42 protein-coding genes and 1 pseudogene are annotated in these 50,778 nt (G+C 59.4%); 19 read left to right on the top strand and 24 right to left on the bottom strand.

Annotation, left to right across the window (positions count from 1 at the left end):
- The 3 genes from G5358_RS05320 to G5358_RS05310 form a co-directional block, all read right to left on the bottom strand.
- Positions 1 to 608: alpha/beta hydrolase (locus G5358_RS05320; protein ID WP_421323760.1), on the bottom strand; the 608-nt coding region annotated here is incomplete at its 3' end.
- An 82-nt stretch (positions 609 to 690) separates the two neighbouring features.
- Positions 691 to 1,287 (bottom strand): TetR/AcrR family transcriptional regulator, encoded by a 597-nt coding sequence (locus G5358_RS05315; RefSeq protein ID WP_421323759.1) that lies wholly within the window; start codon positions 1,285 to 1,287, stop codon positions 691 to 693.
- A 113-nt stretch (positions 1,288 to 1,400) separates the two neighbouring features.
- A complete protein-coding gene (locus G5358_RS05310) occupies positions 1,401 to 2,045 on the bottom strand; it encodes a response regulator (RefSeq protein WP_005347836.1) in 645 nt (214 codons plus the stop codon).
- Positions 2,046 to 2,215: 170 nt separating this feature from the next.
- Between G5358_RS05310 and G5358_RS05305 the strand changes: the two genes are divergently transcribed.
- Entirely contained in the window at positions 2,216 to 2,839 is a 624-nt protein-coding gene (locus G5358_RS05305; protein WP_421323758.1) for a glutathione S-transferase, read from the top strand.
- Positions 2,840 to 2,914: 75 nt separating this feature from the next.
- Here G5358_RS05305 and G5358_RS05300 read toward each other — a convergent pair whose 3' ends face one another.
- From G5358_RS05300 to G5358_RS05280, 5 genes are all read right to left on the bottom strand, one after another.
- Positions 2,915 to 5,026, bottom strand: coding sequence for an alpha-amylase (locus G5358_RS05300; protein ID WP_421323757.1), 2,112 nt, complete (start codon positions 5,024 to 5,026; stop codon positions 2,915 to 2,917).
- 228 nt (positions 5,027 to 5,254) lie between these two features.
- A complete protein-coding gene (locus tag G5358_RS05295; RefSeq protein ID WP_421323756.1) occupies positions 5,255 to 6,421 on the bottom strand; it encodes a hypothetical protein in 1,167 nt (388 codons plus the stop codon).
- Positions 6,421 to 6,792, bottom strand: a complete 372-nt coding sequence (locus G5358_RS05290; protein WP_005338463.1) for a GtrA family protein — start codon at positions 6,790 to 6,792, stop codon at positions 6,421 to 6,423. Before G5358_RS05290 ends, G5358_RS05295 begins: the two co-directional genes overlap by 1 nt.
- Entirely contained in the window at positions 6,789 to 7,808 is a 1,020-nt protein-coding gene (locus G5358_RS05285) for a glycosyltransferase family 2 protein (RefSeq protein ID WP_421323755.1), read from the bottom strand. The genes G5358_RS05290 and G5358_RS05285 overlap by 4 nt, the downstream gene beginning before the upstream one ends.
- 55 nt (positions 7,809 to 7,863) lie before the next feature.
- Positions 7,864 to 8,409: a hypothetical protein gene (locus G5358_RS05280; RefSeq protein WP_216953084.1), complete on the bottom strand. Its 546-nt coding sequence runs from the start codon at positions 8,407 to 8,409 to the stop codon at positions 7,864 to 7,866.
- A 316-nt stretch (positions 8,410 to 8,725) separates the two neighbouring features.
- Here G5358_RS05280 and G5358_RS05275 point away from each other — a divergent pair, with 316 nt between their 5' ends.
- From G5358_RS05275 to G5358_RS05260, 4 genes are all read left to right on the top strand, one after another.
- Positions 8,726 to 9,490, top strand: a complete 765-nt coding sequence (locus G5358_RS05275; RefSeq protein ID WP_421323754.1) for a substrate-binding periplasmic protein — start codon at positions 8,726 to 8,728, stop codon at positions 9,488 to 9,490.
- A gap of 92 nt (positions 9,491 to 9,582) precedes the next feature.
- Positions 9,583 to 11,067, top strand: a complete 1,485-nt coding sequence (locus G5358_RS05270; RefSeq protein WP_139432734.1) for a L,D-transpeptidase family protein — start codon at positions 9,583 to 9,585, stop codon at positions 11,065 to 11,067.
- A 164-nt stretch (positions 11,068 to 11,231) separates the two neighbouring features.
- On the top strand, positions 11,232 to 11,777 hold the full coding sequence (locus G5358_RS05265) for a DUF882 domain-containing protein (protein WP_421202826.1): 546 nt from the start codon (positions 11,232 to 11,234) through the stop codon (positions 11,775 to 11,777).
- 47 nt (positions 11,778 to 11,824) lie between these two features.
- On the top strand, positions 11,825 to 12,076 hold the full coding sequence (locus G5358_RS05260) for a lipoprotein (protein ID WP_005338457.1): 252 nt from the start codon (positions 11,825 to 11,827) through the stop codon (positions 12,074 to 12,076).
- A gap of 85 nt (positions 12,077 to 12,161) precedes the next feature.
- Here G5358_RS05260 and G5358_RS05255 read toward each other — a convergent pair whose 3' ends face one another.
- Together G5358_RS05255 and cysZ are read right to left on the bottom strand one after the other, a co-directional pair.
- On the bottom strand, positions 12,162 to 12,776 hold the full coding sequence (locus G5358_RS05255) for a trimeric intracellular cation channel family protein (protein ID WP_335841859.1): 615 nt from the start codon (positions 12,774 to 12,776) through the stop codon (positions 12,162 to 12,164).
- Between the two features lie 146 nt (positions 12,777 to 12,922).
- Entirely contained in the window at positions 12,923 to 13,687 is a 765-nt protein-coding gene (gene cysZ / locus G5358_RS05250; protein WP_421323753.1) for a sulfate transporter CysZ, read from the bottom strand.
- 213 nt (positions 13,688 to 13,900) lie between these two features.
- Between cysZ and G5358_RS05245 the strand changes: the two genes are divergently transcribed.
- The 3 genes from G5358_RS05245 (at position 13,901) to ligA (ending at position 20,572) form a co-directional block, all read left to right on the top strand.
- Complete coding sequence (locus G5358_RS05245; RefSeq protein ID WP_421323752.1) at positions 13,901 to 17,275, top strand: AAA family ATPase; 3,375 nt, start codon at positions 13,901 to 13,903, stop codon at positions 17,273 to 17,275.
- A gap of 15 nt (positions 17,276 to 17,290) precedes the next feature.
- Positions 17,291 to 18,460: a cell division protein ZipA gene (gene zipA, locus G5358_RS05240; RefSeq protein WP_216953088.1), complete on the top strand. Its 1,170-nt coding sequence runs from the start codon at positions 17,291 to 17,293 to the stop codon at positions 18,458 to 18,460.
- A 99-nt stretch (positions 18,461 to 18,559) separates the two neighbouring features.
- Entirely contained in the window at positions 18,560 to 20,572 is a 2,013-nt protein-coding gene (gene ligA / locus G5358_RS05235; protein ID WP_421323751.1) for an NAD-dependent DNA ligase LigA, read from the top strand.
- A 188-nt stretch (positions 20,573 to 20,760) separates the two neighbouring features.
- On the opposite strand, the gene ygjK is transcribed toward ligA, so the two are convergent.
- The 4 genes from ygjK to G5358_RS05215 form a co-directional block, all read right to left on the bottom strand.
- Positions 20,761 to 23,241 carry an alpha-glucosidase gene (gene ygjK / locus G5358_RS05230; RefSeq protein ID WP_421323750.1) on the bottom strand — a complete coding sequence of 827 codons (2,481 nt, stop codon included), beginning with the start codon at positions 23,239 to 23,241 and terminating at the stop codon, positions 20,761 to 20,763.
- Between the two features lie 195 nt (positions 23,242 to 23,436).
- The gene (locus G5358_RS05225) at positions 23,437 to 24,237 is read right to left on the bottom strand and encodes a helix-turn-helix transcriptional regulator (protein WP_042054529.1); all 801 of its coding nucleotides are present in this window, start codon (positions 24,235 to 24,237) and stop codon (positions 23,437 to 23,439) included.
- Between the two features lie 11 nt (positions 24,238 to 24,248).
- Complete coding sequence (locus tag G5358_RS05220; protein ID WP_421295516.1) at positions 24,249 to 24,785, bottom strand: YbhB/YbcL family Raf kinase inhibitor-like protein; 537 nt, start codon at positions 24,783 to 24,785, stop codon at positions 24,249 to 24,251.
- Positions 24,786 to 24,981: 196 nt separating this feature from the next.
- The gene (locus G5358_RS05215; protein WP_005334922.1) at positions 24,982 to 26,238 is read right to left on the bottom strand and encodes an adenylosuccinate synthetase; all 1,257 of its coding nucleotides are present in this window, start codon (positions 26,236 to 26,238) and stop codon (positions 24,982 to 24,984) included.
- Between the two features lie 170 nt (positions 26,239 to 26,408).
- Here G5358_RS05215 and G5358_RS05210 point away from each other — a divergent pair, with 170 nt between their 5' ends.
- Positions 26,409 to 27,323: a LysR family transcriptional regulator gene (locus G5358_RS05210; protein ID WP_005353868.1), complete on the top strand. Its 915-nt coding sequence runs from the start codon at positions 26,409 to 26,411 to the stop codon at positions 27,321 to 27,323.
- Between the two features lie 124 nt (positions 27,324 to 27,447).
- Here G5358_RS05210 and G5358_RS05205 read toward each other — a convergent pair whose 3' ends face one another.
- Both G5358_RS05205 and G5358_RS05200 read right to left on the bottom strand, forming a co-directional pair.
- Positions 27,448 to 28,857 (bottom strand): TAXI family TRAP transporter solute-binding subunit, encoded by a 1,410-nt coding sequence (locus tag G5358_RS05205; RefSeq protein WP_421323749.1) that lies wholly within the window; start codon positions 28,855 to 28,857, stop codon positions 27,448 to 27,450.
- A gap of 82 nt (positions 28,858 to 28,939) precedes the next feature.
- Complete coding sequence (locus G5358_RS05200) at positions 28,940 to 30,085, bottom strand: MalY/PatB family protein (RefSeq protein WP_421323748.1); 1,146 nt, start codon at positions 30,083 to 30,085, stop codon at positions 28,940 to 28,942.
- 182 nt (positions 30,086 to 30,267) lie between these two features.
- Between G5358_RS05200 and G5358_RS05195 the strand changes: the two genes are divergently transcribed.
- Positions 30,268 to 31,440, top strand: coding sequence for an MFS transporter (locus G5358_RS05195; protein ID WP_064335729.1), 1,173 nt, complete (start codon positions 30,268 to 30,270; stop codon positions 31,438 to 31,440).
- A 15-nt stretch (positions 31,441 to 31,455) separates the two neighbouring features.
- Here G5358_RS05195 and G5358_RS05190 read toward each other — a convergent pair whose 3' ends face one another.
- Together G5358_RS05190 and G5358_RS05185 are read right to left on the bottom strand one after the other, a co-directional pair.
- Positions 31,456 to 32,370 (bottom strand): LysR family transcriptional regulator, encoded by a 915-nt coding sequence (locus tag G5358_RS05190; protein WP_421323747.1) that lies wholly within the window; start codon positions 32,368 to 32,370, stop codon positions 31,456 to 31,458.
- Between the two features lie 127 nt (positions 32,371 to 32,497).
- A complete protein-coding gene (locus G5358_RS05185; RefSeq protein ID WP_005334909.1) occupies positions 32,498 to 33,253 on the bottom strand; it encodes a YciK family oxidoreductase in 756 nt (251 codons plus the stop codon).
- 222 nt (positions 33,254 to 33,475) lie between these two features.
- On the opposite strand from G5358_RS05185, the gene sohB reads away from it, so the two are divergent.
- From sohB to G5358_RS05170, 3 genes and pseudogenes are all read left to right on the top strand, one after another.
- Entirely contained in the window at positions 33,476 to 34,483 is a 1,008-nt protein-coding gene (gene sohB / locus G5358_RS05180; protein WP_421323746.1) for a protease SohB, read from the top strand.
- 200 nt (positions 34,484 to 34,683) lie between these two features.
- Complete coding sequence (locus G5358_RS05175) at positions 34,684 to 35,904, top strand: MFS transporter (RefSeq protein ID WP_421323745.1); 1,221 nt, start codon at positions 34,684 to 34,686, stop codon at positions 35,902 to 35,904.
- Between the two features lie 236 nt (positions 35,905 to 36,140).
- Positions 36,141 to 37,345, top strand: a pseudogene (locus tag G5358_RS05170) (MDR family MFS transporter).
- Position 37,346: 1 nt separating this feature from the next.
- Here the strand turns inward: G5358_RS05170 and G5358_RS05165 are convergent.
- A complete protein-coding gene (locus G5358_RS05165) occupies positions 37,347 to 37,700 on the bottom strand; it encodes a DsrE/DsrF/TusD sulfur relay family protein (protein WP_421244236.1) in 354 nt (117 codons plus the stop codon).
- 158 nt (positions 37,701 to 37,858) lie between these two features.
- Here G5358_RS05165 and G5358_RS05160 point away from each other — a divergent pair, with 158 nt between their 5' ends.
- A complete protein-coding gene (locus tag G5358_RS05160) occupies positions 37,859 to 38,251 on the top strand; it encodes a DUF1090 domain-containing protein (protein WP_041234333.1) in 393 nt (130 codons plus the stop codon).
- Positions 38,252 to 38,326: 75 nt separating this feature from the next.
- Here the strand turns inward: G5358_RS05160 and G5358_RS05155 are convergent, their stop codons facing one another.
- The 3 genes from G5358_RS05155 to G5358_RS05145 form a co-directional block, all read right to left on the bottom strand.
- Entirely contained in the window at positions 38,327 to 38,575 is a 249-nt protein-coding gene (locus G5358_RS05155) for a YfhL family 4Fe-4S dicluster ferredoxin (RefSeq protein ID WP_005303946.1), read from the bottom strand.
- Position 38,576: 1 nt separating this feature from the next.
- A complete protein-coding gene (yegQ, locus tag G5358_RS05150; RefSeq protein ID WP_005303943.1) occupies positions 38,577 to 39,941 on the bottom strand; it encodes a tRNA 5-hydroxyuridine modification protein YegQ in 1,365 nt (454 codons plus the stop codon).
- Between the two features lie 228 nt (positions 39,942 to 40,169).
- Positions 40,170 to 40,907 carry an EAL domain-containing protein gene (locus tag G5358_RS05145; protein WP_421323744.1) on the bottom strand — a complete coding sequence of 246 codons (738 nt, stop codon included), beginning with the start codon at positions 40,905 to 40,907 and terminating at the stop codon, positions 40,170 to 40,172.
- Between the two features lie 274 nt (positions 40,908 to 41,181).
- Between G5358_RS05145 and G5358_RS05140 the strand changes: the two genes are divergently transcribed.
- The 4 genes from G5358_RS05140 to G5358_RS05125 all read left to right on the top strand — a co-directional run bounded on the left by G5358_RS05140 (position 41,182) and on the right by G5358_RS05125 (position 46,094).
- Positions 41,182 to 41,886: a hypothetical protein gene (locus G5358_RS05140; protein WP_421323743.1), complete on the top strand. Its 705-nt coding sequence runs from the start codon at positions 41,182 to 41,184 to the stop codon at positions 41,884 to 41,886.
- 45 nt (positions 41,887 to 41,931) lie between these two features.
- Positions 41,932 to 42,411, top strand: a complete 480-nt coding sequence (locus G5358_RS05135; protein ID WP_227095054.1) for a CS1 type fimbrial major subunit — start codon at positions 41,932 to 41,934, stop codon at positions 42,409 to 42,411.
- Positions 42,412 to 42,555: 144 nt separating this feature from the next.
- A complete protein-coding gene (locus G5358_RS05130) occupies positions 42,556 to 44,895 on the top strand; it encodes a CS1-pili formation C-terminal domain-containing protein (protein WP_421323742.1) in 2,340 nt (779 codons plus the stop codon).
- Positions 44,896 to 44,921: 26 nt separating this feature from the next.
- Positions 44,922 to 46,094 carry a hypothetical protein gene (locus G5358_RS05125; protein ID WP_421323741.1) on the top strand — a complete coding sequence of 391 codons (1,173 nt, stop codon included), beginning with the start codon at positions 44,922 to 44,924 and terminating at the stop codon, positions 46,092 to 46,094.
- Here the strand turns inward: G5358_RS05125 and G5358_RS05120 are convergent.
- A complete protein-coding gene (locus tag G5358_RS05120; protein WP_335830529.1) occupies positions 46,091 to 46,729 on the bottom strand; it encodes a response regulator in 639 nt (212 codons plus the stop codon). The genes G5358_RS05125 and G5358_RS05120 overlap by 4 nt on opposite strands.
- Positions 46,730 to 46,850: 121 nt before the next feature.
- Here G5358_RS05120 and G5358_RS05115 point away from each other — a divergent pair, with 121 nt between their 5' ends.
- Complete coding sequence (locus G5358_RS05115; RefSeq protein ID WP_421323740.1) at positions 46,851 to 50,303, top strand: ATP-binding protein; 3,453 nt, start codon at positions 46,851 to 46,853, stop codon at positions 50,301 to 50,303.
- Here G5358_RS05115 and G5358_RS05110 read toward each other — a convergent pair.
- Positions 50,274 to 50,567, bottom strand: a complete 294-nt coding sequence (locus G5358_RS05110; protein ID WP_421244240.1) for a hypothetical protein — start codon at positions 50,565 to 50,567, stop codon at positions 50,274 to 50,276. The genes G5358_RS05115 and G5358_RS05110 overlap by 30 nt on opposite strands.
- Positions 50,568 to 50,778: the final 211 nt, after the last annotated feature.

The raw sequence follows: 50,778 nt of genomic DNA, 5'->3' as shown, positions 1-50,778 counted from the left end.
ACCGCATCGAACAGCCGGATGGAGTAGCCGGAGCGTGCCACCATACCGTAGAGCTGGGGCACATAGTCGAGCACCGGCGAAATCAACAGCAGCGGCAGGGTATCGATACCCGCCTGACGGCTGGAGAGGGTGACGGCGCCTCCCATGCTGTGGGCGATGACCCCGTGCAGTGGGCCTGCTTCGCTGGCCAGCTTGGTTGCCAGCTCGTCGAAGGCGCGCACGAAACGGGGCAGGTGGCCAGTGTTGCCTGCGCTCTGGCCGTGGGCCGGATGATCGTAGGCAATGGCGGTGAAACCCTGCGCGGCGATATGGCTCATCAGCGGATAGAACTGGCTGGCGCTGCCGGACCAGCCGTGCATCAGCAGCCACAGCGGCCCCTGACCGAGCCGATAGCTCATCAATACCCCTTCGCTGGTATGGACGGCCTGCTTCACCAGGCCCGCTGGCTCGTGGGCATTCCGCTGGTTGCGCTGGGGGGTGAGCAGCAACTTGCTGGCGGTACGCTTGGCATGGGTGGGGGCGAGTCTGTGGTGCAACCGGGTACCGATCCCCAGCAGCCATTTGCTCGGGCTGAAGCGGCGGGTGTTGAAGTAGATTTTGCTGCTCATGGTCATCCTGTGGTTTTTATGTGCGAACGGTCGTGCTTTTTTGTCGGTTTTTAAAAATTCGTGTTGAACGGATGCCAAAACATCAGCGCCAGCTGCTCAGCAGAGCGTCCACCTCGGGCCAGAAGTGGCGGGCCGGATCCTGACACAGTTCGAGATCGTTGAACACCTGATCCGCCAGATAGAGGCCATAGAGGCGGTAAACGGCGCGCCAGGGATCCATCTCCTGTCGCCACTCGCCTGCGGCCTGACCCTGCACCACCTGACGGGCCAGATAGTCGAGCCAGAAGCGCACCAGTTGACGGGCGGCTTGCTGCACCTGGCTCTTTTGCTCATGGTCATCCTGCACCGAGGTCCAGGCATCGAGGAACATGCAGCGTCCGGCGAAGCAGTGGTTCCACGCCTGCCAGGCGCGCAGCAGGGCGATCAGCTTGTCGTGCTGGCTCTGGTGCTCCTGCTGGCGTACCGGCTGGATCACCCGCAGCCGAAACACTTCGGCGGCGTACTCCAGCACGGCGATCTGCAGATTGTCTCGGGATTGAAAGTGGGCAAACAGGCCGCTTTTCGACATCTCGCAGGCGCTGGCCAGCGAGCCGATGGTCAGGCTCTCCAGCCCTTGCTGGCTCGCCTGCTCAAAGGCTGTCTGCAAAATGTTGTCCCGGGTCAGGCGACCTTTGCTCATCACTCTCTCCTCGTTGGCGCTGGCAGCATAAAGTACGATCGTGCTAATTGTCGAGCAACAAATAGCCAGCATGGCTGGCTATGTCGTCTCGCACGTGTCGCTATGCGCGGGGGTCAGTTCTCCTTGATATCGAGCTGTTGCAGGGCGATAACCGCCTGAGTGCGGTTTTTGACGCCCAGTTTTCTGAAGATGGCGGTGATATGGGCCTTGATGGTGGCTTCAGAGACGTTGAGCTCCCAGGCGATCTGTTTGTTCAGGCTGCCATCGCGCAGCATGATCAGCACTTTGTATTGCTGGGGGGTGAGGCTGGCCAGCTTGCTGGCGAAATCGGGGCCATCTTCCGATTCGGGATGGAGCGAGATGCCTTCCGGCACCCAGTTATCCCCCCCGATCACCGTATTGAGGGCATTGACCAGCTCCTTCATCGGCACCGATTTGGGAATGAAGCCGAGCGCCCCGAGCCGCAACACCTGCTGGATGATGGCCGCATCTTCCGAGGCGGAGACCACCACTATGGGCAGGTCGGGATATTGGCCGCGCAGGTGGGCCAGCCCCTCGAAGCCATTGGCTCCCGGCATCTTGAGGTCGAGCAGCAACAGGTCGACCTCGGGGTGCTCGCCGAGCAGGCTGGTCAGGCTGTCGATGGAGTCCGCTTCCAGCAATTGGGCGTCGTTGATGGCCATGTGCACCGCTTGGTATAGGGCGCCCCGAAACAGGGGGTGGTCATCTGCGATGACGATGGTAAATTGGCTGTCCATATTTCGGTTAATGGCTCACATTGTTGCTAACTGATTGTTTTGAAAAATCAAACTAGCATCGCTCACCAAGAGGGTCAAACCCGCCGGTGCGCAAATGTGAAGCGACCATCGGATGTTTTGCCATCAGGGCAGATCGGCCGGTCGCAGGCAACTCATGCAGGAGGCAACAGATGGGATCCTTGGTATTGGCGGTGGGCACCGGCTCCACCTGGGCGATGCGGGCGGCACTGGTGCTCGCCATGAGCGGGCTGACGTGGCAGGAGCAGGTGTTCGATCTGGAGGATGCCAAGTCGCTGGCGCGGCTCAAGCGGTTGGCACCGGCCGGTCTGGTGCCCTGGCTCGAACACGATGGCGTGCGGGTTCACGACTCGCTGGCCATTGCCGAATATGTTCACGAGCTCTGTCCCGACCGCCAGCTCTATCCTGTTTCGCTGGCCGAGCGGGCACTGGCTCGCAGCCTCTGCGCCGAGTTGCATGCAGGATTTCGGCAGATCCGTTCTCTACTCCCCTTCTTTCTTGGGGCGCCAACCCGTATCGATCCCCCGGTGGAGGCGGTCGGTGAGCTGGCCCGTTTGCAGGAGATCTGGTCGCAGACGCGGGGCCCCTTCTACTTTGGCGAGGCGGGCATTGTCGATGCCTTCTATGCGGTGATGGCCTATCGGCTGGCCAGCTACGGCATCCTGTTGCCCGGTCTGGCGCGAGTCTATCAGCAGGCGCTGCTCTCTTGGCCTCTGTGGCAGGAGACCCTACTCAAGGCGCGGTTGCAGTGGCCGGCGGCGCGCCAGCCACAGTGAACCGTGGCAGATAGATAAACGAGAGAGGGGAGCCACTGGCTCCCCTCTCTGTTGCTGGTCAATGTGGCTCAAGGGTTACTTCTGCCGACCGGCAAAGACCACCACTACCTTGTCATCCCCCTTCTCCCGCACGAAGGCGTAGGGAGCATCCGAGAGTTTCTGGTGGCTGCCTGCCGCAATGGCCGGATGGGCGGCGCGGAATTGGCCCAGTTGCTGCCAGTGCTTGACCAGCTCAGCCTTGTCTCCGCTGGCCAGCTCCTGCCAGTTCATGTCCGAGCGCAGCGCCTGATCGAACACACCGCCATCCTTGGCCAGCCCTCGGCCGGACTCGTCGCCGTAGTAGAGCTGGATGCCGCCTGGCAGCAGCATAAAGCTGTTGGCGACCCGGCGCTGTAGCGGCACATCCTGATAGTCGCCAAAGAACAGCTTGGTGTCGTGGGAGCTGATGTAGCTCAACACGTTGAACTCGGGATCCTGATTGATGCGGCTGGCGTAGCTGGCATAGGTGGGCTCGGCGCTGGCCATGCACTGGGCCTGGGGCAGGGCGAACTCGCGCTGATAGTCGAAGTTGATCAGGGAATCGAAACCGTTCTGATACCAGAAATCCTTGGCCACCCCGTGATCCCACACCTCGCCCACCATGTAGAAGGGCAGATCGTCGAGGGCCTTGCTCGGGTTGTTGGTCTTCCACTCCTTGAGTGCAGCGGTGCCCGCCTGCTTGAGCTTGGCCCACACCTCGGGCTCCAGATGCTTGACAGTGTCGGCGCGGAAGCCGTCGATGCCAAAGCGGCGTACCCAGTCGGTGTGCCAGGCGATCAGGTAGTCGCTCACGGTCGCGTCGGGCAGCGCCTTGGCGAGGGTATCTTTTTTCGCGGCCAGCAACGGCGGCAGCCCTACCGGTTTGGTCGATTCGGTGAGAAAGTCCGGCAGCCCCGCCACCGAGCCGGTGACATCGTCGGTGCCGGGCTGCGGGTAGCCGGGCAGACCGGCGCGCACCCAGTCACCACTCCACCACTTGTTCCACGCGGGTGATTGATAGTCGATGAACTGGTTGTAGCCATGCCAGTTGAGGCCACCGCTCGGGCGCCACTGGTTCCAGACGGTCGGCAGCTTGGCTGTATTCTGGGCCAGTTCGGTGAGCCCCAAATCCTGCAAGTCGGCGAGGGTGGCGTAACCGGCATGGTTCATCACCACGTCGAGGATGATCCGCATGCCGCGCTTGTGGGCCTCGTCCACCAGGGTTTTCAGGCTCTCTTCATCGCCGTAGTTGGGGTCAATCTTGGTGAAGTCGAGCGCCCAATATCCGTGGTAGGCGTAGAAAGGGAAGTTGCCCTGCTCGCCACCGCCGATAAAGCCGTGCACCTGCTCCACCATGGGGGTGATCCAGATGGCGTTCATGCCGAGGCTCTTGATGTAGTCGAGCTTCTCGGTCAGCCCCTTGAAGTCGCCGCCGTGCCAGGTGGCCACCTCATCCTGTCCATCCTTCTGGCGGCCGAAGCTGTGGTCGTTGGCGGGGTCACCATTGTGGAAGCGATCGGTCAGCATAAAATAGACGCTCGCCTGATCCCAGCTGAATGGTGCTGGCTTGGCTGCCTTGACCGGCTCGAGCAGCAGCAGGCCTCCGCTCTCTTTGCTCGGGGTCAGGGTCAGCTTGCCCTGTTTGACTACTGCCTCCTGTTTCGAGTAGGCATCCCGCAGTCGGGTGCCGTCGGGCCAAACCCCTTTCAGCGACACCGTGACCGGGCCGCCATCCCAGCTGATGCAGGGCTCTTGTGGTGGCTGGCGTTTGAACTCGCTCTTCTTGGTCGCCCGCAGCACCTTGAGGCTGGGGGTATCCGGGTTGAAGGTGAACTGATACTCCCCGGCCAGCATCACCCGCAGGGTAAAGCTCTGATCCTTGCTGCATTTGTCCATGGGTTGGGCGGTGCCGAAGGGGAGTGGCTTGCTCTCGCTCGGGCCAAAGCTGGTGCCGCAACTGTTGCCCGGGTCGCTGATGCGGATCTGGTGGCTCCCTTTGGCAAGGGGATGGGTCAGCTCCACCGTGCCCTTGTCCAGCGCGATCGGGGTCGTGAGCGGCTGACCATCCACATAGAGGTGAACCTCGGGGGCAGCCATCGCCTGTTGGGTGAACAGAGGGGCGGCCAGCAGGGCGAGCCAGAGAGGGGATAAGTGATGAGCACGACGCATAAGCCATTCCTTGAGCAGGGCAGTTCGGACAAGGGCCCATTCTAGGAGCAGCAAAGCGCGCCTTGGATCGGCAAAATGCCGATTTGTGACATCAGTTCAAATGGTTACGTTTTCAAGCCGAGGAAAGTGTGACGGAGAGGAGATGGGACGCTCTGTCGATGAAAATAGCGCCCATAAAAAATGCCGGTCAGGTGACCGGCATTTGGTGTATCAGGCTTTGTCGTCACATCAGACGGTGAAGAACTTGAAGTTGACGAAGGCCACCGCGATGAAGGAGGCCACCATGCCGCTGATGCATAGCACAGCAGGGCGGATGGCGGGCCAGCGATGGGTCAGCAGAATGATGGCCAGCAGGGTAGGGTAGAGCCCGAACATGTAGCGTGGCATGGCGTTGAGGCCGGTCATCAGCGGGATGGTGCAGCAGATGAACATCAGAGTCGCTTCAGCCCAGCGTTTCTGGCTGAACAGGTAGCCGTTCAGGCACCAGCCGAAGATCACCATGATGGAGAGGTAAGCCTTGCGGCCGCCCAGCTCGAAACCACTCAGCCACCAGTCCAGCGGGCTGTCCATGTAGCGACCCCAGGCCACCTGAATGTGCTTGAAGGCGAAGGCATCGCCGGTCAGGTGATAGAGATAGACCATATAGGCAAACAGGCCAAAGGGGATCATCCAGAGGGTGAAGACCACCTTGAAGGCGCACTCGGTGAAGCGGAAAAATTCCCGCCAGCCGTAAGCCTGCAGCGCCAGGATCAGCACCGGGAAGACCATCATTACCCCCAGGTTGCGGGTGGCGGAGATACAGACCCCCAGCACGGCCACCATCAGCCACTGCTCCCGATAGGCGAACAGGAACATCCCCAGCATCAGCGCCATAAAGGTCGACTCGGTATAACCGGAGACGAAGTAGGCGGAGAAGGGGGAGAAGGCGAGCAGCCAGACGCCGAAGCGGGCGGTATCGTCCCCCAGCTTGAGCTGACGCAACACCAGCAGCATCAGCGGCAAGCTGGCGAAGAAGGAGAGATTTGTAACAATGATGAGGCCGATCAGGCTCTCGACATTGAACAGGTTGGAGATGGCACCGGAGACCATCGGGTAGAGCGGCATAAAGGCCCAGTTGGCCGCATTGCCCTTGCTCAGCCAGCGGGGGTAGAGGTCGTAGCCGTTTTCGATGATGCGCTGGAACCAGACGCAGTCGAACTGACAATAGGCCTGCAGCGGGCCGATGTCGGGGGAGCCATAGAGCTGGACACCGAAGTAGCCCATGCCATACAGCGCCACCCGGCTCAGCATGAAGGCGGCGATGATCATCAGCCAGTCACGACCGCTGATGCGCAGTGACGGGCGATACGGGAGTGCAGCCCCGGTTAGCGGGGCAGTATTGGTCATATCATTCATCAGGCAAAAACCCAGACGCGAGAGAGAACGTAAGTGAGGACGGTAACGGTCAGGGTGGCGATGACCACCGGCAGTAGACCGGAGAGCCCCGCAAACAGCAGGCCGCTCAGGATCAGGTTACGCACCGCCAGCGAGAAGAGGGCGACCAGCAGAAACTTGCTGGCGGCTCCCTGCTTCTGGAAGGTAATGTAGCGGTGACCAAAGAAGGAGAACCAGAATGCGATGGCAAAAGCCAGCGTGGTAACTAGGTGCTCCGAGATGGTGGGCCAGGTATGAAACAGTGCGATGGAGGTGCCAAGGTCGACGAGAGTAGCCCCCCCGCCGACAAAACCGAAACGTACCAGCCGCCAGAATTCCTCGCGGGAGATCATTGAGGCGCCTGCTCCTGCTGCTCTTGCGAGTTGCTGTCAGCGCTCTGCGGTTTGGCCGCATCCTGCTTGGCATACTGGCCATAGACCCCTTCAATGAGGTAGACCGGGCGCTGTTTCACTTCCACGAACATGCGGCCGATGTACTCGCCGATGATGCCGAGTGACAACAGCTGGATACCGCCGAGGAACAGCACCACGGACATCAGGGAGGCGTAACCGGGCACGTCGATGCCGAAGAAGATCACCTGGGTGATGATTTTCAGGATATAGAGGAAGGCCACCAGCGAGACGCTGACACCCACATAGCTCCAGACCCGCAGCGGCCAGCTGGAGAAGCTGAGCAGACCGTCGAGGGCGAAGTTCCACAGTTTCCAGTAGTTGAACTTGGTTTCACCGGCGTGACGAGCCGGGCGCTCGTAGGGGACGCCAACGGCACGGAAACCGGCCCAGGCAAACAGCCCCTTCATAAAGCGGTTGCGCTCCGGCAGCAGCTTGATCGCCTCGACCACGCGACGGTCGATCAGGCGGAAGTCACCGGCGTTCTCCGGCAGCTTGGTGCTGGTGGAGAGGGCGTTGAAGAAGCGGTAGAAGCCACCGGCAGTCAGGCGCTTCATCGGGGTATCGGCGCTGCGATCGACGCGGATGCCGTAGACGGTGTCATAGTCACCGGTCTGCCACAGTTTGACGAACTCCAGGATCAGGGCAGGAGGATCTTGTAGATCCACGTCCATCGGCACGATGGCATCCCCTTTGGCCTGATGCAGACCTGCGGTCAGGGCCGCTTCTTTACCGAAGTTGCGTGCCAGGTTGACCAGGGTCACGCGCGGATCGCGGGCGATGGCCTGCTCGACCACTTCACGGGTGCGGTCACGGCTGCCATCGTTGACGAATACAATTTCAAGCTGGTCTTTCAGCAGGGCCAGTTCGTTGTCTATCGCGTTGATGAAGGCATCGATGCTCTCTTCCTCGTTGTAAACGGGAACGACCAGAGAGAGTCGAAAATCTGGATGCGACATAAGAACGTCCTTATTTGGGATAGTTGTTTTTATAAAATGGTATTCGGGGCAAGGATCACTGGGCTACGGTCAAACGTACCGACTGCACATTGATGGGAGTAGGTGCCGAGAGCGCCAGAAAATTGGGGTGCTTGGGATCTGCCGTGAGCGAGTCACCGGGCAGACTGAGGCGGATTTCGTTGATGCCCGCTTTGGCCAGTTTCACCGTGGTGGTGAAGTCGTGACCCAGCGCCACTTTCAACAGGGCACCAGCTTCCGGGCTGTTGATGCGGGCCTGTACGGTAAGCTGATCCGGATTGGCCGCCTGCTTGGGCAGCACAAAGTAGAGACCGCCCTGACCGCTGAGCAGGGTACCTTCGTCGCTCGGCTTCTTGGCCCAGCCTTCGCTGGAGAGGAAGCGGCTCGGCTTGGTCAGATTGAGCTCGTTACCCGGCTGATAGGTCATGCTGGAGTTGTGTTCCCAGAAGCGGGTTTTGCCTTCCAGATAATAGAGTTTGTAGGCCAGGCTCACGTTGGGGTGAGCAGCCAGATAGAGGGTGTAAAGATAAAAACCGCTTAACGCCAGAATGGCAGTCAAAAAACCGAACTTTTTGTACGTCATATCACTCTCTATGCCTGACAGAATGGGTAGGCCGATGTCGCGCATATGCTAATCCAATTGCAAAAAAAGCATAGTGGATCACAAAAAAATATTTGGTCACATATTAACCCCTTTTTACCCCTGTTCCAAACGTTGCTGTTTCCCGGTTAAACAGGTCTGGCGGGGCGCAGGTTGCCAGTAGTGCTCCGGCAGGGCAATTGGTAAATAGAAGCGCTTTGCTGCGTCATTTTCTAGCGGATGCGATAGTCATCTGGCCTCTATCGCCATTTTGCAGGGTGCGATTTATGATGACTCACCTATTCGTCAAGGATGACATATGAAGTGGCTCTCTTGCTGTCTGTTGCTTGGATTATGGGCGCCAATGGCATTGGCCAAGGCCCTGTGTCCCGAGCCCATTCAGGTCGGTTACGATAACTGGCCCCCCTACCATTATTACGAAGCCGACTCACCGCAAGAGGTGCGCGGTTATGCCGCCGAGGTGCTGACGGCTGTGCTCACTTCCATGCACTGCAAGGTCCACTATGTGGAGCTGCCCTGGAAGCGGGTACTGCACGAAATGGAATATGGTGAGATAGACATGGCGATGGAGGCGAATATCAATGATGATCGCGCCCGTTATGCCTGGTTTTCCGACTCCTACAACCCGGGGCGCACCTTGCTGTGGATCCGCAAGGGCAGCCACTATCCCGAACAGGATCTGACGAGCTGGCTGGCCAGTGGTTACTCTCTCGGTGTTACCAAAGAGTACTTCTATGGTGAGGAAGTGATGTTGCTGCTCGCTCGCTATGCCAAACAGGTGAGTGCGGTGAGCGACCAGCAAAATTTTGAGAAACTGGCCCGCGGGCGGATCGACGGTTTCCTCGGTGACATGCTGGCTACCCCCAGCGCCCTTAACAAGGAGGGGATGAGCGGTCTGTTCACCAGTCACCCCATGGTGGTATCTGAATCGCCGAGCTTCTTTATGTTGGGCAAGCGCAGCTTTTCGCCGCAGTTCTTGCAACAATTCAATCAGGCGTTGGCGCGGTTCAAGGAGACAGATGCGTATGACATTATCTGGCAGCGTTATGCCCCCGGGCGCTAGCAAAGTATTGGCCGTTCACGCATCATGAGCGGCCTGAGCATCGGGTCAGCTTGTCAGGCCCGACAGAGTGAACAAACCGTTTTGAGGTACCCATGGGGATGAAGTATTGGCTGGCCCTTGCCAATCTGGTGTGGCTGGGATGTTTGCCCGCTGGCGCGGTACATGCGACCGAAGCACAAGTTGTGGTGGCGGCCAGTGAAACCGGACACGACTGGTATCAGGGCAGTCAGGCCGAACAGGCCCGTGTCGAGCTGGAGCAGCAGTTGCAAGAGGCTGTGCTTGCCCAGCTGCATCCCGATTTTTTCACGCTGTGGAAGCGTCTGCAGGCCACCCCTGCAGACAAGCGTGGTGCCATCTATGACGACATTTTTACCAAGTTGAGCCGTTTCCAGCACGCCTGGCGGGGGATGGATCTGGTCTCGCGCGAGCAGATGAAGACCCTCAAGCTCGATTTGAACCGCCCTGTGGTGACCCAGCCCAGCGATGATGACCTGCTCACCCAGGTGAAATCCCTGCGCCCTCAGGTGGCGGAATACGAGGCGGTGCGGGCCAAGGTGCACAAACTGCTGGCGATGCCGATGGCCAGCAAGTGGCCAACCCTCGATATGCCGACCCTGCGTGCCGGAGAGAGCTCCGCCGAGCTCGGCCAAATCCGCGCCATGCTCAACGAGCTGGGCGACAGCGCCCCGAGCCATGGTGATCAGATTTACGATGGTGATACCGAGCAGGCCATCAAGCAGTTCCAGCGTCGTCATGGTCTCACCGCGGACGGCATTATCGGTCGTCAGACCCGCTCCTGGCTCAATACCGGCCCGCAAGTGCGCGCCAGCCTGCTGCTGCGCAACCTGTGGCGTCGTGATCTGGTGGATCAGCTCGCCGGTGGCCGGTACGTGCTGGTCAATATTCCCGACTACCGTCTGAGCGTGGTGGAGTCCGGCAACGAGGTGTTTACCAGCCGGGTCATCGTCGGCAAGGAGCAGCGCGCCACTCCCATTCTGGCCAGCGAAATTCGCTCCATCGTGCTCAATCCCTCCTGGCATGTGCCGCGCTCCATCCTGAGCAAGGACATCCTGCCCAAGCTGGGTCGGGATCCCGCCTACCTGAGTCGCGAGCAGTTCGAGGTGATCGACAGCGAGGGCAATCCGGTCCAGTTCACCGAAGAGGGGTGGCATCAGGCGCTGGCCGCCGGTTTCCCCTATCGCCTGCGGCAAAAGCCGGGGGATCACAATGCCCTGGGGCGCTACAAGTTCTACCTGCCCAACAATGACGCCATCTATCTGCACTCCACTCCGCGCAAGGCGCTGTTCGAACAGGGGGCGCGCGCCTTCAGCTCGGGCTGCATCCGGGTGGAGCATGCGGACGATCTGGCCGAACTGTTGCTGGCGGACTCCCGCTATCAGCCGGACAAGGTGGCCAATATCCTCAAGGAGAGCCAGACCAAATGGTTGCCGCTCACCACGCCGATCCCGGTCTTTACTGTCTACTGGAGCAGCTGGCTCGACGAAAATGGTCGCCAGCAATTGCGTAACGATATCTACGGATTTGATCGGGTCAGCTTCCAGAGCCGCCTGCTGTGATCCCTGCCACAGAGTGAAAAGCCCGGCCTGTGCCGGGCTTTTCTATGGGCGATTGAGGTTTGACAGGGCCCCCCGCCGGAGGGTAGTTTCAAGCGCCTGTATCACATTCAATCAGTGATCTTATTCAACTATTTTCGCTTGAATCTGCGATGGACGAACCCCTTATGCTGGAACAAGAGATAAGTCGACGTCGCCTGTTGCTGGGAGCCGGTTGCCTGCTGGGCAGCTCGCTGATCTCCTTCCCTGCACTGGCCAGCCGCAGTACCACCGGGCGTGAACTCAGTTTCTTCAATCTCAATACCGGCGAGCGGGTGCGCGCCAGCTATTGGGAAAATGGCCACTATCTGAGCGACGGGTTAGCCGAGCTCAACCACATCTTCCGCGATTACCGGCGCAACGAAGTGTTCAACATCGACAAGAAGCTGTTTGATCAGCTGTTTCTGTTGCAGCACAAGCTGGGTCGGCGCAGCGAAATTCAGCTGATCTCCGGCTATCGCGCCCCGGCAACCAATCGTCAGAAGCGCCACAAGAGCCACGGCGTGGCCAAACACAGCTACCACACCCTGGGGCAGGCGGTGGATGTGCGGATCCCCGGCGTACAGCTGGCCCATCTGCGCAAGGCGGCGCTCCAGCTCAAGGTGGGTGGGGTTGGTTACTATCCCCGTGATAACTTCGTTCACCTCGATACCGGCCCGGTGCGCAGCTGGTAAAGGGGATGGCAAGCTGCCAAGCTCTTCCCACCAGAGAGGAGATAGCGATGAAAAAGATAGTGATTGGCGGCCTGATCGCCCTGTTGTTGACCGGTTGCAGCAAGCTCAACCGTGAAAATTACGACCAGTTGAAGATGGGGATGAGCTACGCTGAGGCCAGCACCATTCTGGGCAAGGCGGAGCGCTGTGATGATGCGCTGGGCACTACGAGCTGCCTCTGGGGCGGGGAAGGGAAGAACATCAAGATCCGCTTTATCGCCGACAAGGCGACCTTCTTCAGCTCGGAAGGGATTAACTGAGTCGCAGACCGTCCATGAAAAAAGCGCCACTCGGGCGCTTTTTTGTTGCTCGCAATCCAACCCGCCTCGCCAGAAGCTGGCGTACTCAGTGGGTCGCGTACTGATAGTCGAAGGTGGGCAGACCCCACTTGAAGCGAACCGCCAGCAGCCGCAGTACAAAGCCGATCCCGATGGAACCGAACGCGGCCCAGTTGGTCGGCAAGCCCTGATCCAGCGCCAGACAGTAGAGGGCTGCGGTGATCAGCGAAATGGCTGCATAGAGCTCGCGACGAAATACCAGTGGAATCCGCTGGCAGAGCAGATCCCGCAGCACGCCGCCAAAGACCCCGGTCACCACCGCCATGATGCAGGCAATACCGGCGCCGTGGCCCATATCCAGCGCCCGGGCCGCACCGAAGATGGAGAAGACCACCAGTCCCAGGGCATCAAGGGCCATGAACAGCTTGCCGAGGTAGCGCATCAGGGGGGCGGAGACCACACCCGCCATCGCGGCTGCGGCAACCAGCAGCACGTATTCCGGATGTTCAATCCAGAGCAGCGGATAGTGGCCCAGCAGCACATCGCGAATGGTGCCACCACCGATGGCCGTCGCCGAGGCGATGATCACCACACCAAACAGATCCATCCGTCGCCGACCCGCGGCCAGCGCGCCGGTCATCCCTTCGGCCACCAGGCCAACCAAGAAGAGTGCATGTAACATGAGATATCCCAGGGAACGAGAAAGGCCAGAATCCTACCAACTCGTGTCATATGGGACAAGCTATCGAATGCATGCATTAATTTAATTCATGCTAAATGTGAAAAAGGCACCGTTTCGGGTGCCTTTTTCTAATCAATGTTCAAGGGTTAGCGCCCCAACTGCTCCTGCCGGTAGTGATCGACCCACATGGCGGTGGCGCCACAGATGGCGACCGGCATCACCAAGAGGTTCACCACCGGAATGGCGGAGAAGAGGGTCACCAAAGCGCCAAAGCTGAGGCACTTGCCGCGGCGCTGCTTCAAGGCATCGCGCATGGTGATGAAGTCGATCTTGTGGTTGTCGAACGGATAATCTACATACTGGATCGCCATCATCCAGGCGCTGAACAGGAACCAGAGCACAGGTGCCAGGGTTTGGCCCACCACCGGGATCAGAAACAGGATCAGGCAGCCGATGGCCTTGGGCAGGTAATACTTCAGCTTGGTCCATTCGCGGCCGAAGGTGCGTGGCACATCCTTGACGATATCCAGCATGCCGCTGTCATTGGCGGGCTGACCGGTGAGGATCTGCTCCACCTTCTCCGCCAGCAGGCCGTTGAAGGGGGCGGCTACCCAGTTGGCAACCGAGCTGAAGATAAAGGAGAAGACCACCAGTATGGTGATGAGGGCGATGGGCCACAGCAGGTAGTCCAGCCAGTCGAGCCAGGCGGGGATCTGCTGATGGAGCCAGGCGAACAGGCCGTCCAGTTGCAGCAGCAGGGCATAGAAGGCCCCGGCAAACAGCACGAAGTTGACCAGCAGGGGGATCAGCACAAAGGTGCGGATGCCCGGTTGGCGAATGAGGGAAAACCCGCGCAGGAAATAGTCTGCACCGCTGATTGAATCTTTGACCATATGGGGTGATTGGCTCATGTGAGCTCCATCTATGCATGGGAGAACTGCCAGCATATTACAAACAAGCCTTTGATTTGGTAAAGTCGCCGACTATTCCTTATTTCGTGCCGTGGCGACCAAAAATCGGGCATGAATGGGGATGATGCCTGCATATTACAAACAAAGCCGGGTCTGGATTTGGTAAAGTCACCTGCCCGCATCCTCTTTATTTAGCCACTGATACAGGTCGCCATGCGTCTGAAACTGATCAAACTCGCCGGCTTCAAGTCGTTCGTCGAGCCGACCCGCATCGAACTGTCGGCAGACATGACCGCCGTGGTGGGCCCCAATGGCTGTGGCAAATCCAACGTCATCGACGCGGTGCGCTGGGTGCTGGGGGAGAGCTCCGCCCGCCATCTGCGCGGCGAGAACATGACCGATGTCATCTTCAACGGCTCCATCAACCGCAGTGCGCACGGGCGCGCCTCGGTCGAGCTGGTGTTCGACAATCCCCACAACCGGGTGCCCGGCGAGTTCGGCCGCTTTACCGAGATCTCGGTGCGCCGCGAAGTGCTGCGCGATGGCTCCAACCACTATCAGATCAACGGCCAGAAGTGCCGCCGCAAGGATGTGACCGACCTCTTCCTCGGCACCGGTCTTGGCCCCCGCAGTTACGCCATCATCGAGCAGGGCACCGTCAGCCGACTGGTGGAGTCACGTCCTGCCGATCTCAAGCTCTTTATGGAAGAGGCCGCCGGGGTTTCCCGTTACAAGGAGCGGCGCCGCGAGACCGAGCAGCGCATTCGCCACACACAGGAGAACCTGGAGCGCCTCGGCGATATTCGCGGCGAGCTGGGTTCGCGCCTTCACCACCTCAAAGCCCAGGCCGAAACGGCCGAGCGCTACAAACAGCTCAAGAGTCGTTCGCGCGCTGCTCGTGCCGAGCTGATTGGCTCGGAATTGTGGGCGCTGGAGACGCGTCTTGGCGAGGCCAAGACCGAGCTGGCCCAGACCGAGCAGGCGCTGGCGGCCCTCGATGCCAAACGTACCGCCGATGAGGGGCGCCACGTCACCCTGTCGGTCGCCAGACAAGAGGCGCAAGCCGAGCAGGCGAGCCGTCAGCAACAGATATTTCTCGGCGGGCAGGCCATCGCCCGTCTCGAGCAACAGCAACTGCACCAGAGTGAACTGGGGCGCGACTGGCAGGCCCGTGCAGAGGCGCTGGGCGAGCGGATTGCTACCCGCAAGGAGCAGCTTGCCAGCCAGCAGGATCAACTGACCGAAGGGGTATTGCGTGCAGAGCAGGAGAGCGCCCGGCTGGAGCTGTGTGAGCAGTTGCTCACCGAGCAGCAGGAGGGTCGCCAGCAGGCCAGCGAGCAGCTGGAGCAGGCTCGCTTGCGCCAGCTGCAGTGGCAGCAACAGTTGGCCGGGTTGCAGGGGCAGCTCAACCAGACCCGTACCCGGTTGGGTGGCCTGCAGGAGCTGCAAGCCAAGACCCGGCTGGCCCGCCTCAAGCTGGAAGATGAACGCGCTGGCCCCCTCGGCACAGAGGCCGACGATCTGCAACCGGCCCTCGATGCCCTGAGTGGTGAGCTGGAGCTGACGCGGGCGGCCAATGACGAGCTGACCGAGCAGCTGGCGCAGGCGGTCGACGCCCATGAACAACTCAAGCAACAGCATGGCCAGCAGTTGAGCCTGCAGCGGGAGCTGGAAGCGCGGCTGGCGACCCTGGATCAGATCCTCGGCGAACAGATGGAGGGGGCGACCCTAGCCGACCGGTTGCAGGTTGCCCCCGAGTGGGCACAGGCACTCGATAAAGCGCTGGGTCGCTGGCTCACCGCAACGCCGGCGGACGAGTGCAATCTGGCGCAAGAGGGGCTCTGGATTGGCCCGGCGCAACCGGCGGTTGCCGGTACGCTGGCGGCGCAACTGGGTGGTGAGCATATTCCTGCCTTCCTCAACGCCATCTGGCTGGTGGAGAGCCGGGAGGCCGCATTGGCCCGCCAGCCAAGCCTTGCGGCCGGTGAGTCGGTACTGACTCCTGCTGGCGACTGGCTGGGGCCAAACTGGGCAGATTTGGGACAGGGCGCGGCGCTTGGCACCATGGCGCTGCTGGGTGAGCGTGAGCGGTTGCATACCGAGCAGGAGAGGGTTGCCGCGGGGCTGGCACAGCTGAGCGAGCAACTTGTCTCAGCCGATGCCCGGCGCGCCCAGCTTGCCAGTGCGCAGGAGTTGTCGCAGCGAACCTTGCGCGAGCAAGAGCAGAAATGGCAACAACTGCGCGAAGCCTGGAGCCTGCAACAGGGTCAGCGGCAGGAGCGGTTGCAGCGGCTCGGTCAGCTCGGCGAAGAGCTGATCCGGCTCGATCAGGAGCAGGCCGAAGAGGCAGAGCGGCTGGCCAGCGCCCGTGAACAACTGGAACTCGATGAGGCGCGCCTTGCCGAGTTGCAGGAGCAGGGGGAGCCGCTGACACAAGGGTTGCAGCTCGCTCAGGAGCTGCTGACCCGCTGCGAGCGGGCGGTCGACGAGGCCCGTGTGCGCCGCGAGCAGCAACAAGCGGCCTGCCAGCGTTTGCAACTGGAGTTGGGCAATCTGCGCCAACTCATTACCCTGGGCGAAGAGGAGTTGGCGAGGCTCGGGCTGGAGCTGGCCGGGCTGAAAGGGCCGGATAGCGAGGCAGTGCCGGATCTGGCGCCCCTGCTGGCCGAGCAGCGTAATCTGGAGGCGCAGCAGCTCGCCTGCCATCAACGGCTTGCGGAGCTGGAGCGCCAGCTCGGTGAGCTGGAGCAGGCCAGAAGTGCCGATCACAAGCAGCTGGTGACGTTGCAGGAGAAGCTGGCAACCCTGCGCCTTGAGCGCGAACGTAACCTCACCCGTCGACAGGGGCTGCACGAGCAGTTCGAAGAGTTGGGGGTTCGACTGGTAGATCTCGATCAGGCAGTGTTGATCGCCGCTGATCGCGGCAAGCTGCGGCAGGAGATCCAGACCCTGGAGGGGCAAGTGGAGGCGCTCGGTGCCATCAACCTGGCGGCGCTGGAGGAGTACGAAGAGGCGAAAACCCGGGCAACCTACCTCGAAAATCAGTGCCAGGATCTCGAGCAAGCGCTGGAAACCTTGAGCCAAGCCATTAAAAGAATTGATAAAGAGACACAAATACGGTTCCGGGACACTTTCGATAAGGTCAACGAAGATTTAAAATCCCTGTTTCCAAAAGTGTTCGGTGGGGGCAGTGCCTGGCTTGAGCTTACCTCCGATGATCTTTTGGAGGCCGGAGTGAGCATCATGGCGAGACCTCCGGGTAAGAAGAATGCTACCATTGCCCTGCTTTCCGGGGGGGAGAAGGCGTTAACCGCGCTTGCGCTGGTTTTTGCCATCTTCAGACTCAACCCAGCACCTTTTTGTCTGCTGGATGAGGTGGATGCACCGCTCGATGAAGTGAACGTCGGTCGCTTCTGTTCTCTTGTCAAAGAGATGTCGAGCACAGTACAGTTCGTTTACATCAGTCATAATAAGGTCTCCATGGAGATGGCTGAGCAGCTGGTTGGCGTCACGATGCAAGAGCCCGGGGTTTCTCGCATTGTGTCGGTCGATATCGGTGAAGCCGTCGCTTTGGCTGAGCAAAACTAGAAAGAGAAGCAGCTAATGCAGGAATTGCGTTACATCTTGGTTGCCCTGGGCGGTATTGCTATTGCGGCATTGCTCATTCACGGGTTGTGGAGCAACAAAAAGAATCGTCAGGCACCGATCAAAGAGAAACCGATTGGACGGATGGACTCCAAGTCGCGGGATCGTGATAACGACGCCTTCGACAGCGATGGCATCGGCCAGGTACGCGTGGTCAGTGGTGGCCGTCGTGCCGAGCCCAAGCTGCGCAGTGAAGAGAGCCGCCAGCCGGAATTCGGTCGTCGCCCTGCCGTCCCCGCCTTTGATGATGAAGATGACGAGGACGATCTGCCGCCGCCCGTAGTGCGCAAGCCTGCTGCCCGCCCGGTTCCGCCGCCTCCTGTCTATGAAGAGGAGGAAGCGTTCGACGAACCGCTGCCCGAGGAGATCGACGAGGCGCCCGCCGCGCCGGTGCGCAAACCTGCTCAGGTCAATCGTCGTACCCCGGTCTACCGTTCCCGTCCCCAGCGCGAGCCCATGATGCAGTCGCTGGATGACGAGCCGCTGGTCGAGCCCGCTTACGCGACCGCCCCGACTTTTGGTGCCCGTGCAGAGACAGTCCGTACCGCTGACACCGTTCGTGCCGAACCGGTGCGTGCTCCCGAGCCGGAATATCAGCCGCAGCCCCGTCATGTGGCTCCCGAGCCTGTTTATGAAGAGCCGGCCTATGTGGCACCTGCTCCTGTGGTGGAAGAGCCGCGCATGGCGCCCCAGCCGGTCGAGAAGATCTGGCAGGATGTCTATGTCATCAACCTGATGGGCCGTCCGGGTCACGACTTGCAAGGTGCGACCCTGCTCTCATCCCTGATGGCGCTGGGCTTCAAGTTTGGCGAGATGGATATTTTCCACCGTCACGAAGATCCAAACGGTAAGGGTGAAGTGCTCTTCTCCATGATCAACATGGTCAAGCCAGGCACCTTCAATCCGTACCGGATGGAACAGTTCACCACGCCGGGTGTCTCCCTGTTCATGCAACTGCCGCTGCGCAGCAATGCCGCGTTTGCCTTCGAGGACATGCTGCAGGCTGCCGATCAGCTGGCCAGCGATCTCGATGCCATGCTGACCGATATGGATCGCAGCCCGCTGAGCGACGAGACCATTGCCCGTTACCGTCACGAGCTGGCTGCCTACGAGGCCAGTCGCGACTAATACGCCATGCGGGTCGAGTGAAGAAAAAGTGCGGTACCCTGGTACCGCATTTTTGTTTCTACCCCGGCCGTATGTTCAATCACACTTCGAGACTTTTTCATGAGCGACACCCTATCCCGCCACCGTCAATTGTGTGAACTGCTTACCGAATATGGTCACCAGTACTATGTGCTGGATAACCCCACAGTGCCGGATGCCGAATACGACCGTCTGATGCGCGAATTGATCGCTCTGGAGGCTGACCACCCCGAGCTGAAAACCCCGGCTTCGCCGAGTGTGCGGGTCGGCGGTCAGCCGCTGACCGCCTTCAAACAGGTGCGCCACGAGATCCCCATGCTGAGTCTGGATAACGTCTTTAGCAGCGAAGAGTTGCAGGCGTTCGAACAACGGATGAGCGATCGCCTCAAGCGTGACGTGCGTTTCACCTTCTGCTGCGAGCCCAAGCTCGATGGTCTGGCAGTGAGCCTGCTCTATGTAAATGGTCAGCTGGTGCAGGCGGCCACCCGGGGCGATGGCGCCACCGGTGAGGAGATCACCGAGAACGTGCGTACCATCAAGGCCATTCCGCTCGCATTGCGGGGCTCTGGCTGGCCAGAGCGGCTGGAGGTGCGTGGCGAAGTCTTTATGCCCAAGGCCGGTTTCGAGGCGATGAACGCCAAGGCGCTGGCAGCGGGCGAGAAGGTATTCGTCAACCCGCGCAACGCCGCCGCCGGCAGCCTGCGTCAACTCGATTCACGCATCACCGCCAGCCGTCCCCTGAGCTTTTACGCTTACGGTGTCGGTGTTGGCGGCGAGCTGCTCGGTGACTCTCACTTTGGTCGCCTCAATCAGCTCAAGGAGTGGGGGCTGCCGCTCAGTCCCGAGGTGAAGCTCAAAGAGGGGGCCGCCGGTTGTCAGTCGTTCCACGACGACATTCTGGCCCGCCGTGGCGAGCTCCCTTACGAGATCGATGGCGTGGTCTACAAGGTGGATGCCATCGCCCTGCAAGAGGAGCTGGGCTTTGTGGCCCGCGCCCCGCGCTGGGCGACCGCCCACAAGTTCCCGGCGCAGGAAGAGATGACAGAGCTTGAGAACGTCGAGTTTCAGGTCGGCCGCACCGGCGCCGTGACCCCGGTCGCCAAGCTTAAACCGGTGTTTGTCGGCGGCGTGACCGTCTCCAACGCCACCTTGCACAATGCTGACGAGATTGAGCGCCTCGGCGTGATGATTGGCGATACCGTGATCGTGCGCCGGGCGGGGGATGTGATCCCGCAGATCGTCGCCGTGGTGGAGGCGAAACGCCCTGTTGATGCGCGCGAAATTCTATTCCCGACCGAGTGTCCGGTCTGTGGCTCTGCGGTCGAGCGGTTGGAAGGGGAAGCGGTTGCCCGCTGCTCCGGTGGCCTGTTCTGCGAGGCTCAGTGCAAGGAGGCGATCAAGCACTTCGCCGCCCGTCGCGCCATGGATGTGGACGGCCTTGGCGACAAGATTGTCGAGCAGCTGGTAGACAAGGGACTGGTGAAGACTCCCGCCGATCTGTTTAGCCTCAACGCCATCCAGCTGGCCGGTCTTGAGCGGATGGGGCAAAAATCGGCCCTCAATCTGGTAGCCGCAATCGATGCTGCGCGCAGTACCACCTTGCCGCGCTTCCTGTTTGCTCTGGGGATCCGTGAAGTGGGGGAGGCGACTGCGCTCAACCTTGCCAACCACTTCCTCACCCTGGATGCCCTGCGCGCGGCCTCGGTGGAGCAACTGCTCGAAGTGGCCGATGTGGGTGATGTGGTGGCCAAGCATGTCTACTACTTCCTGCGTCAGCCCCACAACGTGGAGGTGCTGGAAGCCTTGCTGGCTGCCGGCATCCACTGGCCGGCCATCGAGAAGAAAGAGGCCGCGGAGCAACCCTTTGCCGGCAAGACCTTCGTGCTGACCGGCACCCTGACCACCTTGTCGCGCAACGACGCCAAGGCGGCATTGCAGGCGCTGGGGGCCAAGGTGGCGGGCTCTGTATCTGCCAAGACCGATGTGCTGGTCGCGGGGGAAGCGGCCGGTTCCAAGCTGGCCAAGGCACAGGAGCTCGGTATCACCATCTGGACCGAAGAGGAGCTGCAACAGGCGTTGCAAGGCCAGAGCTGAGTTCGTCTCTCTGATAAAAAAACAACCCGGCATTCGTGCCGGGTTGTTTTTTATTCCCCCGCTATCACCATTTTTTGCGGGGGAGCAGCAAGCACCTGAGCAATATTTCCCGAGCGCTCAGTTTGCTCAATCAGTATGGCAACACTCTACAAGGCCACCTGATGCATCAAGCCATCCTCTCTCGAGGCTTATTCCTGTGGCTTGAGGAAGTTGCGATAGAGCATGTAGAGGTGGGCCGAGCTCCAGCTGAAGTTGCTGGCTCCCTGCATGGCGCCGGTCTCCGGATTGTAGTTTTCGCGGATGGGGCCGCTGCCCGCCAAGCCCTCGGCGTTGTTGAACAGCTTGTTGACCAGAGCCTCGGCATCGCTGCGATAGCCGTAGTTCTCCAGCCCCTTCACCCCGAAGTAGAACTGATCGAGCCATACCCGGCCTCGCCAGTAGATATTGGGGTCGTAGGCCGGGTTGGTCAGCGCGGCGGTGCCCAGCGGGATCCTGGTGTTGAACTCCTGGGCGTTGAGCATCACCTCGCGCACCCGCGCCGCTTTCTCCTTGTCGGCGACCTCAGCCCAGAGCGGGCTCCACCCTTCCGGGCCACGGCCGCGGGCGGTCAGCAATTTGCCGACGCAGCCGTTGCCGTCAGCAACATCCCCCTGAGCAATCTGGCGATCGTAATAGAAGCCTGATGCCTCATCGAACATGCAGCTGTTGATGTAACCAGCCAGCTGGGTCGCGCCATCGCGGTAGCGGCTCGCGTCGTCCGGCTTGTCAAGCAGGTCGGCCATGTCTGCCAGAATGCGTTTCTCCTTGGCCAGGAAGGCGTTGAGCTCCACTGACTCCTGATCGATGGAGAAACCGATCAAATCGCCATTGTCCTGATGGTTTTCAAAGAAGGCGACGTTCCAGTCCTGACGTGCCTTGGCCAAATCTCCGCCATAGGTCTTGTCGGCATAGCGTTGCAGCTGGCCCGGTTCGATAAAGCCGAAGCGGGCGGCGTTGTCCATGCCTGACTCCCAACCGGCGCCGTGCTGGGCACCGATATCCATGTCGCTGTAACCGCCCACGTTCAACACCTGTTGATAGAGCGGCATACCGGCGCAGGCATACCAGCCATCCCCCTCACTGGTACAGCTGGAGAGATCCAGCCCGGCGGGAATACCGTTGGAGTACTGCACCTTGAAGGTGATATTGCCGTACTCGTCGTTGTGCTCCACATGCTTGGTGGCGCCATATTCGATGATGCCGTTGTGGTTGTTGTCCCGCGCACGGTACCACCAGTCGTGGTAGGCCTGCAGCTTGGGATACATCTCGGTGATAAAGGCCTTGTCCTTGGTGGCGCTGTAGATTTCCCAGATGGCCCAGGCGGAGAGGGGCGGCTTGGTGTCGCGTTCGTTCCAGTTGCCGCCATCGCCACCGCGATCCGCCAGCTTGTTGTAGAAGACGGCGTCGATCACCATGCCCGCATCTTGCGGTCGCACCGGGTCATCCGGCTGCACCTGATAGTCATACATGGCGCGCACGTTGTTCTTGGCCACCTCAGGGTTGAAGTGCGCCATGGCATAGGCGTGCTTCCAGCTGTCCCAAGCCCAGACGCCGTCGAACCAGCGGGCGGTATTGGAGGGGGTTACCCCGTCGTGGAGGATGGCGCCAGCCGGGGAGCGCCAGTTGCCATTGAGGGTCTCCATCGCCTTGACGGCGATGCGACGCTCCGACTCGGGGATACCCTGATTGGAGAGACCGTTGGCAAGGTAGCCCTCCCAGCGGCGGATGGAGTCGGCAAAATAGCTGGCCGGGTTGGCCAGCAGGGCCTGACGGCTCTGCTGATGGCGGCTGGCGTCATCTTCGGAGTGGAGATAGCTCTGCAGGGTGTAGATATCCTCGCTCCCCTTGGCGGCCAGAGTAATGCTGGCGTCACTTTGGTAGCCCAGTGTCTTCTGGTCGAGGGTGGTGCGGCTTGGCAGGGTGCGGTCGATGCGATAGCGGGCGCTGCCGCTTTGCATGATGTTCCAGGTGCTGCGCAGTTTGCCGAACTGGAATTCGATTCCTTTGTCGCTCTCGCTGATGGTGCGAGTCCAGCCTGGATATTTGCTGGCAATCGTATCCTTGGCATCCCATTGATTGAGCAACTCGCCCTGCCAGTTGAGGTTGAGGGTGAGCGGTGCATCGGTCTGATTGATGAGTCGGGTGCGGATAAGGGCGGTGCGGGCATCGCCATAACGCAGCTCCAGCTCCAGCGTAAAGGGCTCGAACTCGAAGCGTTGCACCAGCGCACCGGGAATGGCGTACACCTCCTGCTTGCGGGCGCTGGTGAGCGGGAACGGGCGGCCGCTCGCATCGCTCAGGGTGAGCTTGTCCAGCTCGCTGGCAAAGAAGAGGCTGTACTCCTCGGAGATGACCATGGGGCCGGTAAAGCCCCCCCACTCCTTGTCGCTGGCAGGCAGCAGGAAACCGTGCCATGCCCCCAGATCGAGCAGCGGGTTGTATTTGAGGTTGGAGTAGCTGTCAAAGTCGCGGAATTGGGTCGGTGTTCCCCGACGGTCGATAACGTCCTTGTACTGGATGGCCTGCTCCGGTTTGGCGACGGTGCTGCTCTCTGTCTGGTTATCGTTGCAGGCGGTCAGTCCGAACAGGGCGGTGCCGAGGGCTACCGAGAGTAAAGTTTTACGAAACATTTCTCGCTCCAATTCCGTTTATGTAGGTTAAAAGGAAGATTTTTTACGCTTATTTTTAGTGAAAAGGTGTTCGGTAGCCATTGTATGGCAAGGGGAAAGGGAGCGTTGGCGCGAGATCACACTCTGAAGAGGCGGCAATGTGAGCGGGATCACCGGGTTACATCAGGTTACATAGAATTGGCTTTAAGTAATATTTTACTTTTCATTGCTCGCCAATCTGGCAGGGCAGGTGTGCAGGTATTGGTGGGGCGTCAGGCCGAACTCCTGTTTGAAGCGGGCGGCAAAGCGGCTGGGGGAGTCATAACCGCAGGCGAGGGCGACCTCCAGAGGGGTCAGGCCCTGTTGCAACAGGTTGAGGGCGTGACTCATGCGCACCTGAGCCAGCAACTGGCGAAAGCTGCGACCTTCGGCGGCCAGCTTGCGCACCATGGAGGCGCGGCTCATGGAGAAGTGGGGGGCCACCGCCTCCAGTGTGTGGTCGATGCCGGGTTCCACCGCCAGGTAGCGTGCCAGCCGCTCTGCGAGGGTCATGGTGCTGGCGGGAAAGAGTAACCCGAGGGCGTTGGCGGCCCGCAGTTCGGCATAGAAGCCGCGCAGCAGTTCGGCCTGGGTCGCCTCGCTCAGTCCCCGTTCGGCCATGGTGCTGATGAGCTCAAAGCAGAAGGCGAGCCCGGGGGTGACCTTGACAGCGGGTTCCTCCAGATCGGCGTGGGAAGGGGCTGACTCGGCCAGCCATTCTGGTGGCGGCGGAGTGAGCAGCGTGATGGCGTGGGAGCGAAACTTGCCCTGCTCCGGCTGATTGACGAAGGTGAGCTGGTGGCCTGCCGGGATCAGCAGCCACCGCTCCCTGTCAAACGACAGACGCCGCTCGCGCCACCATAGTTGCTTGCTCCCCTGGGTGACCCAGATGAGGGTCGGGGCATAGATGAGCACTCGGTGCAGGGGCTGCTGGCGGATCCCGAGATAGTGGCTCTGTTGCAGCAGGGGAGTGCTCATCCGGTTGGCTCCTAGGGGGTGACGAAGGTGGCGGTCAGGGTGGCCTTGCCGAGCGCCATGCTGTTGAGCATGTAGCCTACCATAGCGGGCGGGGTATCGGCCTTCACCTCGAGATCATGGGGCAGGGCCCAGGCGGTGAACTGATAGCGGTGCATGCCGTGACCTGCGGGCGGGCAGGGGCCGCCGTAACCCTGGCTGCCAAAGTCGGTGCGGATCTCCAATCCCTGCTTGAGCTTGCCGGAGACATTGCTGGCGAGCTCGCTCTGGGTGGCAGGCAGGTTAACCACCAGCCAGTGCCACCAACCGCTGCCGGTAGGGGCATCGGGGTCATAGGCGGTGATGGCAACACTCTTGGTGCCTGCCGGCAGATCCTGCCAGCTAAGTTGGGGCGAGTGGTTGTCGCCGCTGCAGCCGAAGCCGTTGAAGCTGAACTGTTTGTCCATCAACTGGCCTTCGTGAATGTCCGTGCTCTTCAGGGTCATGGCAAAAGCTGGCATGGCCGTCAGGCAGAGCAGTGGCAACAGGGCACTCTGTTTGAGCAATTTCATCGGGTGACTCCTCGTGTGGTAACGGGTTCACTTTAACGAGGGCAGGGTAGAATGTTATTGCAGAACGGCTCAATGTGAGGTCGATTGGTGAGTTAATTGAGCCTTTTGGTGGTTTTATGGCAAGAAGGTAAACGGCAGCCATAAAAAAACCGGCATCAGGGATGCCGGTTTTTTGTTTGACGATGAGAGGTGCGGCTTAGCGCAGGATCATCTCGTCACGGCCCGGGCCGACGGAAACCATCGGAACCGGTACGCCGAGCAGCTCTTCGATACGCAGCACGTACTGCTGGGCCGCTTTGGGCAGCTCTTCGAAGGTGCGGCAGCCGGTGATGTCTTCGCTCCAGCTTTCCATCTGCTCGTAAACCGGCTTCAGGGCAGCGGTTTGCGGCCAAATCGGGTTCTCGGTGTGGGCACCTTCGTAAGCCACGCAGATCTTCAGATCCGGCAGACCTGTCAGGCAGTCCAGCTTGGTCAGAGCCACTTCGGTGGCGGCTTGCAGCTCGACACCGTTCTTGGTGGCGACGGCGTCGAAGTAACCGACATCACGGGGACGGCCAGTGGTAGCGCCGAACTCGTTGGTGATCTTGCGGAACTCGTCCTGGTTCTCCATGGCGGTCAGCAGGGTGCCGGTACCGACAGAGGAGCTGAATGCCTTGGCCACAGCGATGACGCGCTCCGGACGCAGACCCGGCAGACCGCCACCGATACCGGCGTAGGCGCCAGATACGTGGGAGGAGGTCACCCAGGGGTATTCGCCGTAGATCAGGTCACGGCCAGCGCCCAGCTGCGCTTCGAACAGCAGGGTCTTGCCTTCGGCCTGCAGCGCTTTGAGCGGCATGCTGACGTTGCAGACGGCGTCGATCCAGGGGGCAGAGACTTCCAGCAGCCAGTCGGCCATCTCCTGGGCAGTCTGGGTGAATTCGAAGGAGGGGTAGATAGCCTTCATCTGTGGCAGTTTCCAGTCCAGCATGAACTGGATGCGCTCTACCAGTACGTCCGGCTGTTTCAGCCAGCCGACCAGGATCGCTTTCTTCATGACGCGATCGCCGTAGGCAGGGGCGATGCCCTGACGGGTGGAGCCATAGGCGCCGTCACCCAGACGTTGCTCTTCCAGGGTATCTTCCAGTGCGTGCAGCGGCAGGCACAGGGTTGCGCGGTCAGAGATGGCCAGCTTCGGAGTCACGCCGGAGGCTTTGACTTCGTCGAGCTCGACGGTCAGTTTCTCGGGGCTGATCACCATGCCCGGGCCGAGGACAACCAGGCAATCCGGGTTGAATACGCCACTCGGAACCTGGTGCAGCTTGAAGGTGCCAAGGTCGTTGACCACGGTGTGGCCAGCGTTGTTGCCGCCCTGGAAGCGAATGCTGGCGCCAGCTTGACCTGCCAGATAATCCACGATGCGGCCTTTGCCTTCATCACCCCAGTTAGCACCTACGACTACGATAGACGACATGACTCTTTCTCCTAAGACGTTAGGCGTCCATCCTAGGAGCCTGATGCGGATTAGAAAAATTAATTATCTTTATAATTCCGATAAGAGAGCCATATAATTATGGCCAATTAAGCGGCAAACCGTCCGATTTTGCCTGGCAAGCCCCGCACATCGCGGGTTGAGGGACTCTTATGCTGGATATTCACTGGCTGCAAACCTTTGTCACCCTGGCCCGATTGCAACATTTTGGCCAGACCGCCACCGAGCTGCACATGACCCAGCCCAATGTCAGCCTGCATATCAAGCGGCTGGAGCAGGCGACCCGGGTGCGGCTGATCGAGCGCAGCCCGTTTCGCCTGACGCAGGCGGGGGAGCGGCTGCTGCAAAGCGCCGAGCGCACCATTGCCGAGTTGCAGCTCTGCCAGTCCGATCTCAATGCCCTCAACCAGCTGAGTCAGGGGACGCTGGCCATCGCCGCCAGCGACATCATCTCCCGCCTGCTGCTTATCCAGCCGTTCCAGCGCTTCAAGCGGGAGTTCCCCGGCATCGACCTTACCCTGTTCAACACCACTTCGGATCAGGCCGCCGAGCTGGTCAAGGCGGGCAAGGCGGATCTGGGCTTCGTGATGGCGCAAAAGCGCAGCGAGCCGCTCTTCTATACCGAGCTGCAACAGGTAACCTGGTGCGCGCTGGGCCACGGCCTTGCCCGCTGGCAGGCGCGGGCGGTGGCGGGAGAGAGCGATCCCCTCGATGAGCCGACCCTGATCTTGCTCGGTCACGACACCCGCACCCGGGCGCTGATCGACCCATCCCTGCCGCTGTTGGCGTTACCCCCTTGCCGCATCATGGAGGTGGGCAGCGTGGACGCCCAGCTGGATTGGGCCGAGGCGGGCTTTGGTGTCGCCATCGTGCCGGACTTTTCCCTGCATCCGCGCCTCAACCTCACCGCGCCGGTCACCAGCCTCGGCGACTTTCCCGGTACCAGTCTGGGCTACGTGGTGCGCCAGAATCAGGTGTTGTCGCGGGCCATCAAGCAGTTGCTGCACTGGGTAGAGGAGGAGATCCAGAAGCCCAACCCCTATCTGACCCGGGTGATGGAGCCGTAGCGGGGCGGCAAGGTGAGTAGGTCTATCGGGGTGACTGTGCCGCCATCAATTGCGTCACTATCGAACGTGCGTAAACAATCAGGGCAGCCGAGGCTGCCCTGATGCATTTGTGGGTGCTGACCACTCAGTGCTGCGGCGGTGTGGCTGCACTGGTGGCAGGGGAGGGAAGTATATCGGTTTTATCCTGCGGTGGGGTTTCGTCAGCAACCGCGCTGCTGGCAGGCTGGGTTGCCTGCTCTTGCGGCGCAGTGGCCGCAGAGGCGCTCTGTGGCAACTGAGTTGAAACGGCAGCCGATGGTGCTGGCGCCGTTGACGCTGCGGCAGAGGGGGCCACGCTCCCACCCTCGGTGGTTGGCGCAGTGAGCTCGGGGGTGACCTCGAGCGCCTCTTCGGGTAAGGGATTAACCTCTGTGGCTTCTGTCGCCACTGCGGCACTGCTGGTGGCGGTCGCCTCAATGGGCGCAGTCGTCCCGTTGGCGGCGCTCACCGGCCCTGTCGTGGGCACCGCCTCCGAGGCCGATGGCGCTGGTGTTAACGGCTCCGGCGTCAGCTGTTCTGCAGTTAACTGCTCGGGGGTCAGTGGCAAAGGGGCTGGCGGTTGATCCGACATCCCCGCATGGAGGGGCAGCTCGGTTTGCGCCTGCAACTGCTCGGGGGTCACCTTGCTCAGGGCGGGGTGCAGCCGGCTGAACTGCTTGAACCGGGCCAGCAGGGTATCGCGCACGGTACGGACGATGGGGTCCGGCAGGCTGGCCAGCGCCACCAGTTCGGCACTCATTCCGATATTGTTGATGGCGGTGGTCTGCCCCGGATAGAGGTTGGCGGCGATGCGGCTGCGCTGGTAGTAGGGGTGTTTCTTGAGCAGCGTGTCGATCTGCTCCCCTTCGATAGGGATGAGGCGCACTTTGCAGCGGCTGATCAGATCGCCGACTGCCAGACTGGGGTGACCGGCTACCACAAAAGCGGCATCCAGCGAGCCATCGCAGAGCCCTTCCAGCGGTTCGCTCTCCGACTTGAGCTGATAGGCAGCAAACTGCCCGGGTTGCCATCCCATAGCTGCCATCAGGGCCTGGCTGGTGATCTGCTCACCGGCGCCATTGTTGCCCGGGTAGACCCGTTTCCCTTCGATATCTGCCAGGGTGGTGATGCCGCTGTCGGGGGCGGCCAGCAGGGTCAGCGACTCCTGATAGAGGCGAAACAGGCTGCGCAGCTCATTGTCGGCTCCCTGCCCGCTGAAGGGACCGGTGCCGTGCAGGGCGTGGTGCAGTACATCGGACTGCACCAGCGCCAGCTGCACGTCCCCTTTGCCGAGCGCCTTGAGGTTGGCCATCGAGCCGCGGGTGCTCTGCACGGTGCAGCTGTCCCCATGGAGGGCATGGTCGGCATTGAGCACCCGGCAGATGGCGCCACCGGTCGGGTAGTAGACCCCGTTGAGCGGTCCCGTTCCGATAGTCAGCGCCTGGCTGCCAAAAGGGAGCAGCGCAGAGAGTGCACAGAGGGGGAGCAGAAGGTGATGCAAGATCCGTAGAGACATAATTGACCGTTGACTGAGTTGACCGCTGGCTGATGACACAGGGTAAAAGGGATGGGGCTTGCCCATCCCGTTGCTGGGCTGATCAGGGCTTGCTGTGGTTGAGGATTGCCCGCTCCATCCGCGCCAGCGCGTCGGTCAGTCGTGCCCTGGTGCAGCCGAAGTTGAGCCGCACAAACTGACCGTCGCCAAACTGGGCGCCGGGGGAGAGACCAACGCCGGCCTGCTCGAAGAAGGCGATGGGATCGGCAAGGCCAAGGGCGCTTACATCGATCCAGGCCAGATACGTTGCCTGATGGTTGGCCAGCTTGACGCCGGGCCAGCGAGCCACCGCCTGCTGGATCAGGGCCAGATTGGCCGCCAGATAGTCGAGTTGCTCGCAGAGCCACTGTTCGCCGCCCTCGTAGGCTGCTTCGGCGGCGACAAAGCCCAGCAGGTTGACGTCGGCGCTGATGCCGCGCATTGCCTGCTGCAGCCTGAAGCGCAGACGGGCGTTGGGGATAATGGCGAAGGAGCAGCAGAGACCGGCGATATTGAAGGTTTTGCTCGGAGCCATCATCACTGCACAGCGCTCGGCCGCTTCCGGACTGAGGGCGCCGTAGGGAATGTGGCGGGCGTTTTTATCCAGCAGCAGATCGCAGTGGATTTCATCGGAGCAGATCACCAGATTGTGGCGCGCGGCGATGGCATCGATGGCCAGCAGTTCGTCACGGGTGAAGATGGTGCCGCCCGGGTTGTGGGGGTTGCAGAGCAGCAGCAGATCTGCGGCGGGGGCCTGACGCTCCAGCTCTTCAAGATCCAGCACCCAGCGACCCGCTTCCTCAATCATCGGCACGGTGAGCAGGGGACGATCATTGAAGCCCGGCGCCTGCAGGAAGGGGTAATAGACCGGCTTGGGGGTGATGATGCCGCGACCATGCTGGCTCCAGGCCTTGCAGGCGAGGTTGAGCCCCGGCACCACGCCTGGCAGGAATACCAGCCATTCGGGCTCGATAGTCCAGCCATAGCGGGTCGCCATCCGTTCGATAATGAGTTCGATCAGTCGCGGCGAGGGGCGTGAATAGCCGAAAATGCCGTGGGCGACCCGTTTGGTCAACGCCTCGATCACGGATGGGGGGGAGACAAAGTCGGTATCGGCAACCCACATGGGCAGCACATCCTGACCCTTGTACTTGTCCCATTTCAGGCTCATGGTGCCACTGCGGTCTACTTCCTGATCAAAATCAAACATGCGAACTCCTTGTGCTGGCAGGATGGGCTTTCACTCTACGGGGTCGCGGCCTCCCTCGCAAGGCGCACTCCTGCTTATGCCATCCTTGAGCCCGCTCTTGATAGTGACATAAGATAGGCGCCGAATTTTCATACGGCTGCCGCCCGTTAGCCCGTATCGTCCTTCCAATCAGTGGTAACCCTATGAGCTTGTCGATAGCGGCGGTCAAACGCCCGGATCCCGTCTCTCTTTCATTTCTTGCCGTGACTTTTATGACCGGCGTCGCGGTGGCATTGCAGGTGCCTACCTTAAGTCTGTTTCTGGCCGAAGAGGTGCAGGTGCGCCCCTTTCTGGTCGGGCTCTTCTATACCATCAACGCCGTGGTGGGCATTCTGGTCAGTCAGTGGCTGGGCCACCGCTCCGACAACAAGGGGGATCGCAAGCGACTGATCCTGCGCTGCTGCTTTGCCGGGGTGGCGCTCTCCTTGTTGTTTGCCTGGAACCGCAACTACTGGCTGTTGGCGAGTCTGGGGGTGATGCTGGCGGCGCTGGCGGCCACGGCCAGCCCCCAGCTGTTTGCGCTGGCGCGGGAGTACTCCGACAGCCGCAACCGGCGGGCGGACATGTTCAGCTCGGTGATGCGGGCCCAGTTTTCGCTGGCCTGGGTCATAGGCCCACCCATCGCCTTCGCGCTGGCCATCGGCTACGGTTTTGAGCTGATGTACCTGGCCTCGGCACTCGCCTACCTGCTCTGTGCCCTGGTGGTGTGGCGCTGGTTGCCCTCGCTGCCACTACCCAAGCTGGCTGAAGAGAGCGAGCGGGTCAGCAGCTGGCGGGATCCGGCGGTGCGGGCGCTCTTTATCGCCTCCACCCTGATGTGGACCTGCAACAGCATGTACCTCATTAATATGCCGCTCTACATCACCCGGGAACTGGGGATGGATGAGAAGCTTGCCGGTATCCTGATGGGCACGGCAGCGGCGCTGGAGATCCCCTTCATGCTGCTGGCGGGTTACTACACGGCGCGCTTTGGCAAGCGCCCCATGATGTTGCTGGCGGTGCTGGCTGGCGCGGCTTTTTACACCGGACTGGTGACCCTCACCGACCAATACGCCCTGATCGCCTTGCAGCTGTTCAACGCCATCTTCATCGGTATCGTGGCGGGGATCGGCATGTCTTACTTTCAGGATCTGATGCCGGGGCGAGCCGGGGTGGCGACCACCCTGTTTGCCAACAGCATCCGCACCGGCTCCATCATGGCGGGGGCCATCGCCGGTGTGGTGGCGGAGGTGTGGAGTTTCCACGGGGTCTTTATGGTGGCGTTGGGATTGGCACTGGTAGCACTGGCCGCCAGCTGGCGGGTGCCCAACGTCTGACGGGGGATCTGGCTGTTATTTATCGTGCTGGGACTGGGCGTGCGGGAGCGGCGCTGATTCGCCCTGATACTCGTTACGCAGGCAGCGCAGCAGCAGCTCGGTCGCAGGGCCGAGAGATTCGGGGGAGAGGGTCAGCAGGTAGGTGTAGAGGTGGCGCTCGTTGCCGCTCTCCAGATCCAGCTGTATGAGCGAACCTTCCGCCAGCTCCCGCTCCACCAGATGGCGCGGCAGCCAGGCATAGCCGAGGCCGAGGCGCAGCATGGCGAGCACTTCGTGGTAGTGGGTCGCCTTCCAGCCGGTATCATCCGCATCGTTCCAGTCCACCGAGCGGTGAATGGGGGGGTGAAGGCTGATCTGGTTGTGGCTGGTCAATACATCGTTGCGGATCGCCCCCTCCTCCTGTGCCAGCGGATGACTGGCGGCGCAGAGGGGCAGCAGGCACACCTCGTCCAGCAACAGGCCGGTGCGATCGCCGGGCAGGTGCTCGGAGAGCATCAGATCCCCCGGTTGCAGGGCGTTGAAGTGGCAGTGAATGCGTTCGTGCAGGTTGACCCGGCAACCCCGACTGCGAGGATAGAAGCTGGCCAGCGCCCGATAGAGGCGATCCCTTGGCTGCAGCGCCGAGACATAGAGGTTGATCTGCGGCTCCCACTGCCGCTCCAGGTTGTTGGCCAGATTCTCCAGCTCTTCCACCTGCTGGCTCAACTGACGGGCCCGCTTGAGGAAGATCTCGCCCGCCGGTGTCAGCACTGCCTTGCGGCCGCGCACCTCCAGCAAGGGCACCCCCAGACTCTGCTGCAACTTCGCAACCGCATGATTGAGGGAGGACTGGCTCTTGTTCAGCGCCTCGGCCGCCTGGGCGTAGCCGCCGCAGTCGACCACCGCCTGAAAGATCCGCCATTGCTCAAACGTGCTCTTGGGACGAAACATAGTTCAACCTGATTGGAGATAGGATGGTCAGTGGTTCGAACAGGGAGCCTGTGCCCCCTATTCAATTTAACCCTTGCCGCACAACACTCTGGGTATTTTATTGATTTATTTGGGCTGATACGCCTGTTTATTTTGGCTGAGCCACAAAGGTCTGGCCGGTTTTGCCGCGGCTGTCCGACCCCATCAGGTAGAGGTAGAGCGGCATCAGGTCGGCCGGGGTCTTGAGGTTCATGGGATCTTCCGCCGGGAAGGCGCTGGCGCGCATCTTGGTGCGGGTACCGCCCGGATTGAGGGTGTTGACCCGCACGCCTGTGTTCTCCAGCTCGTCGGCCAGCACTTCCATCATCCCCTCGATGGCAAATTTGGAGATGGCATAGGTGCCCCAGTAGGCGCGCCCTTTGCGTCCCACGCTGGAGGAGGTGTAGACGATGGAGGCATCGCCCTGCGCCTTGGCGGTCTGGCGCAGCAGCGGCAGCAGTGCCTGGGTCAGCAGGAATTCCGATTTGACGTTGACCTGCATCACCTCGTCCCACTCCTTCTCCTGAATATGTTCAAACGGAGAGAGGGTACCGAGCAGACCGGCGTTGAACAGCACGCCGTCGAGGCGGCCAAACTGCTGGGCGAAGGTTTCGGCCATGCCGCGGTAGTGGGCGGCGGTGGCCCCTTTCAGATCCACCGGCACGATGGCGGGCAGCGGATAACCGGCCGCTTCAATCTGGTCATACACGGCTTCGAGTTTGGCGCTGGTGCGGCCGAGCAGGATCACGGTGGCACCGTGGGCGGCGTAGGTGAGGGCGGCTTCGCGGCCGATCCCGTCGCCGGCACCGGTGACCAGAATGACTTTATCCTTGAGCAGATCGCGGGGTGCCTGATAATCGAGCATGACAACTCCTGTTAACAAATTCCGGCCATAAGTGCATGGCAATCGGCGCCAAGTGTACTGATCCGCGCGCCTGTTTGACCAGCCAGCGGCAAGAAAAATGTGAAGAAAATAGAGAGGTTGTGATGCTCTGGTTGGTTTTTCCGGGCACTGGCTGCGATTTTTTGCGCGCATTCACCAAACTCCCTAGAATGTGACGAAAACCGATCCATTCTGGAGTCCATCGTGACATTTCTGACCGAATATGGCCTGTTTCTGGCCAAGACAGTGACCTTTCTGCTGGCCATCGGCGCCATCATCCTGATGATTGTGAGCACTCGTCAGCCGAAAGCGCGCAAGGGTGAGCTGGTGGTGACCGATCTTTCGAGCGAGCTGGAGCAGGGGCAATTTGCCCTCAAGAGCGCGCTTGCCAGCAAGGCCGAGCGCAAGGTGCTGGAAAAGCAGCAGAAAGAGGAGCAGAAGAAGCGCGCCAAGGCGGGGGATGAGCGCAGTCGCCTGTTTGTGCTCGATTTCAACGGCAGCATGGATGCCAAAGAGGTGGCCTCCCTGCGCGAAGAGGTGAGCGCGGTGATTGGCGTCGCCCAGCCCGGCGACGAAGTGCTGCTGCGACTCGAATCCGGTGGCGGCGTGGTGCATGGCTATGGCTTGGCCGCTTCCCAGTTGCAGCGGTTGCGCGATCGTGACATCAAGCTCACCGTGGCTATCGACAAGGTGGCGGCGAGTGGCGGCTACATGATGGCCTGCGTGGCGGACAAGATCCTGGCTGCCCCCTTTGCCATCGTCGGCTCCATCGGGGTGATCGCCCAGATGCCGAACTTCAACAAGTTGTTGAAAAAGCACGATATCGAATTCGAGATGCACACCGCCGGTCAGTACAAGCGCACCATCACCATGTTTGGCGAAAACGACGATCTGGGGCGCGAGAAGTTTCGCGAGGAGCTGGCGGCGATCCACGAGCGCTTCAAGGCCTTTGTGGCCGAACACCGCCCGCAACTCGATATCGATCAGGTCACGACCGGTGAACACTGGCTGGCGAGTCAGGCCAAGGGGCTGGGATTGGTGGATACCCTCTGCACCAGTGATGACTATCTGCTGGCGCAGGCCAGCCACCACAAGGTGATCGGCGTCAGCTATCGCAAGCCTAAAAGTCTGACCCAGAAGCTGGGACAGCAGGGCGCTCAAGCGCTGGAAGCCGGACTGGGGCGGCTGTGGCAGCAGAGCCCCTGGCGCTAAGCCTGGCCCTCTGGCGCTAGCCAGAGGGAAATCCCGCGATAAAAAGGCCAGCCGATGCCCATCGGCTGGCCTTTTTGCATCCGGTTGTACCTTGCTGGTGAGCAAAGGTTGTTTCTATTGAGGCCCTCTGTTACAACTGAACGCTTTCCCCGTTTATGACAGGATCTTGTGGTAAGAGCTGCGGGGCATGGAGCATAGCGATGTCATGGAGCACCTTCAGGCAATTTACCCCGCTGGTCTGGATCGTCATTCTGGGTACCTTTATGGTGCGTACCAGCTACTACATGGTGTGGCCCTTCCTCTCCATTCTGCTCTATCGGGAGTATGACCTATCGGCCACCTTCATCGGCCTGTTGCTGGGTGGCTCGATGGCCCTCTCTACCCTGGTCAGTTTTTACGGCGGCTGGCTCTCTGATCGCTTCGGACGGCGCAGCATACTGCTGGCCGGTTGTCTGGTGGCGATGATCTGTTTCGGCCTGCTCGGCTTTTCCCATGAGGTGTTCTGGCTCGGGATCGGGGTGATGGGCAGCGGTCTCTCGTCAGGGCTCATCGATGCCCCCGGCAAGGCGCTGATGGCCGACAGTCTGGCCTCGGCCAAGGCGCGGGAGTTGGCACTGCACCTGCGCTATTTTCTGCTCAACCTGGGGGCGGCGTTGGGGCCGCTACTGGGGGTGACCCTCGGGATCAACGCCCAGCAGGAGACCTTCCTGTTTCTGGTGGTGAGCTATCTGCTGCTGGCGCTGGCCTTTGGCTGGGGATTTCGCCGGGCTGGCAGCACAGGCAAGCCGGGTGCTGCTGGCCCCGGACTGCGGGATGCCATCAAGGTGTTGCTGGCGGATCGCGCCTTCCTGCTGCTGGTGATGGCCAATCTCCTGATGGTGCTGGTCTACTCCCAGTTTCACTCGCCGTTGGTGCAGTACCTGACCCGGGCCGGTATGCCGCAGGTGGCCGAGCTGGTTGCTCTGCTGGTGGCGACCAATGCCCTGACCGTGGTGCTGCTGCAGTTTCCGCTGCTGCGCTTGTTGTCACGCTGGCCGGTGCGGGTACGGCTTCATATCGGCATGGCGCTCTTTCTGGCGGCCCAGCTGCTCTTCGCGCTGGGGGACCCGACGGTGCGCAGCCACTGGTTTAGCGCTGTTCTGCTGCTCAGCATCGGCGAGACCATCCTGTTCCCCCTGCTCAACGTGCTGATCGATCAGATGGCCCCCGCTCATCTCAAGGGGAGCTACTTTGGTGCCAGCGCACTGGCCGGGTTGGGAGGGGCCGCCGGCGCGCTGCTGGGAGGCTGGATCCTCGAACAGTGGAGCGGTCAGCTGCTCTATGTGCTGATGGCGCTGCTCTGTGTGGTCACTCTTTCGTTGTATGAGTCGGGTGCTCGTTATAGCGCTCGACACAAGGAGGGGGTTGGCAAGGCGGTATGACGCCCGAGCTACCTGTGATGTTCCTACTTGAGTGCTAAATATCAGCCTGAAGTCCCTCTAACGGGATGAAAGGCAGTCAACAAGGCCACGCTGGCTGACCTTGTGTATTGAGATGTTTCGGAGGAAAACGCCGTTCAGCTGGTCCGGCGCGGATAGTGGTTGCCTCGATGGAGTCCTCTGTTGCAACTCCCCTTTTTGCCACTGATTATTTGACCCACGCGCCACGGAGTCTTGCTATGCCATGGAATATCCTCAGGCAATTTCCCCTGCTGGTCTGGATCGTCATTCTGGGCACCTTTATGGTGCGTACCAGTTTTTTCATGGTCTGGCCTTTCCTCTCCATCCTGCTGTATCGGGAGTATGACCTCTCCGCTTCCTGCATCGGGATGTTGCTAGGTGGCGCGGCAGTACTCTCCAGTCTGATCGGCTTCTACGTGGGGGGCTTTCCGACAAGATTGGCCGCCGCGCCATCTTGCTGCTGGGCTGTGCCGTGTCGTGTGGAGCCTACCTGCTGCTTGGTTTTGGCCACTCTCTTTGGCTGATCGCACTGGGGATGTTTGGCTCAGGGCTTTCCTATGCCTTTATCGATACCCCGGGCAAGGCGCTGATGGGCGATCAGCTGCCCCAGAAGGCGCAGCGAGAGCTGGCTCAACACCTGCGCTACTTCCTGCTCAATGTGGGGGCAGGGGTGGGGCCCTTGATTGGCGTGATGGTTGGGCTGGGGGCGCGGCAGGAGACCTTCTTGGTGACCGCGGTGAGCTACGGCTTGCTGGGGCTTGTATTTTTGTTCGGGTTTCGTCGTGCTTGCGCCAGTCACCCTGCTGCCGGGCTCACGCTGGGGGCCATGCTCAGGGTGTTGGTACAGGATCGGGCCTTTATGCTGTTTATCCTCGCTAACTTGCTGATGATGCTGGTCTATGCCCAGGTGGAGTCGCCGCTTATTCAATATTTGACCCGGGCCGGTGCACCTGAGGTCGAGACCCTGGTGGCGTTGCTGGTGGCGACCAATGCGGTCACCATCATCACCCTGCAGTTCCCGCTGTTACATGTGACCCGGCGCTGGCGGGTGAGTCTGCGGTTACGGTTCTCCATTCTGTTGATGGCGGCGGCCCAGGTGCTGTTCGCCCTGTCGAACCCTGCATTGCATTGGCCCTGGTTGATGGCTGTGTTTTTGCTAAGTGTCGGGGAAGCGGTGCTCTTTCCGCTCTTTAACGTGCTGATCGACGAGATGGCGCCCCCTCACCTCAAGGGGAGTTACTTCGGTGCCAGTGCTCTTGCCGGACTTGGCTGGGCGCTTGCCCCCTTGGTGGGGGGCTGGCTGTTGCAAGTATGGGGAGGGCCAGCGCTGTTTGCTGTGATGGCGGGGATCTGTGTGCTGGTGTTCGCCCTGTACGGAGCGGGTAACCGGGAGGCCAGGAGTCTGACCTGCCCGGTGAAGTAACTCAGAAGGTCAGTACTTTGTTGGCAGCCAGGGTCCACTGAGCCAGCATCGCCAGGGTACCGACCTCAATTCCTTCGATCAGTGGCAGGGCGGTGATGCCCCGGGCATCGGTGCAGGTTTTGCACAGGCGAATGGTGACGCCCTGAGCCAGCAGGATCTCCAGCATTTGGCGCAGGTTGTACCCTTCGGCCGGTGCCTGACCGGCCAGTGCCGCACTCACCGCATCTGACATCAGGAACAGCTTAAGGCTGGCGCCACCCTGTTCGCTCAGGGCGATAGCGAGACGCAGGGCATTGAACAGGGATTCGCTGCCATAGGGGGCGCCATTGGCGATCACCACAATCTGTTGATTCATAAGAGACTCCTGATTCTAAAAAGCGTCATTGTAGAACCAACCGGATGACGATAGCGTGATGTCGCACAACTTCTGTCGCACCTTTTCCCTGCTTGCTTGACCCGTTAGCGAAACACGGTTCTTATGGTCAGTTCGCAAACATGACCGGGTGAATCGAGATGTGGAAAAGTGTAGGAATAGGGTTGCTGCTGTTGGCGGGTCATGCCTATGGCAGTGAAGCTGTCGGCTGCAAGGCTCGTCTGCAGGCCGTCAACGACCAACTGGTGTTTGCCAAAGCTCACAACAATGCCGGACAGATTGCCGGCCTGGAACAGGCTGCGCGCAATATCAAGGCCAACTGCACCGATGAGGGGCTGCTCAAGGAGCAGAAAGAGCGGGTTCACAAGCTGCGTGGCGAGGTGGACGAACGCCTGCTCGAGCTGCAGGAGGCGAGAGTGAGTGGCAAGCCGGAGAAAATTGCCAAGCAACAGGCCAAGCTGGAGGAGTCCCAGACCAGGATGCTGGAGGCCCAGCGGGAGCTGGACAAGCTGAGTCGATTGATCGGCAAGTGATGGCCAGTTGCTGAACACAGGATCAAAAAAGGCCGATTGCTCGGCCTTTTTTTCGTTTTACGGTCTGTGCATCAGCTACTGCCTGTGCATCCGCACGAACTTTTCCATTAGCTGCTCTTCGGTCTCCACATGAGCGGGATCCCAGATGATGCAGTCGATAGGGCAAACACTGATGCAGGTCGGCTTCTCGTAGTGACCGACGCACTCGGTGCAGCGACTGGGGTCGATCTCGTAGATCTCCTCGCCGAGGCTGATGGCCTGGTTCGGACACTCGGGATCGCACATGTCACAGTTGATGCACTTGTCGGTGATGAGCAGGGACATCTCAGGCGGCCGAGTGGGGCTGACGGGTGTCCTCGCGCTCGCCGAGGTTGCGCAGCAGGATGCCGTAGTTCACGTCCACTTCCTTCGGTACCGGCACGTAGACCACGTGGCCGTTGCCCGGCGCTGTGTCGATGAGTTCGCCCTTGCGGTTCTGCATCTGCTCCAGATTGAAGCTGAGGTTGCCCTGCGGGGTCATCAGCTCCAGGCTGTTGCCCACCAGGAACTTGTTCTTCACCTCGACTTCCACCATGTCGCCGTTGCGACCGGTGATCTCGCCGACGAACTGCTGGGTGTCGGAGACCGAGTAGCCGTAGTCGTAGTTCTGGTATTCGCTGTGGTTGTGACGGCGCAGGAAGCCCTCGGTGTAACCGCGGTGGGCCAGATTTTCGAGGGTGCCCATCAGGCTGCGGTCAAACGGCCGGCCGGCAACCGCATCGTCGATCGCTTTGCGATAGACCTGGGCGGTGCGTGCGCAGTAGTAGAAGGACTTGGTACGGCCTTCGATCTTGAGCGAATGGACGCCCATCCTGGTCAGCCGCTCCACGTGCTCGACGGCGCGCAGATCCTTGGAGTTCATGATGTAGGTGCCGTGCTCGTCCTCGAACGCGCTCATGTACTCGCCCGGACGGTTGGACTCTTCCAGCAGCACCAGCGCATCGGTCGGTTTGCCGGCACCCAGGGTCGGGTCGACCTTCTGCACGGCGATGGGCTCCTGGCGGTGGACGATCTGGCCCACCTCGTCCTCTTTACCCTCGTGCACCTTGTACTCCCAGCGGCAGGAGTTGGTGCAGGTGCCCTGGTTGGGGTCGCGCTTGTTGATGTAGCCGGAGAGCAGGCAGCGGCCGGAGTAAGCCATGCACAGCGCCCCATGGACGAACACTTCCAGCTCCATCTCAGGGACCTGCATGCGGATCTCTTCGATCTCGTCCAGCGACAGCTCGCGAGAGAGGATGGCACGGGTCAGGCCCATCTGATGCCAGAACTTCACCGTGGCCCAGTTGACCGCGTTGGCCTGCACCGAGAGGTGAATGGGCATGTCCGGGAAGGCTTCGCGCATCATCATGATGAGACCGGGGTCGGACATGATCAGCGCATCCGGGTTCATCTCCACCACGGGGCGCATGTCGCGGATGAAGGTCTTGAGCTTGGAGTTGTGGGGCTGGATGTTGGCCACCACGTAGAACTGCTTGCCGAGGGCATGGGCTTCGTTGATGCCGAGCTGCAGGTTCTCGTGATCGAATTCGTTGTTGCGCACCCGCAGGCTGTAGCGGGGCTGGCCGGCATAGACGGCATCGGCGCCATAGGCGTAGGCGTAACGCATGTTCTTGAGGGAACCTGCGGGGGAGAGCAATTCTGGTTTAAACATGGCTGACTCTTTATGTCTGATTGCAAATCAGGACGACGCCACCTGATGGCATCGTATGGCTTGAGCTGCGGGGGGAGTAGATACTCGGACCGCTACCCGATAACGGCATATCCGGGCTGTACGTTTATAAACAATATGCGCCGGATAAACGGGGTGCGAGATTGTACTCGTCCTCACCGTATCATGCAATTTGGCAGGGGCTGGAGTCGACGTGATCAATGGGGCCTTTCAGGCCCAGCGTGAGAGGGGGGAGGGCATGGCATGGGCATAGCCCTGCTGATAGTCACAGCCGAGCTGGTTGGCGATCTCGATGTGTTGCTGGGTTTCAACCCCTTCGCACACCACCTTCATACCGAGCCGCTGCAAGTACTCTACCAGGCCGGTTAGCATCCGTAGGGCATGGCTACTCTTGGTGGCTTGCAGCAACAGGGAGCGGTCCAGCTTGATGATCTCGTAAGGCATCGCCAGCATGCGCTGGAAGTTGCACTCCAGGGTGCCAAAGTCATCGCACGCGATATGGGCACCGTGGCTACGCAGCACCTCGATCAGGGCCAACGCCTTGCGCTGTAGCGGGGCGTACTCCACTACTTCGAACCATATGTCGATCCCCACCTTGCGCGCCTGCATCAGCACCAGTAATAACAGGTTCTGATAGGTGGGGCTGTTCAGTGCCGGGTTGAGATTGATGGAGAGGAAACAGGGACCGTTTTTCGCCAGAGTCGGTAGATCACGCATGATGGCTCTGAGCATGACGATGTCCAGATGTAGAGACTGCTCCTCACTGAGGGACGCAAAGTCGATGCCATGATAGTTCTGCCGGGCAGGCTCCCAGCGTCTGGCCAGTACCTCGTAACCCTTGACCTGATGATCCTGGCCAATGATTGGCTGATAAAAGGGCATGGCAATGTCCGCTGTTGTCAGGGATGCCACGCCACTGACCGGAAACTCTTCTTTGAACGCAAACATGGCACTCACCTGTTGACGGATATAGCTGCGAATAATACGAGAGGCAACGGAAGTCTGGCTGTAGGAATTGTCCGATTATTGAGAAGGAGTATGGAGAGGGAAAGAGTTTGGCAATATCAGATTATTCCGATTAAGTTTTGTGAGAGTATTATCTAGACTGGCCTTAATGATGAACACCCAAACAAAATATACTTATTAGGCTGTTTGCAAGTAAATATCTATTAGAGCTCTGTGTGACAGAGTCTCTTTCTATTTTTGTAGTGTGATAATACCCATGAATAAAATTTATTTTTTGTTGCTGTTTATATTGAGCAGTAACGCATTGGCATCGCCGGATATCAGCGTTGGTACTTTATATGACTATATGCCGGCAGAAAAAAACACTCAGCTAAAAAGAGTTCGAAACATCGGTGATGAAACCGCTTTTGTCAAAATTACTCTGGCCGAAATTGTATATGGTGCAGATGGTATGCCAAAAGAGCGGGAGTTACCGGAGGAGGGGGTTCGTCAGTTGGTGATCAGTCCCTCCAGGCTGATTATCCCTGCTGGCGGCTCACAGGCTACCCGCTTTATCTATATGGGAGCGCGGGAGAGGGAGCGCTATTTTAGGGTGCGCTTTGTGCCGGTCAAACCACAGGGCGATGAAATAACCGAGTTGCCTCTGAAACAACAAATTAGCGCTGGTGTCAGCATCATGACCGGTTTTGGTACCATTTTATTTGTCGCCCCAAAAGCACCCCGTTATGACACCTATATCGGGCGCGAAAACGGTGCCCTCTATGCAGAGAACCGGGGCAACGCCACCGTGATTCTCGATTATCTGGAGTTGTGTGACAAAAAGGAGACGTCATGCAGTCAGCCGGAGCAGATGCATCTACTGCCCGGCGTTAAAAAGCGGGTCAGTCAAGAGGCAACCCGGACGGTTCGTTTTGAACTGATCGAAGGGAAAAAATCGGCATTCAAGGAGTTCAAGCTCTGATCCCGGTTTATTACAACAAAGACAATCACACAATAAGGAGTGGCTATGAAGATGTTAGCGCTTTTCCCCGCCCTGCTGCTGGCCAGCGGTTCCCTGATGGCAGCCGAGCAAGTCGAGCATACAGTGACAGTGACGGCGCAGATCCCGACTGCAAGCTTTTATGTCCAGCCGGTAGGGGAGTGGATAAACACCCCGCAAAAGCTGACCTTTAACGCTTTCAGTCAGCAGCTGGAACCGTTGACCAAGCAGCTGGAGATGAAGAGTACCCTTGGCGCCATCAAAGGCTATCTGCTCTATCCGGCCAGCATTATCAGTGGCAAGGATAGTATCGCACTGGCCGTCAAGGTGGCTGGGGTTGAGTTGAATACTTCATCTAAAGAATTGTTGAACCAGGCGGATGCCAATATCGGTAAAAAGGTCGGGCTTGAGATTATTCCCGCTGTGCCGCCAGCCAATGGTTACAAGCCTGGCAACTATCAGGGGATTGTTAGCATGATGTTTGAATCCGAAGCGCCGAAAGCATAGCCGTTGACATCAACAAACGGGGGCCTTCAGGCCCCCATTTTATTGGGACAGTCAGCATTCAGGTTTTACTCCATGGTTCGCTCTCTTCTTCTCTTGCTCGGGATACTGCTTTTTAGCCCTCTGGCGGTGGCAGCAGACCCTGTCATGCTGCTGCAACAGGCGCGGCAGCTGCCCGAGGGGTTTGAAGAGCACTTTTTTGGGGTGCCCTTGATGGTGCGGGTGACCGTCGATGGACGCTTGCTGGGGGATGGGGAAGTGCTGCTCGGGCGGGATAACTCGGTACAGCTGCTCTCGCTGCTGGAGGTGCAGGAGAGCGACTTTGATGAGGGGGCGCGTGAACGCTGGCTGAGTAGGCTGGGCACAACACTGCCCCTTGGGGAGTGCGACCAGCGCTGCCCGGAGGGGATCCTGGGGCTGCAATACAGCCTGGAGGAGTCTCAACTCTCGGTGCTGACAGATGAGGTGGAGCAGGACACTCGTGACCAGCGTTTTTTTACGCTGCCCAGGGAGAGCAAAGGGTTGCTGATCCAGAACCAGCTGAACCTGGTGCAGGGCACTCAGCGCAACGGTCACTACAACCTGCAACTGGAGGGCAGCTGGGGGCAGTGGACCCCCTTTATGGAGGGGGATGCCACCTGGCAGGAGGGGCAATCGAGTGAAGTGGGCCTGGCTCAGCTTTATGGCGAGCGACTCCATGAGGCCAATTTTTATCGCCTTGGTTTCTTCTTTCCCTCGGCGCAGGGGTTGGTGCGTCAGCCGAACTACTACAGTGGTGCAACCCCCACAGTGCTCGGGATGATGTGGGGCAGTTCGGATCTGCTGCGCCGGGAGCGCGGGGTGCCCAGTCTGGCGCCGATCCAGGTTGCACCGGCCCGGTCGGGCATGGTGGAGATCTATCGTGATGGCAACCTGATCCAGTCCCAGCCGGTCGTATCCGGTTTGCAGGCACTTGATACCCGCTCGCTTCCCGGCGGTATCTACGAGGTAGAGCTGCGGCTGCTGGAGGATGGTCAGGAGACCCGCCGTTGGCGCGAGATGGTCTACAAACCTTCCAACTGGCAGACGCCGGAGGAACCGTGGCGATTTAACCTGTTCGCTGGGCGTCAGACCCGCTGGTTGGAACGGCAGGGGGAGAGTGATCTGGAAGGGGCCAGTGGTGGCATTGCCGTTAACCATCTGCTGCTTCCTTCGTTGGTAGTGGGCGCAGGTAGCCAGTATGTGGACAGACGGGCCCAGCACGCCCTCTCGCTCGATTGGGAGGCGACCAGTCAGCTCCACGGCTTTGCCTCCCTCAACCAGAGTGTTGGCATGGGGTGGGGTTACGATCTGCAGGGGATCTACTGGCATGACAACAGTAGTCTGGTGGCCAGCCATTCGCGCAATCTGCGCAAGCAGGGAGAAGCAAGTGCGGTGTCCAGCCTGTCACTGCAGCAGTCGCTGGAAAAGTGGGGCTCCCTCAGTCTCTATGTTTCTCACCAGTCTGGCCGTGGCAATGGCGCCGATCTCGGGTGGCACTATAGCGATCGGTTGTGGGGTCGCTGGATGACTTGGGGGGTGACCCTGTTCGATCGTCCCGGCAGCGAGAGCACGGCTCAGCTGCGGGATCGCGGCAGCACCCTCAGTCTCACTATCAACTTGGGGGGGGATGATCGCCAGTTATCGCTGGGGCTGGGCAGCAACACTTCCCGCTCTGGTGGGGCTCAGCGCAGTGCCTATCTCAACTACCAGCAGGAGGTGGATTGGGGTCCGCTGCGTCAGGTCAGCGTGGGCAGCAATTTTGACAGCTATGGCAGCGGTTTGTCCGGCTATGGTCGCTTCGCGGCCCCCTGGCTGGGGGGGGATCTGTTTGCCCAGCGCTCCTCCTATAACGGTGAGGTGACCGGTGGCATCAACCTGGAGAGTGTGGTGGCTCTGGGGCGGGAGGGGGAGCTGGCGCTCGGTTCCCGCGAGATGGGGGGCATAGGCAATGAGGCGGCGATGATCCTGGATATCGACGCTGACGACGAGGGGGCTCGGATCCGGGTCAGCGACGATCTGGGCGGTGTGCAGACCCTGGGGCCCGGACGCCATCTGGTCTCGGTACCCGCCCTGCAAAGCGGCGCCTTGCAACTGGAGATGGACGACCACGACGGGGAGCCGCTCACCATCAGGCCAACCGTGCTCCCCTACCACCTTAATCGCGGTGGAGTGGGTTATGGCCAGGTGAATGCCTTACGCACAGTCACAGTGATTGGCCGTCTGCTGGATAAGCAGGGGGCTCCACTGAAGGGGGCCATGGTGGTCAACCACGCGGGGCGAACGGTCAGCGAGGCCGACGGCTTCTTTGCGTTGGAGATGAGCGAACGCAATCCCAACTTTCAAGTGCAGTATCAGGGGGGACAGCAGTGCGAGCTGTCGCTCGATACATCCAGAGCGGACCGACAGCCCGGGGTATTACTACTAGGCGATCTGGTCTGTACTCCCCAAACATGGGTTAATCGATAATTTCTGAAGCGGGAAGTAAAGTAAGCATGAGAGTAGGCGTGATGCACCATTATTGGTTGCTGTTGGTATTGTTGTGTGGCACTCCTGTATATGGGGCGACACTTGATATCACAGCAGAATACAATCCTGCCACATATGAAGCGGGTGGGGCAAAATTTATCAATACGACTCCCTGCCTCCAGTTTCCTGCTGCAACAGGTTTCTGGTGCAGTACCACCGCAACGGTTGATACCCCCCAGGCGGTATATTTTAAGGCTGACACTCGTCGAAAAATAAAATGGGGTGGTGATATCAGGGATGGGGTCCATTATATAGGGTTTCCTGGAGCTCGGGATGTCATCTTGCAAAAAGATGGTGGCGGGCCATCGTATAATATGAAGTTTATAGTGACTGCAGTTGGCACTGGAACAACCTTGCAGCTCGCCAATAATAGTCGTATACCAGACGATGGTGACTGCTCTGATAGTGCTGTATGGAGTAATGGCTATTCAGTTTTTATATTTCGTGACATAAAATCGCATAAGCAGTTGATTGGTGGGCGATGTTATGGAAACAATAGAATGTACGAGAATGTAGATATGGTAGTTTACACCGTATATCTTGGCTATAGACTGGAGGCGCCAAATCCCCTCAAAATGGAAAATGGTACTTATAGTGGTAAATTGGTATTTTCAATGGGGAGCGGGAAGGATTTTGACCTTGGCAATGGCTCCTATGGCGATACAAAATTAACGGTGTCATTCAAAGTAAAAGTACGTCATCAAATAAAAGTAGAGTTTCTCCCCGGTAGCAACAAGGCGCAATTACAACCACCAAAAGGGTGGTTGGATTGGATGTATAATGGCAAAAACGCGCCGACTCTCTTGCAGCACAGACTCCCGTTTCGGCTTTGGCACAGTGCCCCATTTACCCTGGCATTACGCTGCCAGTACCCATGGAAAGCGGAGTGCGCGCTAAAAGATGGCAAGGGGCGCACAGTGCCATTGAAAACATATTATCTACATCCCAATAACACTATGGAACTTTTGACTACAGACAAGAAAAAATTCGCATTATCTGCGAATGCAGCTCCCGTAGTTAATGACGCGAGAGCCATTCAATTTCAGATTGATGGGGGGGTTGTGACCGAGATGATGAAATATCCAGGCTCTCGTTTTACAGGAGATGTGACCCTGATATTTGATGCCGCCATCGACTAGCAAAGACCGCTGCTCTTGGCATATTCAAAGAGAGCGCTATCGCTGCTAATACCCAGTCGCAGCATGGCACTTTTCTTTTGGGTGCTGATGGTTTTTACGCTGCGATGAAGATGATCGGCAACTTGAGTGACCGACATACCGCTGGCCAGTAGGCGTACCACTTCATTTTCTTTTGGGGTGAGCGGGTTGATATTGTCTGGATCGGTGATGCCGACATTAGACAGCAGTATTTTTACCGTCGGACCAATATAGCTATGGCCAAGCAATATTTGGCGAATGGCTTCGGCCAATTCATCGATGACTGACTTTTTCAAGATTAGGCCATTAATTCCAGCCTGAATCAGGGATTGCATGATTGCGCTATTCTGGATCTGTGTCAGCACAATAATGGGTAGAGTTGGATAATCACGGCGCACCTTGTGGATCATAACCATGCCATCGCAGAGGGTATCCCCCGGCATACTGAAATCGGTGATCAGCAGGTCGCAGTGATATTGCTGTAATGAATTAAACAATTCAGATACCTGATATGCCTCGGCGACTACTTCACAATGAGGTGTTATCTGTTCAATCAGGCTGCGGATCCCGGTCAGAATCAAGGGATGGTCATCGGCAAGAATAATCTTGAAGGACATGGATGAGCCTCTTATAAAGCGGTGAATAATATTCAGGCTATCAAAGCTTACATTTCTATACTACCTTGCGCACCCCATTTTTCAGGTGCATATAACTTTTGGCCAATATATGTGGTTCCTTATGCCTATATATTATTCAGTCATACCATTCATCAAGCGATTTATAATGATGGTGTCTTTTTTCTTGACGCCAGCGATTTTTGCTGCAGACACACCTCCTGTGCCAACGATTAAAGTGGGAATAATAGCTGGTGGGTGGGAACCATTTCAGCAGTGGGACGGCAAGGTGGTCGCCGGCTTTAGCGTTGAATTGATGGAACAATTGGCCAAAAAGTTGGACTACCGGATAGCCTGGCAGGCCTACCCCAACTGGGAAGCCATGTATGCCGATGCCTGCCGTGGCAAGCTGGATATCCTGCTCGATGCATTTAATTCTGAGGTGCGCCAGTGTGTCACCTATAGCCTGCCTTACTACACCTCGCCGACCGTGGTGGTGGTGCGCCAGGACAGCGCTCTGTTTCGGGATGTAAGCCGTTTGCAATCTGCGAGCATTGCCATCGAAAAAGGCTTTCTGACAGAGAAGTTGGTCAAGCTGCACTATCCCAATGTCACACCTAGGCTGTTTGTCGATACGCGCCGTGCATTGCAGGCGGTTGAGCAAGGTCGGGCGGATGCCTATATCGGCAACCTTCATGTGGCCAATCTGTTTATCGAGCGTCACCCAGCGTTGGCAGTGGTCGCTCAGTCACCCTTGTTGATGGAGACCCTTCACCTTGGAATTGCCAGTCAGAAACACTCTCTTGCTATTCGGCTTGATACTGCCATTCAGTCGCTGACGGTCGAGGCGCGCAGTGAACTGGAGAAACGCTGGTTGGGGGAGAGTCTGGAACCCAACTTTATGGGTCACAGCAATTTCCTGCTGCGCCCTGATGAGCGAGCCTGGCTCTCGACATTACCACCGTTGAAACTGGGATTGCTTCCCAGCTGGATGCCCTTCTCTTATAACGATGAGAATGGTAACTCGGTCGGCTTGATGTTGGATTATCTGAATTTGCTGCAGGAGAAATTGGGGTTGGCTTACAGCCGAATACCGGTAAAGGATTGGCCTGACCTGCAACAGCAACTGCTGCATCACGATGTGGATCTGGCGATACTGCCCGCCCGGGTCATCAAGCGGCTGATGGGGTGGCATGCCAGCGAGCCCTTCGCATCTTTCCCTCTGGTACTGGTGACGGCCCGTGGCAGCCTTCCGATCGGGGATCTCTCCGATCTGGCCGGTAAAAAGATGTTGCTGACCGACAGCATGCTGATCCCCGAGCTGAGGGCACTGGTGCCTGACCTTAAACTGATCACGACCAAGAGTGCCAGCGAGGGGCTCACCCGTGTTGCCGCGGGGCAGGGGGATGCCTACATCGGCAATCTGGTGGTGGTCTCCCGTCTTATCACCGAGCAGTTTGATGACCGGCTTCATATTGCCGCGCCCACCCCCTTCAAGGATGAGCTGGCCGTTGCGGTACGTGAGCCTTACATTCCCTTGCTGCCCCTGGTCAACCGGGTGCTTGCCAGCATGAGCGACAAGGAGCAGCGCCAGATACGCAACAGCTGGCTGGCGCTCAATTACAGCGAAGGTATCCCCAGAGCGAAACTGGTGCGCACCCTGCTGCCCGCCGGGGTGGCGATCACACTCTTTATTCTGGTGCTATCGGTGGCTTACTGGCGGCTGCGTCAGGAGATAGTCCGTCGTCATCAGGTTGAGGCAGCACTCGCCAGAGCCAAGACCAAGGCGGAGTCGGCCGCCACCCAGAAAGGGGCGTTTCTGGCCACCATGAGCCACGAAATTCGCACGCCCATGAATGGTATCGTCGGCATGGCGGAGCAACTCACCTTCACCGAGCTGACCCTGGAGCAGCGCCAGATGGTGGAGATCATCAACCGTGGGGCTCAGGGGCTGCATGCGCTGATCGACAATGTGCTCGACTACGCCAAGCTGGAGGCGGGCAAGATGCAGCTCGAGCAAACCCCGTTTCTTCTGCGTGAGCTGATTGACAGTGTGCTGACCATGACGGTGAGCGAGGTACACCGCAAGGGACTGCGTGTCTACTTGTGGGCTGATGCCGGAGTTGCGGCCCGGATGACCGGTGATGCGCTGCGTTTGCGTCAGATCCTCTTCAACTTTGTCAGCAATGCCATCAAATTTACCGAGCGGGGCTTTATCGAGATTTCGGTGCAACTGCTGGCACAGGGGGAGGGGCAACAGCAATTGCGCTTCGGTGTACGCGATAGTGGCATCGGCATGACACCCGAAGCGCGTGACCGGATCTTTAATGCCTTTGAACAGGCTGAGAGCTCCACCACCCGCAGTTATGGTGGCAGTGGCCTGGGCCTGAGTATCTGCCAGACCCTGGCCAACTTGATGGGGGGCGAGATCCGGCTGGAGAGTGCCCCGGGGCTAGGTACCTTTATCACCTTGACAGTCACGCTGCCTGTTCTGGCACAGCGAGAGCCGGATCTCCGTCTCAATGGCCTGCAAGCCAGCATTGAACTGCATGACGATAAGCTGTGTCACACCCTGTTACTGCATCTTGACGCGCTGGGAGTCACGCGAACGTCGCCCCCTGATAATGCTCAGTTGCGTTTCAGTGACCATGACCTGGCGGCTGAGGGCGTTATCCGGGTGCTGCCGCTGGCCACCCCTCTTGGCTATCGCAGTGATGAGAAGGGTTACATTCTCAACAGCAATCCCATGACCTGGCATGCAGTGCGGGAAGTCTGCTATCGCCAGCTGGCCTTGAGCGATGAGATTGTTACGCAAGCGATACAAAAGAGCGCAGAGTGCGAGCCCATGCTGCCCTGTAGGGTTCTGCTGGTGGAAGATAATCACCTTAACCAGCAGCTGGTGATGCGCCAGCTCGGGCAGCTCAAGCTGAACTGCGAACTGGCTGAGCATGGCCAGCAAGCCCTCGAGATGGTCGCGCAGTATCCCTATGATCTGGTGCTCTGTGACTGCCAGATGCCGGTGATGGATGGCTATGAGTTCACGCGCAGGGTACGGGCTGGGGAGGATAAGAAGCGCTTGCTGATCATTGCCATGACGGCCAATGTCATGCCTGAGCAGGCTGAACGCTGCTTTGCCGCCGGCATGGATGATTTGCTGGGCAAGCCGGTGCTGCTGGATGGTTTGCGTCAGATGCTGCAAAAGTGGCGTATCTTGCCATCACCATCCTTGATTGATGTCGCGGCCATGGCGGCTTTTTTTGGCCAAGGTGACAAGTTGCGGCAGATGTTCCCACTCTTTCGTCAGGAGCTTGAGCAAGCGATGGGGCAGCAACCACAGGATGACAAGGCTCTGGCTAATTGGGTTCATCGTCAGGCGGGGACCATCAGCATGATGATGGCGCCGCAGCTGGCTGAAGAGGCATGGCGATTGGAAGAAAAAATCCGCCAGTTTGGATCGTCAGCTTGTACTGACGAGCTGACACGCTTTCGTGCCCAACTACAGCAAATCATCGGGGAGCTGATGCGTTTAAGCGAACAGTATGAAGAGTCAGTTGTTGTCGAGGGAAAACTGGAGTAGGGGAAACTGCTCACTCATAAAATCGCGGGGTGTATGGCCATTACCTGCGCCAGCCAGCCACTCCCAGTCCAGTTTTGGTGAGCCGGCTTTGAAGCGCTGATAGGCAATACCCTTGTGAACTGTCAGAAAAAGAGTCGTAGGGAGTCCCAGCTTGTTGCTGTAGCGCACCATCAGATCGCCCTGATAGTCGTTGCTGATTCTGATTTTGAGTGCCTGCAGTGTCAGACCTGTTGCGTGGTCATGCTCATCCCAGACTTCAAACATGATGTGAACACTCTGATGTTAATGATGCCACGATGAGCAAGCTGGGATGCAATTGCAACTGTCAGATCTGACAAGGGCGGAAAGGTGAATTGGCGATAAAGCGAAAACCCGGCGCTAGGCCGGGTTTTCTAAATGATGGTGGAGGGAGAAGGATTCGAACCTTCGAAGGCAGAGCCGTCAGATTTACAGTCTGATCCCTTTGGCCGCTCGG

This window comes from Aeromonas sp. 604176, assembly GCF_049170755.1.
GTDB classification, from domain to species: Bacteria; Pseudomonadota; Gammaproteobacteria; order Enterobacterales; family Aeromonadaceae; genus Aeromonas; species Aeromonas veronii_A.
The sequence above is the reverse complement of the archived record's forward strand: the minus strand, read 5'-3'. Positions and strand labels throughout refer to the sequence as shown.

Coding starts and splice junctions, on each gene's coding strand:
- G5358_RS05290 (WP_005338463.1), bottom strand. CDS start 6,792: ATGATCTCCCGCGAGGAATTCTGGCGGCTGGTACGTTTCGGTTTTGTC.
- ygjK (WP_421323750.1), bottom strand. CDS start 23,241: ATGTTTCGTAAAACTTTACTCTCGGTAGCCCTCGGCACCGCCCTGTTC.
- G5358_RS05130 (WP_421323742.1), top strand. CDS start 42,556: ATGCTGCTGCAACAGGCGCGGCAGCTGCCCGAGGGGTTTGAAGAGCAC.
- G5358_RS05135 (WP_227095054.1), top strand. CDS start 41,932: ATGAAGATGTTAGCGCTTTTCCCCGCCCTGCTGCTGGCCAGCGGTTCC.
- G5358_RS05110 (WP_421244240.1), bottom strand. CDS start 50,567: ATGTTTGAAGTCTGGGATGAGCATGACCACGCAACAGGTCTGACACTG.
- G5358_RS05185 (WP_005334909.1), bottom strand. CDS start 33,253: ATGCTCGATTATCAGGCACCCCGCGATCTGCTCAAGGATAAAGTCATT.
- G5358_RS05310 (WP_005347836.1), bottom strand. CDS start 2,045: ATGGACAGCCAATTTACCATCGTCATCGCAGATGACCACCCCCTGTTT.
- zipA (WP_216953088.1), top strand. CDS start 17,291: ATGCAGGAATTGCGTTACATCTTGGTTGCCCTGGGCGGTATTGCTATT.
- G5358_RS05285 (WP_421323755.1), bottom strand. CDS start 7,808: ATGTCGCATCCAGATTTTCGACTCTCTCTGGTCGTTCCCGTTTACAAC.
- G5358_RS05115 (WP_421323740.1), top strand. CDS start 46,851: ATGCCTATATATTATTCAGTCATACCATTCATCAAGCGATTTATAATG.
- yegQ (WP_005303943.1), bottom strand. CDS start 39,941: ATGTTTAAACCAGAATTGCTCTCCCCCGCAGGTTCCCTCAAGAACATG.
- G5358_RS05280 (WP_216953084.1), bottom strand. CDS start 8,409: ATGACGTACAAAAAGTTCGGTTTTTTGACTGCCATTCTGGCGTTAAGC.
- G5358_RS05305 (WP_421323758.1), top strand. CDS start 2,216: ATGGGATCCTTGGTATTGGCGGTGGGCACCGGCTCCACCTGGGCGATG.
- G5358_RS05120 (WP_335830529.1), bottom strand. CDS start 46,729: ATGTCCTTCAAGATTATTCTTGCCGATGACCATCCCTTGATTCTGACC.
- G5358_RS05205 (WP_421323749.1), bottom strand. CDS start 28,857: ATGTCTCTACGGATCTTGCATCACCTTCTGCTCCCCCTCTGTGCACTC.
- G5358_RS05125 (WP_421323741.1), top strand. CDS start 44,922: ATGAGAGTAGGCGTGATGCACCATTATTGGTTGCTGTTGGTATTGTTG.
- G5358_RS05295 (WP_421323756.1), bottom strand. CDS start 6,421: ATGAATGATATGACCAATACTGCCCCGCTAACCGGGGCTGCACTCCCG.
- ligA (WP_421323751.1), top strand. CDS start 18,560: ATGAGCGACACCCTATCCCGCCACCGTCAATTGTGTGAACTGCTTACC.
- G5358_RS05165 (WP_421244236.1), bottom strand. CDS start 37,700: ATGAATCAACAGATTGTGGTGATCGCCAATGGCGCCCCCTATGGCAGC.
- G5358_RS05270 (WP_139432734.1), top strand. CDS start 9,583: ATGGGGATGAAGTATTGGCTGGCCCTTGCCAATCTGGTGTGGCTGGGA.
- G5358_RS05255 (WP_335841859.1), bottom strand. CDS start 12,776: ATGTTACATGCACTCTTCTTGGTTGGCCTGGTGGCCGAAGGGATGACC.
- G5358_RS05315 (WP_421323759.1), bottom strand. CDS start 1,287: ATGAGCAAAGGTCGCCTGACCCGGGACAACATTTTGCAGACAGCCTTT.
- G5358_RS05160 (WP_041234333.1), top strand. CDS start 37,859: ATGTGGAAAAGTGTAGGAATAGGGTTGCTGCTGTTGGCGGGTCATGCC.
- G5358_RS05140 (WP_421323743.1), top strand. CDS start 41,182: ATGAATAAAATTTATTTTTTGTTGCTGTTTATATTGAGCAGTAACGCA.
- G5358_RS05300 (WP_421323757.1), bottom strand. CDS start 5,026: ATGCGTCGTGCTCATCACTTATCCCCTCTCTGGCTCGCCCTGCTGGCC.
- G5358_RS05215 (WP_005334922.1), bottom strand. CDS start 26,238: ATGTCGTCTATCGTAGTCGTAGGTGCTAACTGGGGTGATGAAGGCAAA.
- G5358_RS05265 (WP_421202826.1), top strand. CDS start 11,232: ATGCTGGAACAAGAGATAAGTCGACGTCGCCTGTTGCTGGGAGCCGGT.
- G5358_RS05225 (WP_042054529.1), bottom strand. CDS start 24,237: ATGAGCACTCCCCTGCTGCAACAGAGCCACTATCTCGGGATCCGCCAG.
- G5358_RS05145 (WP_421323744.1), bottom strand. CDS start 40,907: ATGTTTGCGTTCAAAGAAGAGTTTCCGGTCAGTGGCGTGGCATCCCTG.
- G5358_RS05210 (WP_005353868.1), top strand. CDS start 26,409: ATGCTGGATATTCACTGGCTGCAAACCTTTGTCACCCTGGCCCGATTG.
- G5358_RS05245 (WP_421323752.1), top strand. CDS start 13,901: ATGCGTCTGAAACTGATCAAACTCGCCGGCTTCAAGTCGTTCGTCGAG.
- G5358_RS05275 (WP_421323754.1), top strand. CDS start 8,726: ATGAAGTGGCTCTCTTGCTGTCTGTTGCTTGGATTATGGGCGCCAATG.
- G5358_RS05155 (WP_005303946.1), bottom strand. CDS start 38,575: ATGTCCCTGCTCATCACCGACAAGTGCATCAACTGTGACATGTGCGAT.
- G5358_RS05220 (WP_421295516.1), bottom strand. CDS start 24,785: ATGAAATTGCTCAAACAGAGTGCCCTGTTGCCACTGCTCTGCCTGACG.
- G5358_RS05190 (WP_421323747.1), bottom strand. CDS start 32,370: ATGTTTCGTCCCAAGAGCACGTTTGAGCAATGGCGGATCTTTCAGGCG.
- G5358_RS05260 (WP_005338457.1), top strand. CDS start 11,825: ATGAAAAAGATAGTGATTGGCGGCCTGATCGCCCTGTTGTTGACCGGT.
- cysZ (WP_421323753.1), bottom strand. CDS start 13,687: ATGAGCCAATCACCCCATATGGTCAAAGATTCAATCAGCGGTGCAGAC.
- G5358_RS05175 (WP_421323745.1), top strand. CDS start 34,684: ATGTCATGGAGCACCTTCAGGCAATTTACCCCGCTGGTCTGGATCGTC.
- G5358_RS05195 (WP_064335729.1), top strand. CDS start 30,268: ATGAGCTTGTCGATAGCGGCGGTCAAACGCCCGGATCCCGTCTCTCTT.
- G5358_RS05200 (WP_421323748.1), bottom strand. CDS start 30,085: ATGTTTGATTTTGATCAGGAAGTAGACCGCAGTGGCACCATGAGCCTG.